The organism is Pseudomonas sp. EA_35y_Pfl2_R5 (assembly GCF_963970805.1).
GTDB lineage: Bacteria > Pseudomonadota > Gammaproteobacteria > Pseudomonadales > Pseudomonadaceae > Aquipseudomonas.
Genome location: NZ_CAXAOW010000005.1, coordinates 114,184 through 171,291, shown reverse-complemented (window position 1 = coordinate 171,291; position 57,108 = coordinate 114,184). Strand labels below are relative to the sequence as shown.

Genomic DNA, 57,108 nt, shown 5'->3' with positions numbered 1-57,108 from the left:
CAGTTGCTCGCGAGCCACCACTTTGCCTTGCAACAAGGTGCCAACCGGTAGCTGATCAAGGTCCAGGCTGGTCAGGGGCTTGTCGCCGCCCATTAGTACGGACAGGGCCAGGCGGGTTTCTGATAGGGCGGTTACGGCCAGGGAGGTGCCCTGGGCAAGTGGGCGCGGGCTATTGGCTTCCAGGGTGGTCTGGCTGCCGTTGTTCAACGTCAGCTTGAGCAGTACCTGAAAGCTTTGCGCCACTTCCTTGAGGGCAATAACTTCGGCCTTGGCGGTTTCACCACTGGCCAGCAGGCCTTGCATGGGCTGCAGCAGTTTTACCGCCAGGTCCGCCGCTATGGCGCTGGGGCGAGTGCTGGGGGGCGTTGGCGCAATAGGCCGTGGACTGCTGATGTCGCTCATTGGCGGGTTACACCCTGTCGAAAATGCCCACTGCGGGAGGCGAGGTCGGGCATGTATAATCGCGCCCCGTCTGAGTAGGGTGCTTACAAAATACTGCGCTCGGCCATGCTGCGTTGAAGTCCGCCTCAAACTGCTCATGTACTACTCGTACACTCCGCTTTTTCGGCTGACTTCGTCTTGCCTGGCCATCGCTCGCTACTTTTGTAAGCATCCTCTGTGCTCGCAGCGCATTCCACTTGCGTCAGTATAGCGGCCAAGACTCTGCCGACTTGAACAGCTTTTGCCACCCATCTTAAGGTACCGATGCCTTGACCAGTCCTCTTCTCGAAGCCGTTGCGCTCGCCTGTGAGCGAGACTGGCGCATGCTTTTCGAGCGTCTGGAGCTGCGTCTGGTTCCCGGTGAGATGCTGCAGGTGGCCGGTCCCAACGGCAGCGGCAAGACCAGCCTGCTGCGGTTGCTGGCCGGGCTGATGCAGCCGACCGCCGGTGAGATTCGCCTGAATGGCAGCCCGCTGGCGGAGCAGCGGGCTGAGCTGGCGCGCAATCTGTTGTGGACCGGCCATGCCGCCGGCATCAAGGGCCTGCTCACTGCCGAGGAGAACCTCACCTGGCTCTGCGCCCTGCATCAGCCGGCCGAGCGTGAGGCCATCTGGCAGGCGCTGGCGGCGGTGGGGCTGCGTGGTTTTGAGGATGTGCCCTGTCATACGCTGTCCGCTGGGCAGCAGCGCCGTGTGGCGCTGGCCCGTCTGTATCTGCCAGGCCCGTCACTCTGGGTATTGGATGAGCCGTTTACCGCCTTGGATAAAGCGGCGGTGGCGCAGCTGGAGCACCATCTGGCCGCGCACTGTCAGCAGGGCGGTCTGGTGGTGCTGACCACGCACCATGAATTGACGGTCAAGCCGGCCGGTTACCGCGAGCTTGATCTGGGGCAGCGTCCGTTATGAGCAATGTCTTTAGCCTATTGCTGGCCCGTGAGGCGCGCCTGTTGTTTCGTCGTCCGGCCGAGCTGGCCAACCCGCTGGTGTTCTTTGCCATTGTGATTGCGCTGTTCCCGCTGGCTGTGGGACCGCAGACGCAGTTGTTACAAAGCCTTTCGCCTGGGCTGGTGTGGGTAGCTGCGCTATTGGCCGTGCTGCTCTCGCTGGACGGGCTGTTTCGCAGCGATTTTGAGGATGGCTCGCTGGAGCAGTGGGTCCTTTCGCCGCACCCCCTGGCTCTTCTGGTTCTGGCCAAGGTGCTGGCACACTGGCTGTTCTCTGGCCTGGCACTGGTGTTGCTGGCGCCGCTGCTGGCGTTGATGTTGGGTTTGCCGGGGCGCTGCCTTCCGGTGCTGCTGATCTCGCTGCTGCTCGGTACGCCGGTGCTAAGCCTATTGGGTGCGGTCGGTGCAGCGCTGACGGTAGGCCTCAAGCGTGGTGGTCTGCTGCTCGCGCTGCTGATTTTGCCGTTGTACATCCCGGTGCTGATTCTCGGCAGCGGTGCGTTACAAGCCAGCCTGCAAGGATTGCCGGCGGTCGGCCACCTATTGTGGTTGGCCAGCCTCACTGCATTGGCGGTGACCTTGACACCTTTTGCCATCGCCGCTGGTCTGACGATCAGTGTCGCTGAGTAGACAATAAGCCTGAATGGCCGGTTGATCCGAGTGCCTGCCTGCGCTCTGATCAGCCCTAGCACTGATGAGTAACCTGATGAACTGGACGTGGTTTCACAAGCTCGGCTCGCCCAAATGGTTCTATGAAATCAGCAGCCGCTGGTTGCCCTGGTTGGCCCTGGCCGCTGCCGTGCTGCTGGTGGTCGGTTTGGTCTGGGGGCTGGCCTTTGCTCCGCCGGATTACCAGCAGGGCAACAGCTTTCGCATTATCTATATCCATGTGCCGGCGGCGTTTCTCGCTCAGTCGATTTACGTGATGCTGGCGGTAGCCGGGACGGTTGGTCTGGTGTGGAAGATGAAACTGGCTGATGTTGCCCTGCAACAGGCCGCGCCCATTGGTGCCTGGATGACCGTGATCGCCCTGGTGACCGGCGCGGTGTGGGGCAAGCCGACCTGGGGCACTTACTGGGTCTGGGACGCGCGCCTGACCTCGATGCTGATTCTGCTGTTCCTGTATTTCGGCGTGATCGCCCTGGGCAACGCCATCACCAACCGTGACAGCGCCGCTAAAGCCTGCGCGGTGCTGGCCATCGTCGGGGTGGTGAATATCCCGATCATCAAATACTCGGTGGAGTGGTGGAATACCCTGCACCAGCCCGCCACCTTCAGCGTGGTGGAGAAACCGGCCATGCCGTTTGAGATGTGGATGCCGCTGCTGATCATGGTGCTGGGCTTCTACTGCTTCTTTGGCGCCGTGCTGCTGCTGCGCATGCGTCTGGAGGTGCTCAAGCGTGAGGCGCGTAGCAGTTGGGCCAAAGCTGAGGTCAAGGCGCTGGTGGAGAAAGGCCAATGAGTTTTGCCAGCTTTAGCGAATTTATCGCCATGGGTACCCACGGGCCTTATGTCTGGTCCTGTTATGCCATCAGCCTGGCTGTGCTGGGGCTGAATGTGGCGCTACCAATCCTGGCGCGTCGCCGTTATCTGCAAGACGAGGCGCGTCGTTTGCGCCGGGAGGAGTCGAAGTGAACCCCGTGCGTAAAAAACGCCTGTATATCGTCCTGGCCATCATTGCCGGTGTCGGCATCGCCGTGGCCCTGGCCCTCAGTGCGTTGCAGCAGAATATCAACCTGTTTTACACCCCGACCCAGATCGCCAATGGCGAAGCCCCGCAAGATACCCGTATCCGCGCCGGTGGCCTGGTTGAAGAGGGCTCGGTAAAGCGCTCCAGCGATTCGCTGGACACCGATTTCGTTGTCACCGACGGTGCCAAGAACGTAACCATCCGCTTTACCGGCATCCTTCCGGATCTGTTTCGCGAAGGGCAGGGCATCGTTGCCATGGGCAAGCTCGACGCTAACGGCGTGTTGATCGCCGACGAAGTGCTGGCCAAACACGATGAGAACTATATGCCGCCGGAAGTCATGCAGGCCCTGGAACAGAGCGGCATGAAACAGCAGCACGACGCAGCCAAAGCAGCCAAGCAGGCGTCCCCATCGGAGTACGCGCAATGATTCCCGAGCTCGGCCATCTGGCGATGATTCTGGCGCTGTGCATGGCGCTGGTGCAGGCGACCCTGCCGCTGATCGGCGCCTGGCGTGGTGACCGTCAGTGGATGAGCCTAGCGCAGCCAGCTGCCTGGGGGCAGTTCAGCTTTATGCTGTTTGCCTTTATCTGCCTGACCTACGCCTTTATGGTCGACGACTTCACCGTCGCCTACGTGGCCAACAACTCCAACAGTGCATTGCCCTGGTACTACAAGTTCAGCGCCGTGTGGGGCGCCCACGAGGGGTCGCTGCTGCTCTGGGGGCTGATTCTCGCCGGCTGGACCTTTGCCGTATCGATCTTCTCGCGCCAGTTGCCGGAAGAGATGCTCGCCCGCGTGCTGGCGGTGATGGGCATTATCAGCATCGGCTTTCTGCTGTTTCTGATCATCACCTCCAACCCGTTCGAGCGCCTGCTGTTCGACACCCCGGCAAACGGTCGTGACCTCAACCCGCTGCTGCAGGACTTCGGTCTGATCATCCACCCGCCGATGCTCTATATGGGCTATGTCGGCTTCTCCGTGGCCTTCGCCTTCGCCATTGCCGCCTTGCTCGGCGGCAAGCTGGACGCCGCCTGGGCGCGCTGGTCGCGGCCCTGGACCATCGTTGCCTGGGCCTTCCTCGGCATCGGTATCGCGTTGGGCTCCTGGTGGGCCTACTACGAACTCGGCTGGGGCGGCTGGTGGTTCTGGGACCCGGTGGAAAACGCCTCCTTTATGCCCTGGCTGGTCGGCACCGCGCTGATCCACTCCCTGGCCGTGACGGAAAAACGCGGCGTGTTCAAGAGCTGGACCGTGCTGCTGGCGATTGCTGCGTTCTCCCTCAGCTTGCTGGGGACCTTCCTGGTGCGCTCCGGCGTGCTGACCTCGGTGCATGCCTTTGCCAGCGACCCTGAGCGCGGCGTGTTTATCCTGGCCTTCCTGCTGTTGGTGGTGGGCAGCTCCTTGGCGCTGTTCGCCGTGCGTGCGCCGGTGGTCAAGAGTCAGGTCGGCTTTGCCCTTTGGTCGCGGGAAACTCTACTGCTGGTGAATAACCTGATTCTGGTGGTGGCCGCGGCGATGATTCTGCTCGGCACCCTCTACCCGCTGGTGCTGGATGCCATGACAGGAGCCAAGCTGTCGGTCGGCCCGCCGTACTTCAACGCCCTGTTCGTACCGTTGATGGGCCTGCTGATGGCGATGATTGCGGTCGGCGTGCTGGTGCGCTGGAAAGACACGCCGCTGCAGTGGCTGCTGAGCATGCTCACGCCGGTGCTGATTGGCAGCGTGGTGCTGGCAGTGATCGCCACCTTCCTGGTCGGCGACTTCAACTGGGCGGTGCTTGGCGTGTGCCTGCTGGCCGCTTGGGTGGTGTTGGCCGGGCTGCGCGACATTATTGAGAAAACCCGCCACAAGGGTTTTTTCCGCGGTTTGCCAAGCTTGACTCGCAGTTACTGGGGCATGCAGACAGCGCACCTGGGCATGGCCGTATGTGCCCTGGGCGTGGTGCTGACCAGCATGGGCAGCTTCGAGCGCGATATGCGCATGGCGCCGGGCGAATCCGTGGAAATTGGCGGCTATCAGTTTATTTTCGAAGGTGCCGAGCACTTCGAGGGGCCGAACTTCACCTCCGACAAAGGCACTGTGCGCATCCTCGAAGGCGGCAAGCAGATTGCCGTGCTGCACCCGGAGAAGCGTCTGTATACCGTGCAGCAGTCGGTGATGACCGAAGCCGGCATCGACGCGGGGATCACCCGCGACCTGTTCGTCGCCCTGGGTGAGCCGCTGGAAAACGGCGCCTGGGCGGTACGCGTGCATATCAAGCCATTCGTTCGCTGGATCTGGTTCGGCGCGCTGTTGATGGGCTTTGGCGGCTTCCTCGCTGCCAGCGACAAGCGCTACCGCATGAAGGTACGCACCCGCGTACGTGATGCGCTGGGCATGGCGGGGGTGCAGGCATGAAGCGTTTACTGCTGCTGTTACCGCTGGTGCTGTTTCTCGGCGTGGCGGTGTTTCTCTACCGCGGTTTGTTCCTCGATCCCACCGAACTACCATCGGCGCTGATCGGCAAGCCGTTCCCGGCGTTCTCCCTGCCAGCGGTGCAGGATGGCAAAACGCTGAGTGAGGCCGATCTCAAGGGCAAGCCGGCGCTGGTCAACGTTTGGGCGACCTGGTGCGTGGCCTGCCGTGTGGAACACCCGGTGCTGAACAAGCTGGCCAAGCTGGGCGTGACCATTCATGGGGTCAACTACAAGGACGACAACGCCGCCGCGCAGAAGTGGCTGGTGGAGTTCCATGATCCCTATCAACTGAACGTCAACGATGCGCGTGGCACCCTGGGCTTGGACCTGGGCGTGTACGGTGCGCCAGAGACCTTCCTGATCGACAAGGACGGCATCATCCGCCACAAGTTCGTCGGAGTGATTGATGAGCGCATCTGGCGTGAACAGCTTGCGCCGCTCTACCAAGAGCTAGTCGATGAGGTGCAGCCATGAAGCGTCTGCTAAGCGCCGCTGTATTGGGCCTGGCGTTGTTGGGCACCGCCCAGGCCGCTATCGACACCTACGAATTTGCCACTGAGGCCGAGCGCGAGCGTTACCGCAATCTGGTGGAAGAGCTGCGCTGCCCCAAGTGCCAGAATCAGAACATCGCCGACTCCGATGCGCCGATAGCCATGGACCTGCGTGCGCAGATCTTCCGCATGCTGGAGGAGGGCCAGAGCAATGAGCAGATCATCGACTATCTGGTCAGCCGCTATGGCGATTTCGTCCTCTACAAGCCGCCGGTAACCGCGCGCACGTTGCTGCTGTGGTATGGCCCGGCTGGTTTGCTGGTCGGTGGTTTCGTCCTGCTCGGGGTCATCCTGGTGCGTCGTCGTAGCAAGCCGGGCGCCGCCGGTGGCCTGTCTGCTGATGAACAGCAGCGTCTGGCTGCTCTGCTTAATCAAACGCCTGTGGATAAGAAAGACTGATGATTGAATTCTGGTTATGCGCCGGCCTGCTGTTGCTCACGGCCCTGGCGTTTCTGCTGATCCCGGTGCTGCGTGCGCGCAAGGTGCAGGCCGAAGAAGACCGTACTGCCCTTAACGTGACCCTGTATCAGGAGCGTTTGCTGGATCTACAAGGCCAGCACGACGCAGGTGCGCTGAATGCAGAGCAGCTGGCCAATGGTCGTGATGAGGCAGCCCGCGAGTTGCTCGCCGACACCGAAGGCGCGCAGGCGCAGCCGGCCCAGCGCTCTCTGGGCGGTAAAATTCCGCTGGTTGCCGCGCTGCTGATGCCGCTGCTGGGGTATGGCCTGTACCAGCACTGGGGCGCCATCGATGACGTCGAGCGTGCACAAACCTTTGCCGCGCAGCCAAAGTCCATCGAGGAAATGACTGCACGCCTGGAAGCTGCGGTGCAGAGCGATCCCAAGTCCGCCGAAAGCTGGTACTTCCTTGGCCGTACCTATATGGCTCAGGAACGTGCCGCTGACGCTGCCGTGGCGTTCGAGCGCGCCGTCGATGTGGCTGGGCGTGCGCCGGAGCTGCTCGGGCAGTGGGCGCAGGCGCTGTATTTTGCCGGCGACAAGCAATGGACTGAGCAGCTGCAAGCGCTCACCGATGAAGCGCTGAAGGCCGATCCGGCAGAAGTCACCAGTCTCGGTCTGCTCGGTATTGCCGCGTATGAAGCCGGGCAGTTTCAGCAGGCGATTGATCGCTGGCAGCAGCTGGTCGCGGTACTACCGGCTGAAGACCCTTCACGTTTGGCGATTCAGGGTGGGATTGATCGCGCCCGTGAGCAGCTTGGCGCGCCTGCCGTCGATGCCGCACCGGCGGCTAGCCAAGGCCTGAAAGTGCGCGTCGCTCTGGCTGCCGAGCTGCAAGCCAAGGTACAGCCGGGTGACGCGGTATTTATCTTCGCTCGCGCCGTCTCCGGGCCGCCGATGCCACTGGCGGTCAAGCGCCTGAGCGTGGCTGACCTGCCGGCTGAAGTCAGTCTGTCGGACAGCGATGCGATGATGCCGCAGTTGAAGATTTCCGGCTTCGAGCAGGTGCAGCTGGTCGCCCGTATCTCGCGCAATGGCAATGCCACTGCAGGTGAATGGATTGGCAGCAGTCAGCCGTTGGCCAGCAAGACCACGGAGCTGCAGCAGCTGTTGATCGACAGCGCTGACAGCAAAGCACCATGAGGCTGTTTTTGCGTGGTGCGGTGTTAGTCGGCCTGCTGGGGCTCGGTGCTTGCGTACAGTCACCGGTTGCAACAGCACCGGTGACAAACCCTAGCGGCAGTAGCAATCACCCACGGTTTGCGCCGCCACCGGGAGTGGACAGTCAATGGGATTCTGGGCTCGGGGTTTATGTGGTCGGTGGGGCGTCTCATCTGTACTACCGGGAACGCACCTATTACCGCTGGAATTCCGGCTGGAGCTGGGCCAGTAACCCGCAGGGCCCCTGGTTGCCAACCGACAGCAGCGGTGTGCCACCGGGCCTGCATCGCCGCTATGCCCAGTAACTAGGGTTACGATCTGCTGCGCGTCGACCCTGCTGCGTTAAAAACAAGCTCGGAATGCTCATGTACAAAAGTGCACTCCGCTTCCTCGCTTGTTTTGACCAGCCGGAGGCTGTTACTAACGTAGCGCCTTGCAGGACTCTAGCTCGCGAGATCTCAGACAGCTTGGTTAGTGTGCGGGGCAGGGCGTTGCGGGGCGGCGCTCGATATCTGGTTCGAAATCTTCGATCAAACGACAGATGGCCTGGCCATCGGGGGCGCATTCGCCCTTGTTGGCCCAGTCGTCGAAAGCGTTCTGCATCACCTGCGCCAGGCGCTGACATTCCTCGATATGCGCCTGCAAGGCCGCCAGGCGTTCGCTGAGCAGGTCGCGCACCTCGGCGCAGGGCGCCTGGCCGTTATCGGCGCTGGCGAGGATCTGTTGCGTGTCTTTCAGGCTAAAACCCAAGCGGCGTGCGCGAGCGATAAAGCGCAGGCGTTGCAGGTCTGAGCTGGAGTATTCCTGGTAGCCGTTATCCGGGTTGCGCGTGGGCCGAAGCAAGCCAAGGTCGGTGTAGTGACGCACCGTCTCACTGCTGACAGCGGCGGCTTTGGCCAGTTGGGCGACACGCATAGTCACTCTCCATTAATAAGGGCCGCGCCAGGTTAAAGCCTGGGGGCGGCCCTTGGGTCAAGCTCGCAGGTTTATTCGGCGATCTGCAGCTTGCGTGCCTCATGGTAGAAGAAGCGAATTTTCTCGTACTCGAACGGCGAGTTGAGCTGGCCGTAGCGGAAGTTCACCGTGGAGCGCTGGTCGACCACTTCCAGCAGGATGATTTCCGGATGGCTGGCGCTGGTTTCGGCGACATTCAGCCAGTTGACCTGGCTTTTGACCGTAAAGTCCGCCACCAGGCCGCCGGTATCGCGCAGGTTCGATGGTCCCAGCAACGGCAGAATCAGGTAGGGCCCGGCTGGTGTGCCGTAATAACCCAGGGTCTGGCCGAAGTCTTCCTTCTGCTTGGGCAGGCCCATGCGGGTCGCCGGGTCCCAAAGACCGGCGACACCCAGGGTGGTATTGAGCAGTAGACGCCCGGTGGTCTGCATGGCGCGCTTGCCCTTGAGCTGCAGCGCACTGTTAATCAGGTTGGGCACATCACCCAGGTTGCTGAAGAAGTTGCTGACGCCTGTCTGCACCAAGGTTGGGGTGATATAGCGGTAGCCATCGACAATCGGCAGGAATACCCACTCATCGAAGCGGTAGTTGAAGTGATAGACGCGCCGGTTCCACGACTCCAGCGGGTCATAGACTTGCAGTGCGCTGAGGGTCGAACGCTCGAACTCACGCTGATCCAGCCCCGGATTGAATTGCAGGTGTTGTAACGGCTGCGTGAAGCCATCGTCATCAACAGCGTGTTGGGCGTACGACAGGCTGCTGCCGAGCAACAGGGTGAAGAGCACTGCGAGGGAAATGGGCTTAGCCACGGAAGAACTCCAGCATGGCGTCGCTGTTGACGCGATAGTTGAGGTTGCCGCAATGGCCACCCAGCGGATAAAGGGTCAGGCGTTCACCCAGGGTGCGGCGCAGAAAACCCAGGTCACCAGGGCCGAGGATCACATCATCGGCGTTGTGCATGACGGCAATCTTGCTGCTGCTTTTCAGGTAATCAGCTACGCCATACAGGCTGACCTGGTCGATCAACTGCGCCACGCTGCCGCCATCTGTACGCGCGCGCCACATGGGAATCAATTGCTCGGTCAGGTAGCAGTCGAAATCGCACTGCAGGGCGCGGCGGAAAAATGGAGTAAGGCTGGTGCCTTCGCTGATCGGGTATTCGATCGGGGTGATCAAGCCGCGGCGGTTGATCAGGTCTGAGGTAAAAGCGATATCGGCAGAGGAGAAGCGAAACGCCGCGCCAATCAGCATGGCCATCTGTTCGTCGCTGAGCTGCTCCCCCGAGTTCTGAAAGTCATAGAGCAGGGCATCGTTGATATCGACGTAACCCTTTTCCTGGAAGTAACGTGTCAGCTTGCCCAACACCAGTTCATAGAAGGTGGTGCTGTTGTCGATACCTTCGACTTTGGTTTGCACCATGCGGTCGAGGTTGGTGATCGAGGTGTAGAGGTTTACCGGCGGGTTGAGCAGCAACACGCGCTTGAAGTTGAAGCTGCGTCGGGTTTCATCCAGCTCGCTGACAAAGGCGGCCTGCAGCGCGCCGAGGCTGTAGCCGGTGAGGTGGTATTCGCTGACTTTCAGGCGCGGATGCTGTGCACGCACGGCTTGCATGGCGCGGTACAGGTCGTCGGCGTCTTCGCGGGTGATGCCGGGTGTGGCAAAGCGCGAGGCCGAAGTCATGAAGTCATAGCTGGTCGGCGACGACAGTTGCACCACGTGATAGCCGGCGCCGTAGAACAATCTCTTCAGGTATTCCGGGGTGCTGCTGGCGTAATGCGCGCCAGTGCCGGCGATGATAAAGATCAGCGGCGCTTCGCCGGACTGCTTGGCCATGCGGTAGCGCATCTGGGTGACCGGCCAGAAGTTGTCCGGCAGCTCGAACTCGCGCTCCGGACGCAGTTTGATCTGGTAGTCGTCCTGGCTGATGTCGGCGTCGACCGGAAGCTCCGGGCGCAACTCGGGCGGGGTGGTCGCCAGGGTGGCTTCGAAGGGGTTACTAATGGGATAGCCATAACTGCTGGCATCGATATCGGCAGCGCTGACGGGGGCCATCAGGGCCAAGCAACTGAGAAGGGCAAGCAGACGAGGGACATGCGACATGGCTAAATCTCTTGAGAGCTAGGGCTGATGCAGTTGGTCAGGAATGGCTCGATTTGACCACATAAGTCAGGTTACGTGCCGTTTAGTTATAAATTGGCAGTTTTTCAAGCGTAAGTGCCATTTCGACATCCGGTTGTCAGGGCACTACCGCGAGCTGTTCAACCCAGATCAGCTCGCAGGCTCCGTCGCCGGTATCTTCACGGCTGAGTGAACTGACCCAGCGATAGCCATCATCGCCATCGATGCGTACCAATTGTCCGCTTAGGCGAATCTGCTGGCCCGCTTTGAGTTGGGTCAGCGTGTTGGCCACTTCTGCATTGGCCGGTATCAGGTGCATATTGGCGCTGTTGATCTCAATCTGCCGGCGCTCGATCGGCAGTTGTTCTGACCGCCAGAAGTACCAGCGGTTGCGCTGACTAATACTGATATGGCGCAGCACCTCAGGATCGGCCATTGGCCCCCAGCCAAGCGCCAGATCAGTCGGTGAAAGCTTGGCACCACGGTCGAAGTAGTAGTCTTCACGGCCCAGAATACGCGCCTCCAACTGGAAACTCTCCAGCCTGCTGACCGTGTGCTCCGCCACGCGCCAGCTACTGCCGGACAGTGGTGTCGTGGGCGAATGGCCGCTGGGTCTAGGCAATAGCATGACCCACAGCATCCAGAGGCCGAGCAGGCTTGCGGTGATCAGTATTAGGCGACGTATCAGCATGGCTGGATTCTAGCCGCAGAGACTGCAAGCGGCGATCTCGGGGTGTTATCCGTGGCGCGGCGGCTTATCCTAGGCAGCCCCTTTATCTGCTTGAGTTGCCTCATGTCCCGTTATCTGCCTCTGACTGCTCTGCTGATCGCTGCGGTCCTGTGTCTGGCCTTGAGCTTTGCGCTGCGCTATCAGCTAATGGAGGGCGCGCAGTGGGTCGGCCTGTGCGTTGAGGATCCGCAACAGTTGGCCTGCCAGGTACGTGCAAGCCTGGGCTGGTTGATCCACTTCCGGGTCTTGGCCTGGGCTGCGCTGATTATTGCTGTGCTGGCGTTTGTGCTGCCGGGTGCTTGGGGCAAGCGCCTGGCGGTGCTGGCATTGCTGCTCGGCCTGCCGGCGCTGGTGTTGTACAGCGCCAGCCTCGCGGTATTTGCCGTGGTGCTGGCGCTGCTGCGCTGGGTGCGCGCGCCGCAGACCGCCTGATCAGGCGGTTTGCGTTTTAACCCGCAGGCTGCGCCATAGCGCCGCGACCAATAGCACGCAGGTCAGCGCCCAGCCTAGAGCTTGCCAATTGCTTAGGGTTTCCTGGTACAGCTGCGGCGCAATACATGCGCCGACCAGCAGCGCGAGCAGGGCGACTTCACGGCGGTAGCCACCCACCGGGCGACACAGATAGACCAGCGCGGGGAGCAGCAGTGCTGCGCTAGGGAAGCTGCGGTAGCGCGCATCCACCACCAGCGCGAGCATCATCACCGCTCCGGCAAAACCGCTTAGTGTCAGCCACAGCGCGCCCTTGCTGTGCAGCCAGTTGGATAGCTGTGCGCGCCAGCCAGTCTGCTTACTGAGCAGCAGCGCGGCGTGGGCCAGTACCAGAAGGTTCAGCGCAATCAGTGCGGCTGCGCAGAGCCACTCGCCGAGGTAACGGCTGGTAACCAGCGTCAATTCGGCAAACAAACTGATACAGCCGGCCCCAAGCGCCGCCAGCAACGGCAATAACAATGCGGCACGTGGCGAACGCGGTTGACCGGCCAGCAGCAGCGTCGCTGTCGCAATGATCAGACTTAAGCTCAGCCAGGCCGGCCAGTGCGGCAGGTTGGATACGGAACCGGCGAGGATAGATTTGTCCTGGCGGTCGGCGTCATACAGGCCCCAATAACCGCCAACGGCACCTTCGCTAATGCGTTTCCACGGCTGGTCAAATGCCTCGATCAGGTTGTAGCGCCAGCCGTTCTGCTCGGCCATGGCGACAAAACCACGGATAAACTTGGCTTGGTTGACCAGGCTTGGCACTGCGGTTTCACGCTGGCGCCCTTCGCTTGGCCAGCCGGTTTCGCCGATCATGATGTCTTTGGGCGCATAGGCATTGCCAAAGGTCTGGCGTACTTCAGCGACTTCATGCAGAGCACTTTCGATCCCCGCTGGGTTGTCTTCCCAGTAGGGCAGCAGGTGAATAGTGATGAAGTCCACTGCGGGGGCAACTTCCGGGTGTTTAAGCCAGAACTCCCAGACATCCGCATAGGTGACCGGCTGCTTGATCTGGCTTTTAACCTGCTTGATCAGCGCCACCAGTTGTTGCGGAGTGACTTCTTTGCGCAGCAGCGCCTCGTTGCCGACTATCACCGCCTGCACCACATCCGGGTGAGCGTTGGCGATTTTTACCAGGCCGGCGATCTCAGCCGCTGTATCGGCCGCGTTACGGCTGACCCAGGCGCCGACGATGAGTTTCAGGCCATGTTTACGCGCCATATTCGGCAGCTCTTCCAGGCCGGTCACCGAATAGGTGCGCAGGCACTCGAATCGTTCTGCGAGCAAGGCCAGATCTGCTTCCATGCGCTCGGGGCGCAGCTGCATGGGTTGATCGAAGGGCGATTGATCCTTGTCGAATGGGGTGTAGGACGCGCATTGCAGCTTGTGCGTGGGTGTTGCGGCATCAGCCAATTCGACCGGTTGGCCAAGGCCATACCACAGGCCGTAAAGCGCCAGTAGACCGAGCAGACAGGCAAAGAGGTAAGGCGGAGCAGGAAAGCGAGAAGTAGCAGGCATAGTCAGGCGCGTATGGTGGCTGAGCTGCGAATAGTAGCGGATTGGTTCCGCTCCCCGCTGACTGTTTTACAGCCTGCTCAGGTGCCTTGCCGCTGCAGCAGTCTTTATGCCTGGTGATGCAACCAGGCATGTTTAGGGCGCACAGTAGCGGTTGTCGAACGCCCTTCGATGCGCTGCCAGACCTTCTCATGGAAGTAGAACCCCACGGAGTTGCACAGTGGTTCGATGGCCGCTACCAGGCCGCTAGCGGCGATGCTGCCGGTCAACGCATAAGTGACACCGAAGGCGATACAAAAGTGCATCAGGGTAAAAGTCAGAGTCTTGAGCATGGCGCACCTCGAGTGAGAAGTATTCTTCATTGAGATGCAGCCTAGTTGTTCAAGTTCGATTGAGGAAATGCTGCGCTTGAATGGCTTTGATAGTTTTTGATGATTGATGCGAGGAGGCACTCGCTGGCTATTCATCGGCCAGTGCCAATAAAAGCCGCCTGGAGCTGTTTTTGATGGAGCGTAGCGACGCGCCCGAAGGGGTGGTTGCCATGGATGGCAAACAATAAAAAACCCGCCCTAGGCGGGTTTTTTCTTTCAAGCGGGCTTGAAAGGGTTACGCATGTGGCTTTATAGCCCCTGAGTAATCGGTTAAACACCAACTGCTCTACCAACTGAGCCAACGACCAAAAATGGTCGGGGTAGGGGGATTCGAACTCCCGACATCCTGCTCCCAAAGCAGGCGCGCTACCGGACTGCGCTATACCCCGATGAACTACTGGCTCCGCGACCAGGACTCGAACCTGGGACCCAATGATTAACAGTCATTTGCTCTACCGACTGAGCTATCGCGGAACGATGGCGCGTATCCTACTGATTAGAAAGGGGAAGTCAATACCTGATCGACTTCCCCAAACGTTTAGAGAACGGCCGCGATGGCTTGAGTAACAGCTGGTAGGTTGCGCTGGTTCAGCGCGGCGACGCAGATACGGCCAGTGCTGACGGCGTAGATGCCGAACTCGGTTTTCAGGCGCTCGACCTGCTCGGCGGTCAGGCCCGAGTAGGAGAACATGCCGCGCTGCTGGGCGACGAAGCTGAAGTCGCGCTTGGCGCCGTGTTTTGCAAGCTGCTCGACCATGGCCATGCGCATGCCGCGAATGCGCTCACGCATGCCGGCTAACTCTTCTTCCCACAGAGCGCGCAGCTCAGGGCTGTTCAGCACGCTGGCAACCACAGTGGCGCCGTGGGTGGGCGGGTTGGAGTAGTTGGTGCGGATCACGCGCTTGGCTTGCGACAGCACGCGGCTGGCTTCGTCGTGGTTACCAGTGACGATGGACAGTGCGCCGACGCGTTCGCCGTACAGCGAGAAGGATTTGGAGAACGAGCTGGAAACGAAGAACGGGATGCCCGAGGCCGCAAACAGGCGCACGGCAAAGGCGTCCTGTTCAATACCGTCGCCAAAACCCTGGTAGGCGATGTCGAGGAACGGCACATGTTCACGCTCGCGCAGCACTTCCAGCACGGCTTTCCAATCGTCCAGCGACAGGTCGACGCCGGTCGGGTTGTGGCAGCAAGCGTGCAGCACGACAACCGAGCGGGCCGGCAGATTCTTCAGATCCTCGAGCATGCCGGCGCGGTTGATGCCGTGGCTGGCTGCGTCGTAATAACGGTAGTTGTGCACCGCGAAGCCGGCAGACTCGAACAGCGCGCGGTGGTTTTCCCAGCTCGGATCGCTGATTGCCACAACGGTATTAGGCAGCAGGCGCTTGAGGAAGTCGGCGCCGGTTTTCAGTGCGCCAGTGCCGCCAACGGCCTGGGTGGTGATCACCCGGCCAGCGGCAATCAGTTCGGAGTCGCTACCCAGGAGCAATTTCTGTACGGCGCTGTCGTAGGCAGCAATGCCTTCAATCGGCAGGTAGCCACGCGGGGCGTGGGCTTCAATGCGGGCTTTCTCGGCTTCGGCTACGGCGCGCAGCAGGGGGATGCGGCCTTCCTCGTTGTAGTAAACGCCCACGCCCAGGTTGACCTTGGTCGTACGGGTATCGGCGTTAAATGCTTCATTGAGGCCCAGGATGGGGTCGCGCGGAGCCATTTCGACGGCAGAGAACAGACTCATGGATGCGGCAGCTCTGAAGAGGAGAAGTTGGGTATCAGGCAACGCCCGGCTAGGGGTTGCGTAAGTCGGCCGGTAGTATACCGACGCATAACCTGTGCTGCGACAGCAGGCACACGCTTTTCACCGGTTTTGACGTAGGCTTTCAGGTCGCGTCACATCCGCTTGTCGAGGTCCGTCATGTCCGAGTTTCAATTGGTCACCCGTTTCCAGCCCGCCGGCGATCAGCCCGAGGCCATTCGGCAGATGGTCGAAGGCCTGGAAGCGGGCCTTTCGCACCAGACATTGCTCGGCGTAACGGGCTCGGGCAAGACCTTTTCCATCGCCAACGTGATCGCCCAGCTCCAGCGTCCGACCCTGGTGCTGGCGCCGAACAAGACCCTGGCCGCGCAGCTCTATGGCGAGTTCAAGAGCTTCTTCCCGAACAATGCGGTGGAGTATTTCGTTTCCTACTACGACTACTACCAGCCGGAAGCCTATGTGCCGTCCTCCGATACCTTTATCGAGAAGGATGCCTCGATCAACGACCATATCGAGCAGATGCGCCTGTCGGCGACCAAGGCGCTGCTGGAGCGGCCGGACGCGATCATCGTTACCACCGTGTCGTGCATCTACGGTCTGGGTAGCCCCGAGTCGTACCTGAAGATGGTTTTGCACGTCGATCGCGGCGACAAAATGGACCAGCGCGCCTTGCTGCGCCGCCTGGCCGACTTGCAATACACGCGCAATGACATGGATTTCGCCCGCGCGACCTTCCGCGTGCGCGGCGATGTGATCGATATATTTCCGGCAGAATCGGACCTGGAGGCCATTCGCATCGAGCTGTTCGATGATGAGGTGGAAAGCATCTCGGCCTTCGATCCGCTGACCGGCGAGGTGATCCGTAAGCTGCCGCGCTTTACCTTCTATCCCAAGAGTCACTATGTGACGCCGCGCGACGTGCTGCTGGAGGCGGTGGAGAAGATCAAGGTCGAGCTTGTTGAGCGTCTGGAGTACCTGCGCAGCAACAACAAGCTGGTGGAGGCGCAGCGTCTGGAGCAGCGCACCCGTTTCGATCTGGAGATGATTGTCGAACTGGGCTACTGCAACGGTATCGAAAACTACTCGCGCTACCTGTCCGGGCGCGGCCCTGGCGAGCCGCCGCCGACGCTGTATGACTATTTGCCGGACGAGGCGCTGCTGGTGATCGACGAATCCCACGTCTCGGTGCCGCAGGTCGGTGCGATGTACAAGGGCGACCGCTCGCGCAAAGAAACCCTGGTCGAATATGGCTTCCGCCTGCCTTCCGCGCTGGACAACCGGCCGATGCGCTTCGAGGAATGGGAGGCGGCAAGCCCGCAGACTATCTTCGTGTCTGCCACGCCGGGTAACTACGAGGCCGAGCATGCTGGACGGGTGATCGAGCAGGTGGTGCGGCCGACCGGTCTGGTCGACCCGCAGATCGAGGTGCGCCCGGCGCTGACTCAGGTCGATGATCTGCTGTCGGAAATCCACAAGCGCGTGGCCATCGAGGAGCGCGTGCTGGTCACCACCCTGACCAAGCGCATGGCCGAGGACCTGACCGATTACCTGGCTGATCACGGGGTCAAGGTGCGCTACCTGCACTCGGACATCGACACGGTGGAACGGGTCGAGATTATCCGTGACCTGCGTATCGGCGCCTTTGACGTGCTAGTGGGTATTAACCTGCTGCGCGAAGGCCTGGATATGCCGGAAGTGTCGCTGGTGGCGATTCTCGATGCCGACAAGGAAGGCTTTCTGCGCAGCGAGCGCTCGCTGATCCAGACCATCGGCCGCGCCGCGCGTAACCTCAACGGCCGGGCGATTCTCTATGCCGACCGTATGACCGGCTCAATGGAGCGTGCCATTGGTGAAACCGAGCGCCGGCGTAACAAGCAGATCGCCTTCAATGAAGCCAACGGCATTATCCCCAAGGGTGTATTCAAGGACGTGCAGGACATCCTCGAAGGCGCCACCGTGCCCGGCTCGCGCAGCAAGAAGCGCAAGGGCATGGCCCAGGCCGCCGAAGAAAGCGCGCGTTACGAGAACGAGCTGCGTTCACCGAGCGAGATCAGCAAGCGCATCCGTCAACTGGAAGAGAAGATGTACGCACTGGCCCGCGATCTGGAATTCGAGGCCGCGGCACAGCTGCGCGACGAGATTCAGAAACTGCGTGATCGACTGCTGCAGGTGTAATTGGCTGAATGTGGGAGGGCGTTGGGTGGGAGGGGCTTTAGCCGCGACAAGGAGACTGCTGTTTCGCGGCTAAAGCCCCTTCCACAGATACTGTTCAGCGACGGCCGAAGATAATCAGCACCACGCCGCCCAGGGTGATGCCGCACGCCACCATCGCCATCAGGCTCAGGCGCTCATCCAGCAGCAGGTAGCCCAGCAGCAACGCCACCACCGGGTTAACAAAGGCAAAGGTCGACACCAGGCTCGGCCGCACTTCGCGCAGCAGCCAGAAATACGCCGGGTACACGCCGAGGCTGACCGGCAGTATCAGGTATGCCAGCCACAGCCAGGCATTGCTGCTTATGGCGCGCAGATCCAGCGTCTGCCAGTCGCCGTGCCACAGGCCGAACAGCGCCAGCAGCAGTGCGCCGATCAGCATCTGCAGGCTCAACCCCAGCCAACTGGAGCGAAACGGCGGGCGTTGACGCATCAGCCAGGCACCGCCCGCCCAGAGCAGGGTGGCAAACACTACCAGTAGGCCGGCGAACCACTGCTCAATGGAAGCGCTGTGATCCAGGCCGTTATTCATCAGCAGCACGATCCCGCTGCAGGCCAGCGCCAGGCCACACATCACCCACAGCGGTGGGCGCTCGCCGAGCAGCCATTCCAGCGCCACGCTCCATAGCGGTAGGGTGGTGTAGAGCATCGCCAGCATGCCGGTCGGCAAATACTGGTTGGCGTAGATCAGCGCCCCCTGGCCGACCGCAATCAAGGCCAGGCTGCCGATCAGCACTCCGCCCCAGTCGCTGCGCTGCATGCGCAGTTGGCCGCTGAGTACCACCCAGGTCAGGGCGAGCAGGCCGGCAATCGAGAAGCGTAGGCAGCCGATGATAAAGGGCGGTACTTCCTGCAGGAGAAAGTGGTTGGCCAGGTAGGTGGTGCCCCAGCCGATATAGATAGTGGCAAAGGCGACGATCAGCAGCAGGCTGCGGGTGCGTGATGGGGTTGGCATGGCGATCTGAGTTAACGAGGGCAGGGCGGGGCCTAGAAAAGCGGCAAGGCCCGCAGTAGAGGGCGTCAGTCTAAGCCGGCTGGTGGTGTTGTCCAGACTGCTGCGCACTACAAGATGCCGTGTGCGCCCGCTTTCGCTGAAATAGCCGCGCTGGCTGGAGCCGGTGGCGGCCAGCCTGTTAATATCGCGGGCTTGAAAGATTGCCCGTTGCACATTCTCTGAGAGCCGCCATGACCACCGTTCGTACCCGTATCGCGCCGTCGCCCACCGGTGATCCGCACGTAGGCACCGCCTATATCGCCCTGTTCAACCTGTGCTTTGCCCGTCAGCACGGTGGCGAATTTATCCTGCGTATCGAAGATACCGATCAAGTGCGCTCGACCCGCGAGTCGGAACAGCAAATCTACGACGCCCTGCGCTGGCTGGGTATCGAGTGGAGCGAAGGCCCGGACGTCGGCGGCCCGCATGGCCCGTATCGGCAGAGTGAGCGTGGGCATATCTACCAGAAATACAGCGCCGAGCTGGTGGAGAAGGGCCATGCCTTCCACTGCTTCTGCAGCGCCGAGCGCCTGGACAAGCTGCGCGCCGAGCAGATGGAAGCTAAGCAGACGCCGCGTTACGACGGCCATTGCATGCATCTGTCTGCTCAAGAGGTGCAGCAGCGCCTGGCCGCTGGTGAGCCGAACGTAGTACGTATGAAGGTGCCGAGTGAAGGCGTATGCGTGGTGCCGGATATGCTCCGTGGCGAAGTGGAGATCCCATGGGATCGGATGGACATGCAGGTGTTGATGAAGACCGATGGTCTGCCCACTTACTTCCTGGCCAACGTGGTGGATGACCACCTGATGGGCATCACCCACGTGCTGCGCGGCGAAGAGTGGCTGCCGTCAGCGCCCAAACTGATTCTGCTGTACGAGTACTTCGGCTGGGACAAGCCGCAGCTGTGCTATATGCCGCTGCTGCGTAACCCGGACAAGAGCAAGCTGTCCAAGCGCAAGAACCCGACTTCAATCACCTTCTACGAGCGTATGGGCTTCTTGCCCCAGGCGATGCTCAATTACCTCGGCCGCATGGGTTGGTCGATGCCGGACGAGCGCGAGAAATTCAGCCTCGACGAGATGGTCGCGCACTTCGACATCAGCCGGGTGTCGCTGGGTGGGCCGATCTTCGATCTGGAGAAACTGTCCTGGCTCAACGGTCAGTGGATGCGCGAGCTGAGCGTCGAAGAGTTCGCCGCCGGTGCGCAGAAATGGGCCTTCAACAGCAACTACCTGATGCAGATCGCCCCGCACGTACAGGGCCGGGTGGAAACCTTTAGCCAGATCGCGCCATTGGCCAGCTTCTTCTTCGCCGGTGGAGTAGCCCCGGATGCTGCGCTGTTCGAGCACAAAAAGCTCTCGGCTGAGCAGGTGCGTCAGCTGATGCAGTTGATCCTGTGGAAGCTCGAAGCGCTGCGTCAGTGGGAAAAAGACAAGATCACCGGCTGCATCCAGGCGGTGGTCGAGCATCTGGAATTGAAGCTGCGTGATGCCATGCCGCTGATGTTTGCCGCCGTCACCGGGCACGCCAGCTCCGTATCGGTGTTGGATGCCATGGAAATTATCGGCCCAGACCTCACTCGCTTCCGTCTGCGTCAGGCTATCGAGCTGCTCGGTGGTGTGTCGAAGAAAGAGAACAAAGAGTGGGAGAAGCTGTTGGCGGCCATCGCCTAAGAGCCTCCTTCGGATCTGCTGCGCGTCGGCGATATTGCGTTAAAAATGGCCTCGGAATGCTCATTTACAGTCCGTAAACTCCGCTTCCTCGGCCATTTTTGCCTTGTCTCGCTCTAGCTCGCGAGCTCAGAAGCAGGTTCTAAGCCGCTAAATGCGCCGTCCGGCCGTCGATTTGACGTGCCGGGATGGGGTAAGTGGTTGTTCTGTCAGCATAAAGAATGCTGGTGCAGGTAAAAATTTTGTTGACAGGTGCGGGGCGCGCTCTTAACATGCGCCCCGTCCTTGAGATGGGGCTATAGCTCAGCTGGGAGAGCGCTTGCATGGCATGCAAGAGGTCAACGGTTCGATCCCGTTTAGCTCCACCATCTTCAAAGCCGCAAGGCTTGCCACAATCAGCTTTTGTAGCTGGTTGGTTGTAGAAGGGTTACGTCCCCTTCGTCTAGTGGCCTAGGACACCGCCCTTTCACGGCGGTAACAGGGGTTCGAGTCCCCTAGGGGACGCCAGTATCAAAAAGCAGTGCTGGTTTGGGCTGTGAGCCGAGAGGCGATAAATCTGGGGGTATAGCTCAGCTGGGAGAGCGCTTGCATGGCATGCAAGAGGTCAACGGTTCGATCCCGTTTATCTCCACCAATTTTGCAGTAGCAGTAACTGCCACGGGGCCAGCGTAAAGCTGGCCTTGTTCTTCGAAGGTTTCGTCCCCTTCGTCTAGTGGCCTAGGACACCGCCCTTTCACGGCGGTAACAGGGGTTCGAGTCCCCTAGGGGACGCCATTTTTGCCCGCTCTGCGGGATTTTAAAGGGCCATTCATTATTGAATGGCCCTTTTGTTTTTATGGCCTGCCATCCCTGACGCCCACCCTGCGGGCCCGTCGCTACGCGACGTTAAAAATTGCTCGGGGCAGTTTTTCTACCTCCTGAAGATTATTTCTCTAGCCGATCAGTGGTTGCCCTTGGCGCTTGCTTAATTGTATTACGCCTATAATATTGCAGTCATAATATTACGGAGGCTGACATGAGCAAGAAGAAGGCGCAAACCCGCGAACGCATCCTGGCCGTTGCCAGTAGGGCGTTGTTGCAGCGTGGTCCGGCTGAGCCCAGTGTGGGCGAGGTGATGGGCGCGGCTGGCCTGACGGTAGGCGGCTTCTATGCGCATTTCGAGAGCAAGGATGCGCTGATGCTGGAGGTGTTTCAGCAGATGCTCTGTCAGCGTCGGGAGAGGGTCGCGCAGCTTGATCCGGCTTTGCCTGTTCACGAGCGTCGAGTGTTGTTGGCGGCCTTCTATCTATCGCGCAAGCACCGCGATGCCAACGAGCAGGGCTGCCCGTTGCCCAGCTCGGTCGGCGAGCTGGCGCGTATGCCGGACGGTTTTCGCGGCGTGCTGGCTGAGCATGTCGAACTGATGACGGCGCAGCTGGCGGGCAGTCCTGAAGAGGCTGGTCAGGCGCTGGCCGATATCGCCTTGATGGTCGGAGGGCTGGCGCTGGCACGCGCGTTGGGCCCCGGTGAGTTGTCTGATCGAGTCTTGCGTGCCGCTAAATCGGCAATCGTCTGAGGATATGGCAATGAATAGCATGAGCTGGGTTCGTGGTTTCAACGCATCAATTGGTCTACTGGCGCCGCATGCTCTGGCCAGCAGGCTGCGCCGGGAGTTTATGACGCCGCACACCTTGCCGCCGCGTGATTGGGAACTGCCGCTGCTGGCGCAGGCCGAGCGCATCACCCTGCGCTTTGGTTTGTCAGCACTGCGTTGGGGCAGCGGACCGGCTGTGTTGCTGATGCATGGCTGGGAAGGGCGCCCGACGCAGTTCGCCGAGCTGATCAAGGCCCTGGTCAATGCCGGTTATGGCGTGGTGGCGCTGGATGCGCCAGCTCACGGTCGTTCGCCTGGGCGTGAGGCCAATGTGGTGCTGTTTGCCCGCGCCTTGCTGGAGGCCGCCAGCGAATTGCCGCCGCTGAAAGCGGTGATTGGCCATTCCATGGGCGGCGCCAGCGCCTTGCTGGCCACCCAGTTGGGCTTGCGCACCGAGGCGCTGGTGAGCATTGCCGCACCCAGCCGGATTCTGACCATGCTGCGACGCTTCTCGCGCTATATGGGGCTGCCTCGCCAGGCGCGCGCGCACTTTGTCCGACTGGTCGAGGAGAAAGCCGGGATTCCCGCTGGGCAGCTGGATAGCGCGCACTACCAGCTGGATTTCCCTGGATTGGTCGTGCATGCGCTGGACGATCCGATGGTGCCGTTCAGCGAGGCTGAATCGATTCATCAGAGCTGGTTTGACAGCCGCCTGCTGCGCCTGGAAAGCGGCGGACATCAGCGTGTATTGGCTGATCCGCGGGTACTGCAGGCGGTGCTGGAGCTATTGAAGTCGCTAAATCAGACATCGCCCAAGGCGCTGGCCTCGTAACCGATAACCTTGTTACGCCCGGCGGCCTTGGCCCGATACAGCGCCTGATCGGCGTGGCGTAGCAGCTGCTCACGATCACTGCCGATATCTGGAATCAACGCATAGACGCCAATGCTCAGGCTTAGGTCGATGCTCAGGTCTTGGTACGTACAGGGGTGACTGGTCAGGTCGGCGCGCAGCTGCTCTGCCAGATCCAGCGCGCCAGATTGATCGGTATCGCAGAGCACGGCGGCAAACTCTTCGCCGCCGAAGCGTACCAGCAGGTCGTTGCTGCGCATGCGCTGCTGCATGCGCAGTGCCGCGTGCTGCAAGCAGGCGTCGCCAACCAGGTGGCCGTGCTGGTCGTTGACCTTCTTGAAGTGGTCCAGGTCCATCATCAGCATGGCGAGCGGCCGTTGGCTGCGTTTGGCCTGGGCGAGCATGCGCTCCAGTTCTTCGTTGAGCACCTGGCGATTAAATAACCCGGTCAGGCTGTCGCGGCGGCTGAGTTCGGCCAACTGGCGGTTGGCGGTAGAAAGCTCCTGCAGAGCGTGCTGCAAGGATGCAGTGCGCTCTGCCACACGGGCCTCCAGGCCTTCGTTGATCTGTTTTTGCAGGTCGAGGCTCTTGGCCTGTTCCAGTCGCAGTTCGTGCTCGTTGGCGTATAGCTGCTCTTGAGCCTGTTGCTGGGCATGTTGCGCCAGGCGGATACGTGAGCCGAGGGCAATCGAGAAGATCACCAGTTCAAACAGGCTGCCAATCTGCTGGGCATGCAGGGTCAGCAGGGAGTTGGCGATGATCCCGGTGCCGCTGAGGATGCTGAACAGGCTGGCCAGAATCAGGGCTGACCAACCCAGGGCAAATAACTTGGCTGGCTGATAGCCGTCGCGCCAGCGCAGTAGGGTGAACAGGCAGGCGAATACGGCGCAAACCACCACCAGGACAAAACTGCCAATCAGGGCGACGGTGTAGGGCGCGCAGAAGGCCAGCACGATCACCAGCACGCTGCACGCCATCAGTGCCCGACAGATCCAAGTGTAGGCTGCGGGCCCGGTCTTGAGATCGAGCACGCCATAGGTAAAGAGGATGCCGAACAGCGTCGCCAGGGCTGAACTAAGCGGGAAGCTCAGCTGATGCCAGGCCAACGCTTGCGGCCATAGCCACTGCAAGGCAAATCCCAGCTGGATAAATTGGTAGAAGCTGAAACAGGCGACGAACAGGCTGTACCACAGGTAGTTGCGGTCGCGGGTGATGACGAAGATCGACAGGTTGTAAATCAGCATCACCAGCAGTGCGCCGAAGAACAGTCCTTGCAACAGCAGCATGCGCTGCTCGTAGTGGGTGAAGCCTTCGTTGCTCATCAGGCTGGCGCTGAGGTTGGCCGAGCCGTTGGTCTGCATGCGCAGGATCAGCTCGCGCTCTTCCCCAGGTGCCAAGCTGAATGGCAGCACCAGCTGGCGATGATTGACCCAGCGCTCATCGAAGGGGCGTTGATCGCCGGCGCGATACACCCGTTCGCCATCCAGGCCGTAGGCATCCAGATAGTCGAGCAGCGGGTTGCCGATCAGCAATACCCAGTCGATCACCTCTGCCGCCGGGTTGTGCAGGCTGAAGCGCAGCCAGTAGGCATGTTTGCTGTAGCCGAAACTGGCGTCGCGGCGTGCCACCGGTTGCCAGGCTGATTCAGGAAGCTGGCGAACGCTGTGGATATCGGCAAGGCCCTCAGGGTCTGCCCATACGTGTATCACCGGGCCCGGCAGCAGAGGCGCGTCGCTGGCCACCAGAGACAGGCTAGTTGCCTGCCCTAGTGTGGGGAGCAACAGCAGCAGAAGTACGCGCAGCAACACAATCAAAAGAGGCATTCCATGGCAAGGATGTTGGCGGATACGGCAAAGGTGCATTATTGCGCGGCCTTATGACATACCGATAGCTTAGCCGTGGTTGCTTATGAGCCAAAATTTGCTGCATTGCCATGTCACGCGCGACGTTTGACTGCAGCGCTGGCTGCCGATTGGCCAGTGCATATCTATTGGGCACCCTGAGCTGATACTAAGGTCCACTGCATAGCGGCTCTACAGCGATAAAAGCAGGCGTTAAGCCGTTACACTGCAAACCTTGTACCTCGCCAATAAAGGGAGCCGTTATGTTGCATCCGGTTGTTGAGCAGGTTACCGCCGCACTGCAAAGGCGCTCGGCCAAGCGCCGCGAGCGCTACCTACAGCGCCTGGCATTGGCGGCTGCGCGCACCACCGGCAAGGCTCTGAGCTGCTCCAACCTGGCCCATGCTCTGGCCGCACAACCTGATGAAGCGCGGCTGATCATGAAGCAGGGCGGCTCGCCGCACGTCGCGATCATTTCCAGCTATAACGACCTGCTCTCGGCCCACGCGCCGCTCAGGGACTATCCAGAGCGCCTGAAACTGGCGCTGGCCAAGGCCGGCGCGACCTCGCAGTTCGCCGCCGGGGTGCCGGCCATGTGTGATGGTATTACCCAGGGCGAGGGCGGCATGCAGTTGTCGCTGTTTTCCCGTGACCTGATTGCCCAGGCCGCTGCCATCGGCCTGACCCACGGCATCTTTGACGGTGCGTTGTACCTCGGTGTGTGCGACAAAATCGTTCCCGGATTGCTCATCGGCGCACTGCATTTCGGCCATCTGCCGGCGGTGTTTGTACCGGCGGGGCCCATGCAATCGGGGCTGCCGAACAAGGAGAAAGCTGCAATCCGCCAGCGTTATGCCCGTGGCGAAGCCAGCCGCGACGAACTGCTGTCCGCCGAGTTGGCTGCCTACCATCAGGCCGGCACCTGCACCTTTTACGGCACCGCCAATACCAATCAGCTGCTGATGGAAGCCATGGGCCTGCACGTGCCGGGCAGTGCCTTTATCCACCCCTACACGCCGCTGCGCGATGCCATGACCGATGAGGCCGCGCGCCTGGTGGCGCACAACAGCCGTCAGGGTGAGCGCTATTTGCCGGTTGGCCAGCAGATTGATGCCCGGGCGCTGATCAACGCGGTGGTGGCCTTGCTCGCCAGTGGCGGTTCGACCAACCACACCCTGCACCTGCCAGCCATTGCCCGGGCTGCTGGTTATGAATTGAACTGGGATGATTTCGCTGCGCTGTCCAAGGTAGTGCCGCTGCTGGCGCGTGTTTATCCCAATGGCGCGGCGGATGTGAATCAGTTTCAGGCTGCTGGCGGCCCGGCCTGGCTGCTGCGTGAGCTGCTCGGCGCCGGCCTGCTGCATGACGATGTCGCCACTGCGGCCGGGCATGGTTTACGCGCCTACACCCGCGAGCCCTGGCTGGATGGCGAGCGCCTGGCCTGGCGCGATCTGCCGGCGCAGAGCCCGGCGCCGGATATTGTCCGGTCAGCGGCCGAGCCGTTTGCCGAGGAGGGAGGGCTTGTACTGCTGGCGGGTAACCTGGGCCGTGCCATCCTGAAAACTTCGGCGGTAGACCTGGCATTCTGGAAGATCCGCGCCCAGGCCCGGATCTTCGACTCGGAAGCGGCCGTGCAGGCGGCCTACAGCGCGGGTGAGCTGCAAGGTGACCTAGTGCTGGTTGTGCGCTTCCAAGGCCCACAAGCCAATGGTATGCCCGAACTGCACAAACTGATGCCGCTGTTGGCCAATTTGCAACAAGCCGGCCAGCGTGTCGCGTTGATTACCGATGGGCGCATGTCCGGTGCTTCCGGGCAGGTTTCTAGCGCCTTGCACTTGACCCCGGAGGCAGCCGCTGGCGGCGCTCTGGCGCGCTTGCAGGACGGCGACTGGCTGGTGCTAGATGCGCAGCAGGGGCTGCTGCAGGTGGAGCTGAGCGCACAGCAACTGGCTGCACGTCCGCTGGCGTCTGCCGGTTCTGAGCTGGAATTGGGTTATGGTCTGGAAATGTTTGCGGCGCAGCGCCGTCTGGTCGGTTCGGCTGAGCAGGGCGCCAGCAGCTTGTTTGAAGACTGAAAGCGAAGATTGAATCTTGATAGCGGGGAGCAAGGCATGAGCCTGACGATGGATGGGGTGCTGCAACAGGCCCGCCCGGTATTGCCGGTGTTGGTGATCGAAGATATCAGCCTGGCGGTGGACCTGGCTCGTGCGCTGCACGCTGGCGGCATTCGCGTGCTGGAAGTGACCCTGCGCACCCCCGGTGCCCTGGATGCGCTTGCAGCCATGCGCAAGGAGCTGCCGGACCTACTGGTGGGTGCCGGTACCCTGATTCATGCCGAGCAGTTTATTGAGGCTCGCGACGCCGGTGCGCAGTTTGCCGTCAGCCCCGGTTGCACCGAGCGCCTCGCGTCGGCGGCAGAGGATTCTGGTCTGCCATATCTGCCAGGGGTGATGACGCCCTCAGAAGTGCTGCTGGCGCTGGAGTACGGTTATCGCTCGCTGAAGCTATTTCCGGCCGATGGGGCCACCAGTATCAAGATGCTCAAGAGCTTCAAGGGGCCGTTCACCGGTATTCGCTTTTGCCCAACCGGTGGAGTAACCCCAGATAACCTGCTGGGCTTTCTACGCCTGCCTAACGTGGCCTGCGTCGGCGGCACCTGGATCGCGCCAAGCAACCTGGTGCGCGCTCGTGCCTGGGATCAAATCACCCAGCTGGCGGCCGAGGCACGGGCTCTGGCTGGCAGCCTGGAGCAATCGGCATGAGCTGGGATCTGAGTAACCCCTTTGTTATCAATATCCAAGTAACAGCGGACGATATCGACGGTCTCGGCCACGCCAATAACGCGGTGTATGTTAGCTGGCTGGAACGTTGTGCCTGGCGGCATTCGCAGTTTCTGGGCCTGGATCTGGCGGAGTATCGTCGCCTTGACCGTGCCATGGCCGTGCTGCGTCATGAAATCGATTACTTGGCTAGCGCCTATGAGGACCAGCAACTGCAAATGGCTACCTGGATTGTCGAATCTGATCAGCGTCTGAAGATGGATCGACGTTTTCAGCTTATTCGCCCGGAGGATGGCGTCACCCTATTGCGGGCGAAAACCACCTTTGTCTGCATCGAGCTATCCAGTGGCAAGCCAAAGCGCATGCCGCCAGAGTTTGTCGACGGTTACGGTGTGGCGCTGCAGCCGGTGTTTCCCATGGAGCTCTGAGTCAGAGTTATTCCTGTAGCTGCGGTGCCAGGAACAACGCGTCGTTGTCGAGCATCACTTGGTACTGCCGACTTTCGCCGGGTTCAAGGAGGATTGACTGACCGCTGGCCAGATCGTCGGGCGTACACCCCCCCGCAGTTATCAGTTTGGCTCTGAGGTAGTGAGTGCCCGCAGGTATATCCAGGCTTATCGAGTCACCGACCTGTAGTTGTGCCACGGTTTTTTCTTCCAGTTGCAGCTCCACATCGCAGGTTTCTGGAACCTTCTCATCACGACCGATGATCAGCTGTGCCATCTTTGCGGCGGTATCTGCTGCGGGTTCTTGCGTGGCGGGTTCTGCATGGCTTAGGCCAAGGCTCAGGTACAGGCAGCCAAGCAATAGCAGGGTGCGCATGATCGTCTCCAGAACAGTCGATGGTCTGGATGTGGACTCCTCGAGACGGACGGTGTTCCATTTTACTGACGCCCCGGGCGGTTGCCCGCGTACACTGCGCAGCGTTTTTTCGAGAGCTTGTTTATGCAGATCGCCTTGGCACCCATGGAGGGGCTGGTCGACGAAATACTCCGTGATGTGCTGACCCGGGTCGGCGGCATTGACTGGTGCGTGACCGAATTTATCCGTGTGACCGAGCGGGTGTTGCCCGCTAGTACCTACCAAAAACTCGCCCCCGAACTGTTCAGTGGCGCGCAAACGGCCGCCGGTACGCCGCTGCGCGTGCAGTTCCTCGGCTCCGATCCGGCCTGCCTGGCGGATAACGCGGCGTTTGCCTGCACTCTGGGTGCGCCGGTAATTGACCTCAACTTCGGTTGCCCCGCCAAGACGGTGAACAAATCCCGTGGCGGCGCGGTGCTGCTCAAGGAGCCAGAGCTGCTTCACGCTATCGTTCGTGAGGTGCGCCGTGCGGTGCCGGCGGCCATTCCGGTAACGGCGAAGATGCGCCTGGGTTTTGATCACAAGGATTACGCCCTGGAGTGTGCCCAGGCCCTGGCCGATGGCGGCGCAGCGCAGATCGTGGTGCATGCACGTACCAAGGTTGAAGGCTACAAGCCGCCGGCGCATTGGGAGTGGGTGGCGCGTGTGCAGGAGGCAGTTAAGGTGCCAGTATTCGCCAATGGCGAGATCTGGACCCTGGATGACTGGCGGCGTTGCCGTGAGGTCAGCGGCGTTGAGGACATCATGCTGGGTCGCGGTCTGGTGGCGCGCCCGGACTTGGCCCGGCAGATCGTCGCTGCCAAGACTGGGCAGGATGTGGTGCCGATGAGCTGGGCTGAATTGCAGCCGCTGCTGGTAGATTTCTGGCTGCAGGCACGGCGCAAGATGTCGCCACGCTATGCGCCGGGGCGGCTTAAACAGTGGTTGGCGATGCTGACCCGCAGCTACCCCGAAGCCACCGAGCTGTTTAACCTGCTGCGCCGTGAAAGCGATTGCCTGCGTATTGATGGTCTGCTCGGTATCGATTTTGCCGACTCCGGGCGCGTCGAACAGGCCAGCGCCTGAGCGTTTCCTCTCAGTTCGTAGGGTGGATCACGCTGCACCGATCCACCATGTTCTCGACATTTGGTGGATGAAAAAGCGCCATTTACCCTACGTGCTGTTTTTAACGCAGCAGGGCCGACGCGCAGCAGATCGTAAATAGGTTCTCAGCGCCCGCCGCTAACATCCAGCAGTGCCCCGCTGGTGTAGGAGGCCTGCTCGCTGGCCAGCCAGAGAACCGCCTCGGCCACTTCACTGGCCAGGCCTCCGCGGCCCATCGGTACACTCGGGCTGACCCTGGCGACTCGCTCTGGCTCGCCGCCACTGGCGTGAATCTCAGTCTCAATCACTCCAGGGCGCACCGCGTTAACGCGAATGCCATCGGCCGCCACTTCCTTGGCCAAGCCCAGGGTCATGCTATCGATGGCGCCTTTGGCCGCTGCGTAGTCGATATATTCACCCGGTGCGCCAAGCCGCGCGGCCACCGAGGACAGGTTGATGATGGCGCCGCCGTCGCCGCCCTGGCGCGTTGACATGCGTTTGATCGCTTCTCGGCAACAGAGAAAACTGCCGAACACATTGGTGGCGAACACCCGTTGCCAGCGTGCCAGCTCCATCTGTTCAAGGCACATCTGGGTTTCCAGTATGCCGGCGTTGTTGACCAATACATCGAGGCGGCCGAAGTGCTGGTCGAGACTGGCGAACAGCCCCATCACCTGAGCTTCGTCTGCTACGTCGGCCTGCACGGCGATGGCCTGGCCGCCGGCCTGGGTGATTTCCTCAACCAGCGCTTGCGCCGCTGCCTGTTGCCGGTGGTAATTCAGGCACAACGCGTAACCCTGGGCGGCCGCCAGCCTGGCAGTGGCGGCGCCAATACCGCGGCTAGCGCCGGTGATCAGCATGACTTTCTCCATCGCCATATCCTCTCTGTAAGAAATTTTTGCAGAGGCTTGAAATCTACCTGACTAGCCACATTTTCAGTCATGCGGGATGCCGAAGTCGGGTTCCGCGATTAACCACTCGCTGAAATTCAGGAGATTTAAATCATGAGCACCGCATTTTCCATGACCCCGCTGTTCCGTCAGTCCGTTGGCTTCGACCGTTTCAATGACCTGTTCGAGTCGGCTATGCGCAACGAGGCGGGTAGTAGCTATCCCCCCTACAACGTCGAGAAGTATGCCGACGACCAATACCGCATTGTGGTCGCGGCGGCGGGTTTCCAGGACGACGATCTGGAGCTGCAGGTCGAGCGCGGCGTGCTGACCGTGACCGGCGGCAAGCGCGACACCAGCGCTGAGAACGTCACCTATTTGTACCAGGGTATTGCCCAGCGAGCGTTCAAACTGTCGTTCCGTCTGGCCGATCATATCGAGGTCAAGTCCGCCAGCTTGGTCAACGGCCTGCTGAATATCGACCTGGTGCGCATCGTGCCGGAAGAGGCCAAGGCCAAGCGCATTCCAATTGGGGCCGGGCGTACTGTCCTGCAAAGCTAAGCGGCCGCGTTGTAACAACAAGGGCACCTGCGGGTGCCCTTGTTGTTTTACAGCTGCGTCGGCGTGTGGTTGTCGTGCAGCAACTGGCGGAACTGCTCCAGCGGCACCGGCCGGCTGAACAAGTAACCCTGGTAGTGATGGCAGTCCTGTAGTTGGAGGAACTCCAGTTGGTCGGTTTGCTCGACGCCTTCGGCAATCATGTCCAAGCCCAGGCTGCGGGCCATGGCGACGATGGCGCGGATAATTTCCGCATCGTTAGCATCGAGGGTGGCGTCGCGGACGAAGGACTGGTCGATCTTCAGCACATCCACCGGCAGGCGTTTGAGATAAGTCAGTGAGCTATAGCCGGTGCCAAAATCATCCATGGCGAAGGTCACGCCGTGGCGCTTGAGGCGATTCATTTTGGCGATGGTGTCTTCGATGTTCTGGATCACGATGCCTTCGGTGATTTCCAGCTTGAGCATGTGCGGCGGCAGGTGACTGCTGGCGAGGCAGCGTTCCACCAGCTCGACAAAGTCACTCTGGCGGAACTGTCGCGGGCTGATGTTCACGCACAGGCTGAACTGCGAGACGCTGACCATACCCTGCTCAAGCAGCTGAGCGCAGGCGTGGCAGGCTTCGGCGAGCACCCAGCCGCCGACTTCGAGAATCAGCCCACTTTCTTCGAGTACATGGATAAACAGTGCCGGTGATTGCGCGCCCAGGGTCGGGTGCATCCAGCGCAGCAGAGCTTCGGCTCCAATAATCTGGTTGTTGCGCGCATCCACCTGGGGCTGGAAGTGCAGCTCGAACTCGCCCCTTGCCAGGGCCAGGCGCAGGTCGTTCTCCAGGCGCAGGCGTTCGCTGGCGGCCTTCTGCATGGTGTTGCGAAACAACTGAATGCAGTTGCGGCCCGAATCCTTGGCACGGTAAAGCGCAATATCGGCGCGCTTGAGCAGGTCCGAAGGGGTGTCGCCATGGTCGGGGATCAAGGCGATGCCGATGCTTGGAGTGACTTGCAGCTGATGGCCGTCGAGCTGCATCGGTTCGGCGAGCAGGTGGCGCAGTTTTTCCGCCACGGCGCGGACCTGCTGGACCACTTTTGAGCGTTTGCCTTCCAGGCCGGAAATCAGTACGACGAATTCGTCGCCTCCCAGGCGCGCCACGGTATCTTCCTGGCGCACGCTGGCTTCAAGGCGTGCGGTGACCAGCTTGAGCACCGCGTCACCGACCGGGTGGCCGAGCGAGTCATTGATGTGCTTGAAGTGGTCGAGGTCGATAAACAGCAGGGCGCCGCGCAGTTCATGGCGCCTGAGCAGGGATATCTGCTGAGTCAGACGGTCGAGCAGCAGGGCACGGTTGGGCAGGTTGGTCAGTGAGTCGTGGTAGGCCAGATGCTGCACCTGAGCCTGGACTGCCTTGAGTTCACTGATATCGCGGGCGGTGAGCAGCAGGCAGGGTGTGCTGTTGAGTTCGATGGGTTCGACCGACACCTCGACCAGTTTGACTGTGCCATCGCGGTGCTTGCCGTGCATTTCCATGTGGTAGACATGCCCGTCGCGCTGCAGCTTCTGCACCATCAAATCGCGCTCAGACAGGTCCGCCCAGACATTGAGTTCCATGGCGCTGCGGCCGATTACCTCGTTGATGTTGTAGCCGGTCAGGCGGCCGAAGCCTTCGTTGACTTCGATATAGCGGCCCGTATCACGCTCGGTAATGGTGATGGCGTCGGGGCTGGAGTGGAACGCCAGAGCGAACTTCTCCTGGCTGGCCTGCAGTGCAGCCTGGGCTTTCTGCCGCTCGCTGATATCGCGGAAGGTGGTGAGGATGCAGCGCTGGTTATTCAGCGTCATCGGCCTGGATGAGACCACGCAGGTGATCACTCGGCCGTGTTTATCCAGGTAATCGGCCACTTCGTTGTCCAGGCCTTGGTCGTGCTCAAGCTTGCTAAACAACTCGGTACGTACTTCAAGGTCAGCCCAGAAGTTCAGGTCGGTCATCCGCCGGCCGATCACCTCGTCGGGTTGCCAGCCAAAGGTCTGACTGAAACTTGCGTTGATCTCCACCGCCACGCCGTCAGGCAGAGTCGTCAAGGCAATAGGGTCGGGGCTGGCCTGGAACAGGCTGGCAAATTTTGCCTCTGAGGCGGCGAGGCTTTGTTCGCGGCGCACCCGTTCGCTGATATCGATAAGAATCCCGGCCATGCGTTCGGGCTTACCCTCTGCATCGCGGTAAAGCTTGGCGGTGCTTTCCAGATAGTGCACATCCTTGTTGCTGTAAACCGCCCGGTAGGTGACCTGGTAATCCTCGGTCAGACCCAACGCCAGGTTATTGAAATGCTTACGCATGGCGCGGCGATCTTCTAGCGGAACAAAACTAAAGAACTTGCGGAAGTCGTCATGGAAGGGCTCGTCCGCTAGGCCATGCAGTTTCGAAGCGCGTGCCGAGCCGAACAGCATATTGCTGGGGATATGCCAGTCCCAGGTGCCAAGATCAGCCGAGTCCAGGGCCAGGTTGAGGCGCTCCTGGCTGTCGTGCAGGGCTTGCTCCTGCTGGCGTTGCTGGGTGATATCGCGAAGCGACAGGACCAGGCAGGTCACGCCCTCAAGGGTGATTTCGCCGCCGAACAGCTGGTTGAGGCGCAGGCTGCCATCGCGGTGATAGAGGCTGACTTCCAGGCCATTGAGCGCGTTGTTGTATAGCGCGTCGATCATCCGCTGGCGGTCGCTGGCGTGGGCCCATATGCCCATATCGGTTGAGGTACGGCCAAGGGTCTCGCTGCTATGCCAGCCAAACTGGCGCTCAAAGCCGGCATTGACCTCGATAAAACGCCCACTGGCCTTGTCGGTGATAACCACTGCATCCGGGCTGTAGTTGAACGCCTTGGCGAATTTCTCCTCGCTGCTGCGCAGCGCCTGTTCGCGAGTTTGTTGGTTGCTGATATCGCGAATGACGCCCATCACCCGCTGTTTGCCGTCGGCATCCAATTGCAGGCTGCCGCTGATTTCAAGCCAATGTAGGCTGCCGTCTGGCCAGAAGATGCGGTGGCGAAAGGCGCGTGTACTCGGGGTGCCGGCGAGCAGCTGCTCGAATAGTTGCAGGACGCCAGCGCGGTCTTCCTCGGGGATCAGCTCGATATAGTTGATCTGTTTGCGCAGCGGTTGCCTGGGGTCTAGGCCGAACAACGCTTGTGCACCGCGTGACCAACTGACCCGACCGCTTTCGATGTCCCAATACCAGGTGCCCAGTTTGGCACCGTTGAGGGCGCGTAGCAGACGAGGGGCGTCGTTCCAGGTGCTTTCGAATTCGGCAGGGTCCAGTGCCGGGATATACGGCAGTGGCGGACGGCGATCACTGGATTTAGCCACGACCAACTCTTCCTTTGTATACGTGGGTTTCCTGGCCTGTGGCTGAGCAGCGGGGCTGAGTCATGCAGAAACCTTTCTTATCGTTATGAGCTCACGTTAGCCCTTAGTTGCTGGCCATTGCAAGGCCATCACGCTGGGCATCCAGCAGGTTCATAAAGGCCCGCGCAGCGTTGGAAAGAGTGCGTTCGGTGTGACTGATATAACCCAGCTGACGGGTTAACTGAATGCCCGGTAGCGGCAGGCGCGCCACCTGTTCGTCGAGCATGGTACGTGGTAGCACGCTCCAGGCCAGGCCGATGGAAACCATCATCTTGATGGTTTCCAGGTAGTTGGTGCTCATGGCGATATTCGGTGTCAGCCCCTGGGCCTCAAACAGGCGCCGCACAATATGGTGGGTAAAGGTATTGCCACCGGGAAAGACCGCCGGGTGATGGGCCACATCGGCCAGGCTGATCGCTTTGCTGCGGGCTAGCGGGTGCTCGGGGGCGGCGACGAAATCCAGCGGATCATCCCACACGGCCACTGCATGCACCGGCTCGCGGTTTTCCGGCGCCAGGGTGATTACCGCCAGCTCGGCGCGGCCATGCAGCACTTCTTCATAAGCCACTTCCGAGTCGAGAAACTGGATATCCAGCGCCACCTGTGGGTGCGCCCGGGTAAAGGCGCGCAGCAGCGGCGGCAAGCGATGCAGGCCTATATGGTGACTGGTTGCGAGGGTCAGGCGACCGCTGATCTCGCCATTCAGGTTGGTCAATGCGCGGCGCGTATCATCGAGCACATTGAGTATTTGGTAGGCCCGCGGCAGTAGGGCGCGGCCGGCCTCGGTCAGGCTGACCTCGCGGCCCAGGCGGTCGAACAGGCGCACACTCAGCTGCTGCTCCAGGCTGGCGATGCGTTTACTCACCGCCGGTTGTGTTAGATGCAGGCGTTCAGCCGCCTCGGAGAAGCTGCCCAGCTCGGCGATAGCAATAAAGGCATTGAGGGTGGCGAGATCCATAGGGCTGCTCCTGGCGATGGGCGACGTGCAGTATGCGTAACTTAAATGCACTTGCATTCCAATGAGGAATGCTTTGAATGAAAAATATGAATTTGAGTAATTTAATGCAAGCCCATAGGATTACCCCATAAGCCAAAGGGCTATTTGCCCAGGCATAGAAACAGGTTGATGAGGGATAGCGGATGGCCGGCAAAACGCTGTACGACAAGCTCTGGGAAATGCACGAAGTGAAGCGCCGCGACGATGGCTCGTCGCTGATCTACATCGACCGGCATATCCTTCACGAAGTGACCTCGCCGCAGGCCTTTGAGGGCTTACGTCTGGCCAGCCGCAAACCGTGGCGCATCGACGCCAACATCGCCACCCCAGACCACAACGTGCCGACCACCAAGGCCGAGCGTCAGGGCGGCCTTGAGGCCATCGCTGATGAAGTCTCGCGGATTCAGGTGCAAACCCTGGATGAGAACTGTGATGACTTCGGCATCCTCGAATTCAAGATGAACGACATTCGCCAGGGCATCGTCCACGTGGTTGGCCCTGAGCAGGGTGCGACCTTGCCGGGCATGACCGTGGTCTGCGGCGACTCGCATACCTCGACCCATGGCGCATTCGGCGCGCTGGCCCACGGCATCGGCACTTCCGAGGTCGAGCATGTGCTGGCGACCCAGTGCCTGGTGGCGAAGAAGATGAAGAACATGCAGGTGCTGGTCGAAGGCAAGCTGCCGTTCGGCGTGACCGCCAAGGACATCGTGCTTGCGGTGATCGGCAAGATTGGCACCGCCGGCGGTAATGGCCACGCGCTGGAGTTTGCGGGTAGCGCGATCCGCGACCTGTCGCTGGAAGGGCGCATGACCATCTGCAATATGTCCATCGAAGCCGGCGCCCGCGTGGGCCTGGTGGCGGTGGATGAGAAAACCATCGCCTACGTCGAGGGCCGCCCGTTTGCTCCGAAAGGTGCCGATTGGACCGCCGCCGTGGCGCAGTGGCAGGACCTGGTGTCGGACGCTGATGCGCATTTCGACACCGTGGTCGAATTACGTGCCGAAGACATCAAGCCGCAAGTCAGCTGGGGTACTTCGCCGGAAATGGTGCTGGCCGTGGATCAGAACGTGCCGGACCCGGCCGCCGAAAGCGACCCAGTAAAGAAAGATTCGATTACCCGTGCCCTGAAATACATGGGTTTGCAGGCCAATCAGGCGATTACCGATATCCAGCTGGATCGCGTGTTTATTGGCTCCTGCACCAACTCGCGCATTGAAGACCTGCGTGCCGCCGCCGAGGTAGCCAAGGGCCGCAAGGTCGCCAGCACCATCAAGCAGGCGATGGTGGTACCGGGCTCAGGCCTGGTCAAAGCCCAGGCGGAACAGGAAGGTTTGCACCACATCTTTATCGAAGCCGGTTTTGAATGGCGCGAGCCGGGCTGCTCCATGTGCCTGGCGATGAACCCAGACAAACTCGGCAGCGGCGAGCATTGCGCCTCTACCTCGAACCGTAACTTCGAAGGCCGTCAGGGCGCTGGTGGGCGTACCCATCTGGTCAGCCCAGCCATGGCTGCTGCTGCTGCCGTAACTGGCCGCTTTATCGATGTGCGTGAATTGATTCAGGCCTGAGGACTCGACTATGAAAGCCTTTACCCAACACACCGGCCTGGTCGCTCCACTGGAGCGCGCCAACGTTGATACCGATCAGATCATCCCCAAACAGTTCTTGAAGTCGATCAAGCGCTCAGGTTTCGGCCCGAACCTGTTCGATGAGTGGCGTTATCACGATATTGGCCAGCCGAATCAGGACAATTCCAAGCGTCCGGTCAATCAGGACTTCGTGCTGAACTTTCCACGTTACCAGGGTGCCAGCGTGTTGCTGGCGCGGGAGAACTTCGGTTGCGGTTCATCCCGCGAGCACGCGCCATGGGCGCTTGAGGAATACGGTTTCCGCACGATCATCGCGCCGAGCTTTGCCGACATCTTCTTCAACAACAGTTTCAAGAACGGCCTGCTGCCGATCATCCTCAAGGAAGATGAGGTCGATGCGCTGTTCCAACAGGCTGAAGCCACCGTTGGTTATCAGCTGACTGTCGACCTGGCCGCGCAGACCGTCACCCGCCCCGATGGCGTGCAGTACCGCTTTGAGGTCGATGCCTTCCGCAAGCATTGCCTGCTCAATGGCCTGGACGATATCGGCCTGACCTTGCAGGACAGTGAGGCGATCAAGGCCTTTGAAAACACTTATCAGCAGCGCAGCCCCTGGCTGTTCGGCGCCGTCAAGTAATACATCAGGGTAGGGTGGGTCGGGACGCGCAGTTGGCGCTTTATCCATCCACCTTGCGCAGTTTCGGTGGATGAAAAAAGCGTCATCCACCCTACGGATAGATTGAGGATGCAATGAGCAAACAGATTCTGATTCTCCCCGGCGACGGTATCGGCCCAGAAATCATGGCCGAAGCAGTCAAAGTGCTGGAGCTGGCCAACGACAAGTACAGCCTGGGTTTCGAGCTGAGCTTCGATGATCTGGGTGGCGCGGCCATCGACCGTTATGGCGTGCCGCTGGCTGACGAAACCCTGGCGCGTGCCAAGGCTGCTGACGCCATTCTGCTGGGCGCTGTCGGTGGCCCAAAGTGGGACGCGATTGACCCGGCGATCCGTCCGGAGCGTGGCCTGCTGAAGATTCGCTCGCAGCTGGGTCTGTTCGGTAACCTGCGTCCGGCGATCCTATATCCGCAACTGGCTGATGCTTCCAGCCTCAAACGCGAAATTGTTGCCGGTCTGGACATCCTCATTGTGCGTGAGCTGACTGGCGGCATCTACTTCGGCAGCCCACGCGAGAGCAAGGTGCTGGAAAACGGCGAGCGCATGGCCTACGACACCCTGCCGTACAGCGAGAGTGAAATCCGCCGTATCGCCCGCGTCGGTTTCGACATGGCCATGGTCCGTGGCAAGAAGCTCTGCTCGGTGGACAAGGCCAACGTGTTGGCCTCCAGCCAGCTCTGGCGCGCGGTGGTTATTGAAGTAGCCAAGGATTATCCGGACGTCGAACTCAGCCATATGTACGTCGACAACGCTGCGATGCAGCTGGTGCGTGCGCCGAAGCAGTTTGACGTGATGGTTACCGACAACATGTTTGGCGACATCCTCTCGGATGAGGCTTCCATGCTCACCGGCTCCATCGGCATGCTGCCGTCCGCGTCCTTGGATGCCAATAACAAAGGCATGTACGAGCCATGTCACGGCAGTGCGCCGGACATCGCCGGGCAGGGCATCGCCAATCCGCTGGCAACCATTCTCTCGGTGTCGATGATGCTGCGTTACAGCTTCAACCAGACAGCTGCGGCCGATGCCATCGAACTGGCCGTGAGCAACGTATTGGATCAGGGTCTGCGCACCGGTGATATCCATAGCGCCGGTACGACCAAGGTCGGTACAGCAGCAATGGGTGATGCAGTAGTCGAAGCGTTGCGCAATCTGTAATCTTTCTGGCCCGCCGGAGGTCTCCGGTGGTCAGCTTATATAGGTGTAGTGGTTATGAAACGTGTAGGTCTGATCGGTTGGCGCGGCATGGTGGGTTCCGTGCTGATGCAACGCATGCTGGAAGAGCAGGATTTCGACTTGATCGAACCGGTGTTCTTCACCACCTCCAATGTCGGCGGCCAAGGCCCGGCAATTGGCAAGGAAACGGCGCCATTGAAAGACGCCTACAGCATTGACGAGCTGAAAAGCCTGGACGTGATCCTGACGTGTCAGGGTGGCGACTACACCAATGAAGTTTTCCCCAAGCTGCGCGAAGCCGGCTGGCAGGGTTACTGGATTGATGCTGCCTCGTCGCTGCGCATGGACGACAGCTCGGTCATCGTGCTCGACCCGGTCAACCGTAAGGTCATCGATCAGCAGCTGGATGCCGGCACCAAGAACTATATCGGTGGTAACTGCACCGTCAGCCTGATGCTCATGGCCCTGGGTGGTCTGTACGAAGCTGGCCTGGTCGAGTGGATGAGTGCCATGACCTATCAGGCGGCCTCGGGCGCTGGCGCGCAGAATATGCGTGAGCTGATCAAGCAAATGGGCGCGATCAACGCCTCGGTGGCAGATGAGCTGGCTGATCCGGCCAGCGCCATTCTGGATATCGACCGCAAAGTGGCCGAAGCTATGCGCGGCGAGTCGTTCCCGGTCGACAACTTCGGCGTGCCCCTGGCTGGCAGCCTGATTCCTTACATCGACAAGGAACTGCCAAACGGCCAGAGCCGTGAAGAGTGGAAAGGCCAGGCGGAAACCAACAAGATTCTCGGCCGTTTCAAGAGTCCGATCCCGGTCGACGGTCTGTGCGTGCGCATCGGCGCCATGCGCTGCCACAGCCAGGCGCTGACCATCAAGCTGAACAAGGATGTGCCGCTGTCGGACATCGAAGGTCTGATCAGCCAGCACAACCCTTGGGTCAAACTGGTGCCAAACCAGCGTGAAGCGAGCATCCGCGAACTCGGCCCGACTGCTGTAACGGGAACTCTGAGCGTACCGGTCGGTCGTCTGCGCAAACTCAATATGGGTTCGCAGTACCTGGGTGCGTTTACCGTCGGCGATCAGCTGCTGTGGGGCGCGGCCGAGCCGCTGCGGCGTATGCTGCGTATCCTGCTGGAGCGTTGATCGCGCTGCGCTGATACGCATACAGGCTGTCTAAGAGGGGCGGGCTGCTGGGTGTTCGAGTCAAATCGAGCGCTCAGCAGTCCGCTCCTTTGCATTTGGCCGGTGCGGCGATACAGTGCTGGGCTTATTTCTTCGAGCCTTGTCATGACCCGTACCTTCGATATTGCCGTCATTGGCGCCACCGGCAGCGTTGGCGAAACCCTGGTGCAGCTGCTGGAGGAACGCGAGTTCCCGGTGGCTAATCTGCATCTGGTGGCCAGCGGTGTGTCGGCCGGGCGCTCCTTGTCCTACAAGGGCAAAAACCTGCGCGTACGTGATCTGTCGACCTTCGACTTTGCCAGCGTGCGGCTGGTGTTCTTCGCTGCTGGCAGCAAGGTGACGCAGAAATATGCCGCGCAAGCTGCTGCTGCAGGCTGTGCGGTGATTGATCTGGCCAGTGGTTTACCCTCTGTGCAAGCGCCAAGGGTGATCCCCGAGGTCAATCCTGAAACATTGACGAGTCTGGCCGCCCCTTATCTGTTGACCAGCCCAAGTGCTCCGGGTATTGCTTTGGCCGCGGCGCTGGCGGCTTTACCTGAGCAGATCAACCTTCGTCGAGTGACAGTGACGGCCTGCCTTGCTGTATCCAGTCGTGGACGGGAAGGGGTGTCCGAGCTGGCGCGGCAAACCGCCGAGCTGCTCAATGGCCGAGCATTTGAGCCGCAGCTGTTTGATCGGCAGATGGCGTTCAATCTACTGGCGCAGGTCGAGCAGACCGATAGCGCAGGGCATGCTGGGCTGGAACGGCAGATTGCTGGCGAGCTCAAGGAGTTGCTGGGATCTCCTGAGTTGCAGGTTGCAGTGACCTGTATCCAGGTACCGGTGTTTTTTGGCGACAGCCTGAGTGTTTCACTGCAGGCCGAATCGGCCATCGACCTGAAGCAGGTGTACGCCGCTCTGGATGCCGCGCCGGCTCTGGAGTTGGTGGAGGTCGATGATTATCCGACTGCGGTCGGCGACGCAGTCGGCCAGGATGTGGTCTATGTTGGCCGAGTCCGCGCCGGTTTGGCTGATCCAGCCGAACTCAATTTGTGGATTGCGTCTGATAACGTGAGAAAAGGCGCGGCGCTAAATGCTGTGCAATTAGCCGAGTTGTTGATAAAACACTATCTGTAAAAGATACTTACCTAGAAATTTGAAGAATCTTTCGAGCTTGGCAATACTGGCTGAGTTGATTGCTGATTGGGGTTGCGTCTTCTGGCGTGGCAGGCAGCAATTTTCAAGATCCTCTCGCTGGTCGAGAAAAAAAGATAAAACAAGGGATAACGCTATGGTTCGGGTTCGCAAACTGGTGCTGGCAATCGCAGCTGCTTCGGCGCTGTCATCCGGTATGGCGCACGCGCTGGGGCTGGGTGAAGTAACCCTGCAGTCGGCGCTCAATCAGCCGCTGGTGGCTGAGATTGAGTTGCTGGAAGTGCGTGACCTGGCTTCCAACGAAGTAATACCGACCCTGGCGTCCCCGGAAGCATTCAATAAAGCCGGCGTTGATCGTCAGTTTTTCCTGACTGACCTGAAGTTCACCCCGGTACTTAAACCCAATGGCAAGAGCGTCATTCGGGTGACCTCCAACAAGCCAATGCGTGAGCCTTACCTGAACTTCCTGGTCGAGGTGCTCTGGCCCAATGGCCGTTTACTGCGTGAATACACCCTGCTGCTTGATCCGCCGCTGTACACCCCGCAGAGCGTTATTCCTGCAACCGCGCAGATGCCTGTAGCTACGCCGGCACCAGCGCCGCGTGTACAAGCTCCTGTTCCTGCGCCACGCCCAACAACAGCTGCGGCTAAGCCAGTAGCTCCGGCGGCCCCAGCAGCACCCGCCGCCCCAGCAGCCACACCGCTGGAAGGCAATGAATACAAAACCACTGCCAACGATACCCTCTGGGAAATTGCCCAGCGTGCGCGGGCTGGTGGTAGTGTGCATCAGGCAATGCTAGCGATTCAGGATCTGAATCCGGATGCCTTTATCGGCGGCAACATCAACCGCCTGAAAAATGGCCAAGTGCTGCGCCTGCCTGATGAACAGCAGGTCAAGAGCCGCGCTCAGGGTGAAGCCCTTGCTCAGGTTGCCGAGCAGAATGCCGCATGGCGTGAAGGTCGCAGTGTTGCTGCCAGCGCCCGTCAGTTGGATGCCACCAAGCGCACCAGTGCCGCAGCGACTCCAGCCAAGGCTGAAACCGGCGACAATCTGAAACTGGTCGCTGCTGACAGCGGCAAAGCCACTGCCGGCAGCGATAAGGGCGCAGTTGATAGCAAAGCGCTGACTGACAAGTTGGCCGTGACCCAGGAAAGCCTGGATTCCAGCCGTCGTGAAAACGATGAGCTGAAAGGCCGTATGACGGATCTGCAGAGCCAGCTCGACAAACTGCAGCGCCTGATCCAGTTGAAAGACGATCAAATGGCCAAGCTACAGGCTGATCTCGCTGCGCAAGGCCAGGCGCCAGCTGTTGCACCTGTTGCTCCAGAGGTCCCTGCCGCTGAGGCGCCGGCTGCTCCAGCTGAGACTGCTCCAGAGGTTGCGCCGCAGGAACCAGCTGCTGCGGCTCCCGTAGTGCCCGCCGCAACTGGTGAGACAGATTTTAATTACAGTGAAGAACCTGCTGTCCAGCCAGAAGCGGTTGCCCCAGTAGCTGAGCCTGCACCTATTGCCGCGCCCGAGCCCGAGCCTGCTCCCGTAGCGCCTGTCTCGCCGGTTGTGGAAGCGCCGGTAGTGGCCGAGCCGCAGGCTGAAAGCAGTGCCCTTGATGATCTGCTGGCCAACCCGATGCTGCTGGGCGCTGCAGGTGGTGGTGCGCTGCTGGTGCTGTTGATTGCGTTGATGATGCTGTCGCGCCGCAATGCCCTGAAAGAAGCCGAATTACAGGAAAGTCTGGCCACCGATGACGGTTCGTCCGATCTGGGTGCCGGTCTCGATCTACCTGATGACAGCTTCGCCGATGTGGCTGACGATCTGGATGGGCAGCAATCCGATCTTCCAAACGAAGAACGCGTGACTGCGCAAACCGGTGATGCGCTGGGCGAGGCGGATATCTATATCGCCTATGGCCGCTTCCCTCAGGCTGCTGAACTGCTGCAAGGGGCTATCAATGATGAGCCGCAGCGCAGTGACCTGCGTCTGAAGTTGATGGAAGTCTATGCCGAGATGGGCGATCGCAACGGTTTCGCTCGTCAGGACAACGAGCTGCGTGAAATTGGTGGCAGTGCCGCAGAGCTTGATCAGATCAAGGCTCGCTACCCAGCCATGGCTGTTGCTGCTGGTGCCGGCTTTGCTGCTGCGGCTGCCGCAGAGGAAAATCTGGATAGCTTTAGCCTGGACGATCTGGCGCTGGACGAGCCAAGCCCGAAAGCCACCGCTGGCGATCAAGATGATGCATTCGATCTAAGCTTGGATGATCTTGAATCCGAGCTGGATCGTGATCTGCAAACCGCCGGTAACAGTGCTTCGCTGGATGATCTGGACAGCCTGTCGCTGGATAGCGATCTGGACTTCAGCTCGCCGGTTGAACAAGCCGATAACAAAGATGATGACCTGGGCTTTGATCTGAGCCTGGCTGATGGTGGCGATAGCGATCTGGATCTAAGTGGTGACCTGGCTGATTTCAGCCTGGATCTGGATGCTCCGGCCAAGCCCGCTGCAGCTGCCGAAGATGATTTCCTGCTGAGCCTGGACGACGATGAGCCAAGTGCAGCGCCGGTTGTCGATGAGCCAGGTTTTGATCTGCCGGATGAGCAGGCGGACGGTGACTTCGATCTGTCGGCTGATTTCGATCTGTCGCTCAATGATGAAGCGCCTGCACCGCAACCCGCGAGCGACAGCTTCGCTGCTCAGTTGGATGAAGTCAGTGCTGAGCTGGATCTGCTATCTGATGATCTGGATCAGCCTGCGGATCTGGAAGTGCCGGCAAGTGCAGCTTCGTCCAGCATGGATAATGACGATGACTTCGACTTCCTCTCGGGCACCGACGAGACTGCAACCAAACTCGATTTGGCCCGTGCCTATATCGACATGGGTGACACCGAAGGTGCGCGCGATATCCTTGATGAAGTCATCACCGAAGGTAACGAAGGTCAGCAGAATGAAGCGCGTGAGCTGATCGCTAAATTGGTCTGATACATGTCTGATGGTCTTACTACAACGGCAGCCGATTCGGCTGCCGTTGGCGTTTTCAAGATAGCCCTGGGTGTCGAGTACAAAGGTTCGCGCTATCGCGGCTTTCAGCGCCAGCGCGCCGGTGTGCCTTCAATCCAAGAGTCGCTGGAGAAAGCTCTGGCGAAAGTCGCTGGCGGTGTTCCCGTAACGTTAAGCTGCGCAGGGCGTACTGATGCGTTGGTGCATGCTAGTGCCCAGGTGGTGCATTTCAATACGCCGGTCGAGCGTTCCATGCATGCCTGGGTGATGGGCGCGAATATGAACCTGCCCGGTGATATCAGTGTGACCTGGGCCAAGTCGATGCCAGCGCACTTTGATGCGCGCTTCTGCGCTCAGGCGCGGCGCTACCGTTATGTGATCTATAACGATCAGATTCGTCCGGCGCATATGGCTGAAGAAGTCACCTGGAATCACCGGCCGCTGGATGTCGAGCGCATGCGCCAGGCGTCCCGTGCATTTATCGGTACTCATGATTTCAGTGCCTTCCGCGCGCGCCAGTGCCAGGCCAAGTCGCCGATCAAGACGGTGCATCACCTGGAGTTACTGCAGTACGGGCGGTTTATCGTGCTGGATATCCGTGCCAATGCCTTCTTGCACCACATGGTGCGCAATATCGCCGGGGTGCTGATGACCATTGGTACGGGTGAGCGGCCGGTTGAGTGGGCGCAAGAAGTGCTGGAAACCCGCGTGCGCCGCACCGGTGGCGTGACCGCGCATCCCTATGGGCTGTACCTGGTGCAGGTCGATTATCCCGAAGAGTTCGACTTGCCCAAGCGCTATCTTGGGCCGCACTTTCTTTCCGGCTTGCCTGATGTGGCGGCTGACGCCTGAAAGGCTATTTGCTAGCATCCGGCTTCAATTGAATTTATCGAGGTCATCCTGTTGTCAGCCGTTCGCAGCAAGATTTGTGGCATTACCCGCATAGAGGATGCATTGTCGGCTGTCGAGGCGGGTGCGGATGCGATTGGCCTGGTGTTTTATGCCAAGAGCCCGCGCGCCGTTACGCTGCAGCAGGCGCGCGCGATTATTGCTGCCTTGCCGCCTTTTGTGACCACGGTGGGCCTGTTTGTCGATGCCAGCCGCTGCGAGTTGGGCGAGATTCTCGATGCAGTACCGCTTGATCTGCTGCAGTTTCATGGTGATGAGAGCCCGGGAGACTGTGATGGCTACCACCGGCCCTATATCAAGGCGCTGCGGGTCAAGCCAGGTGACGACATTGCCGCGCAGGTGGCGCTCTATAAGAATGCCAGTGGCGTGTTGCTCGATACCTATGTGCCAGGCATTCCGGGTGGCACGGGCGAGGCCTTCGATTGGTCGCTGGTGCCTGAAGGCTTGAGCAAGCCGGTTATTCTGGCAGGCGGCCTGACGGCCGAGAACGTTGCACAGGCCATTGCTCAGGTGCGTCCCTATGCTGTGGATGTCAGTGGTGGCGTAGAAATGGCCAAAGGCATCAAGGATGCTGAGAAGATTCACGCTTTTATGCAGGCGGTAAAGACTGCTTGAGGTGTGCAGGGTTGATGTGACGACGCTGCCGGCTTGGCCGTCCATAACCCTGTTGCAGGTTGGATAAACGCTGCAGGCGGTTGTTCGAGGCGGCGGGTGCGTAAATGCCGATGGCAGTGCACCGGCCCCTGAAACGGCTGTACCCATGAATTTTCCCGGTTAGGGCTGATTGCATTTAGCGCAGCCTGCCCGGTTAACAGCTTTGGAGAGTCAAGAGCATGAGCAACTGGTTGGTAGACAAACTGATCCCATCGATCATGCGTTCCGAGGTTCAGAAGAGTTCGGTGCCCGAGGGCCTGTGGCACAAGTGCCCGTCCTGTGATTCGGTGCTGTACAAGCCCGAGCTGGAAAAGACCCTGGATGTTTGCCCCAAGTGCAATCACCACATGCGCATCGATGCACGCGCGCGGCTAGATATTTTCCTGGATGCCGAGGGGCGTGAAGAGCTGGGGGTCGACCTTGAACCGGTTGATCGCCTGAAGTTCCGCGATAGCAAAAAATACAAGGATCGCCTCGCTGGCGCGCAGAAACAGACCGGTGAGAAAGATGCCCTGGTGGCCATTCGTGGCACCCTGGAAGGCATGCCGATTGTGACCTGTGCGTTCGAGTTCTCCTTTATGGGTGGCTCGATGGGCGCCATCGTTGGTGAGCGCTTTGTTCGCGCCGCCAATGCGGCCCTGGAGCAGCGCTGCCCGCTGGTGTGTTTCTCCGCGTCGGGCGGCGCACGCATGCAGGAAGCGCTGATCTCGCTGATGCAGATGGCCAAGACGTCGGCTGTACTGGCGCGTCTGCGTGAAGAAGGTATTCCGTTTATTTCCGTGCTGACCGACCCGGTGTACGGTGGTGTGTCGGCCAGTCTGGCCATGCTCGGTGATGTGATTGTTGCCGAGCCCCGCGCTCTGATTGGCTTTGCCGGTCCGCGTGTGATCGAACAGACCGTGCGCGAGAAACTGCCGGAAGGCTTCCAGCGTAGTGAGTTCCTGCTGGAGCACGGCGCTATCGATATGATCATCCATCGCGCCGAATTGCGTCCGCGCCTGGCGCGTCTGCTGGCTCAGTTTATGGGGCTGCCGTCGCCTGTAGCTTTGCCGGCGACTGCATGACCGAGCGCTCCCTTGCCGATTGGCTGAGCTACCTGGAGCAACTGCATCCGAGCGCCATTGATATGGGGTTGGAGCGTTCTCGGGTCGTGCTGCAGCGCCTTGGCTTGACCAAGCTGGCGCCGCGGGTGATTACCGTCACCGGAACCAATGGCAAGGGTTCGACCTGCGCATTTATTGCCTCGCTGCTGCAAGGGCAGGGGCTCAAGGTCGGTGTTTACAGCTCACCGCACCTGCTGCGTTACAACGAGCGGGTGCAGATCGCGGGCGTTGAAGCCTCTGATGAAATGCTCTGTGAGGCTTTCGCGGTGGTTGAAGCCGCGCGCGGTGAAACCTCGCTTACCTATTTTGAAATGGGCACCCTGGCCGCCTTTTGGCTATTTCAGCAGGCCGGTCTGGATGCTCTGGTGCTGGAAGTCGGTCTCGGCGGTCGGCTGGATGCGGTCAATCTGCTGGATGCCGACATTGCCCTGGTCACCAGTATCGGCATCGATCATGCCGACTGGCTGGGTGATACCCGTGAGTCGGTTGCCTTCGAGAAGGCCGGCATCTTCCGCGCCGGCAAGCCTGCCCTGTGTGGTGATCTTGAGCCACCGCAGCCCTTGCTTGATCAGGTTGCGCTGCTCGACGCTCCATTTTTCCTGCGTGGCCGTGACTATGACCTGAGCATCACTGTGCAGGACTGGTCCTGGTACGGCCTCAATCATCAAGGTGAAGTGCTGAGCCTGGCGCATTTGCCGCTGCTCGACCTACCCATGGAAAACGCTGCCCTGGCCCTGCAGGCTTATGCAGTGATGCAGCTGCCCTGGCAGCCCGAAGTGATTACTCAGGCACTGCAGCAGACGCGAGTGACCGGGCGACTCGATCGCAGAAAGCTTAATTGGCAGGGCAAGTCACTCACGCTGCTGCTCGATGTTGGGCATAATCCCCATGCTGCCGAGTATCTCGCTCAGCGTCTGGCCAGCCGTTCGCTATCAGGTAAGCGTCTAGCTGTATTTGGTTTGCTGGTTGACAAGGATCTGCCCGGTGTGGTGGCGCCTCTGCTGAATGAGGTTGACAGTTGGGCGGTGGCGGCTTTGCCCAGCAGTCGCACACGTGCAGCCGCCGAGTTGCAGGCGCATCTGCACAACAGCGGGGCGCAAGTGGCCGCTTATGCAAGTGTGCAGGCAGCGCTCGAGGCTCAGTGTGAGCAGGCTTCGGCTGGGGATGAAGTGCTGCTGTTTGGATCTTTCTACTGCGTGGCCGAGGCCCTGGATTGGCTGGCCCGCCAAGCCAATGGGGGCGTGCAGGATGGCTTTGCTGGATAAGGGATTGAAGCAGCGTATGGTCGGTGCGCTGGTATTGCTGGCGCTGGCAGTGATTTTCTTGCCGATGCTGCTATCGCGTGAAGATGAGTCGCAGCGGGTTCAGGTCGATGCTCCGGCAATGCCTGTGGCGCCCGAGGCCCCTGAGGTCGAATTGCAGCCGGTGGCCGTGCCTGAGCCGCAGTTATTACCTGATGAACCGATTGAAAGCGAGGCCGCGCAAAGCCTCGAGACAAGCGAGCCTGTTGTGAGTGAGTCGCCGGCCGAACCAATCACGCCAGCGACACCCGCGGCCGCGCCTGAGCCTGTGGCAAAACCACCTCAACCTGCGCCGAGTAAGCTGGATGCCAACAGTCTGCCGATCAGTTGGTCGGTGCAGTTGGCCAGTCTGTCGAGCAGCGATGGCGCACAGAAACTGCAGAAAACCCTGCGCAGTCAGGGCTACAACGCCTATATCCGCAGCTTCGATGGGATGAATCGGGTGTTTGTCGGGCCGCTAATCGAGCGTGCCGAGGCGGATCGCCTGCGTGATCAGCTCAATCGTCAGCACAAACTCAATGGTTTTGTGGTGCGCTTTCAACCAGAAGCGGGTTGATCAACCGGCTTGGCGTGCCTCGCCAAGCCCAGCTGTCTGGCCTGCCACTACGTGGGCCGGGCATTTCAGCGGTTGGCGAATCCTTTGCTTACGCCCAGCACAGGTGCTCTGCTAAAATGCAGCGCCTTTCTCGTCGGTAACCTGCATCGTGGCATTCACCTGGGTCGATTGGGCGATTATCGCCGTTGTCGCCGTTTCAAGTCTGATCAGTCTGAGCCGAGGTTTCGTTAAAGAAGCCTTGTCATTGCTTACCTGGATCATTGCTGGCGTGGTCGCCTGGATGTTCGGCGGCGCGCTGTCGCAGCACCTGGTGGATTTTATCGGAACGCCCTCGGCGCGCGTGATTGCAGGTTGCGCGATTCTATTTGTGGTCACCCTGTTGGTCGGTGCCTTGGTCAATTACCTGATTGGTGAGTTGATCCGGGTGACCGGACTGTCTGGGACTGATCGTTTTCTCGGCATGGTCTTCGGCGCGGCGCGCGGCGGCCTGCTAGTAGTGGTGCTGGTCGGTCTGATCAGCCTGGCTCCGGTGCAACAAGACAGTTGGTGGCAGGAGTCAGCACTTCTGCCGCATTTTCTGATGGTTGCTGATTGGTCGAAAAACCTGATTCTGGGTCTGTCCAGTGAGTGGCTGGCCAGCGGCGTTACTGCGCCGGTGGAGTTACCGTTCAAAGAGGCACTGCAGCAGCCTAAGTTGCCGTGAGTGCATTGCGAATCATCGTGTTTCATTGAGTAGGGGTTGCGTCACATGTGCGGCATTGTCGGTATCGTCGGTAAATCGAACGTCAATCAGGCGCTGTATGACGGGCTGACCGTCCTCCAGCACCGCGGCCAGGATGCTGCCGGTATTGTCACCAGCCATGATGGCCGCCTGTTCCTGCGCAAGGACAACGGCCTGGTGCGTGACGTGTTCCAACAGCGCCACATGCAGCGCCTGGTCGGTCATATGGGCATCGGTCACGTGCGCTACCCGACAGCGGGCAGCTCCAGCTCGGCCGAAGCACAGCCGTTCTACGTCAACTCGCCGTACGGCATCACCCTGGCGCACAACGGCAACTTGACCAACGTCGAGCAGCTGGCCAAGGAGATCTACGAATCTGACCTGCGTCACGTCAACACCAACTCTGATTCAGAAGTGCTGCTTAACGTGTTCGCTCACGAGCTGGCCCAGCGCGGCAAGCTGCAACCTACCGAAGAAGATGTGTTCGCCGCCGTCACTGACGTCCACGAGCGCTGCCTGGGCGGCTACGCGGTAGTCGCGATGATCACCGGTTACGGCATTGTCGGTTTCCGCGACCCTAATGGCATTCGCCCGATTGTCTTCGGCCAGCGCCATACCGATGAAGGCGTGGAATACATGATCGCCTCGGAAAGCGTGTCTCTCGATGTGCTCGGTTTCACTCTGATCCGTGATCTGGCACCGGGCGAAGCGGTATACATCACCGAAGACGGCAAACTCCATACCCGTCAGTGCGCGGCGAATCCGAAGTACGCACCATGCATCTTCGAGCACGTCTATCTGGCGCGTCCGGATTCGATCATGGATGGCATCTCGGTTTACAAGGCACGCCTGCGCATGGGCGAGAAGCTGGCTGACAAGATCCTCCGTGAGCGTCCGCAGCATGACATCGACGTGGTCATCCCGATTCCGGATACCAGCCGTACCGCTGCGCTGGAGCTGGCCAACCATCTGGGCGTGAAGTTCCGCGAAGGCTTCGTCAAGAACCGTTATATCGGCCGTACCTTCATCATGCCGGGTCAGGCCGCGCGCAAGAAATCCGTGCGGCAGAAGCTCAACGCCATTGAGCTGGAGTTCCGTGGCAAGAACGTGATGCTGGTGGATGACTCCATCGTGCGCGGCACCACTTGCAAGCAGATCATCCAGATGGCCCGTGAAGCCGGGGCGAAGAACGTGTACTTCTGCTCGGCAGCGCCGGCAGTGCGTTACCCGAACGTGTACGGCATCGATATGCCCAGCGCTCATGAGCTGATCGCGCATGGCCGAACCACTGAGGAAGTGTGCGAGCTGATCGGCGCCGACTGGCTGATCTATCAGGACCTGCCGGACCTGATCGAGGCGGTCAGTGGCAGCAAGAAGATCAAAATCGACAACTTCGACTGCGCGGTATTCGACGGCAAGTACGTGACCGGCGATGTCGACGAGGCTTACCTGGACAAAATCGAGCAGGCGCGCAACGATGCCTCGAAGGTCAAGTCCCAGGCCGTCAGCGCGATTATCGACCTGTACAACAACTAGGTTGCAGTCCGGCCTGCTGCGGCGGGCCGGTTGAGGGAGTTGGCAATGACGATTGAATGGCAAGCCGGGCGTCTGGACAGTGATCTCGACGGCGTCGGCTTCGATACCCTGGCGGTGCGCGCCGGTCAGCACCGCTCGCCGGAAGGCGAACACAGCGAGGCGATCTATCCGACCTCCAGCTATGTGTTCCGCACCGCAGCTGATGCTGCCGCACGTTTTGCGGGCGAAGTACCGGGCAACGTCTACTCGCGTTACACCAACCCGACCGTGCGGGCCTTCGAGGAGCGCATCGCCGCTCTGGAAGGTGCCGAGCAGGCGGTCGCGACGTCCTCTGGCATGTCGGCGATTCTGGCCATTGTCATGAGCCTGTGCAGCGCCGGCGATCATGTGCTGGTGTCGCGCAGCGTATTCGGTTCGACCATCAGCCTGTTCGAGAAGTACCTCAAACGCTTTGGCGTGCAGGTTGACTATGTGCCGCTGGCTGATCTCGACGGCTGGGCCGCTGCCTTTAAGCCCAACACCAAACTGCTGTTTGTCGAGTCGCCGTCCAATCCGCTGGCCGAACTGGTGGATATCGCTGCACTGGCCGATATTGCCCACAGCAAAGGCGCGCTGCTGGCGGTGGACAACTGCTTCTGCACCCCTGCGCTGCAGCAACCGTTGAAGCTCGGTGCAGATGTGGTGATGCATTCGGCAACCAAATACATCGACGGTCAGGGCCGCAGCATGGGCGGCGTGGTCGCCGGCTCGGCCAAGCTGATGACTGAAGTGGTGGGCTTTCTGCGTACCGCCGGGCCGACACTCAGCCCGTTCAACGCATGGATCTTCCTCAAGGGCCTGGAAACCCTGCGCATTCGTATGCAGGCGCATTGCGCCAGCGCACTGCAGTTGGCGCAGTGGCTGCAGCAACAGCCAGGCATCGAGCATGTGTACTACGCCGGCTTGCCCAGCCACCCGCAGCATGAGTTGGCCAAACGTCAGCAGAGTGCTTTCGGTGCCGTGGTCAGTTTTGAGGTCAAGGGCGGTAAAGAGGCAGCCTGGCGCTTTATCGATGCCACGCGGGTGATATCGATCACCACCAACCTCGGTGACACCAAAACCACCATCGCCCATCCGGCGACCACTTCCCATGGTCGTCTGAGCCCAGCCGAGCGTGCTAACGCCGGTATTCGCGACAACCTGATCCGTGTTGCGGTGGGCCTGGAAGATCTGGCCGATCTGCAAGCCGATCTGGCTCGCGGCCTGGCGGCACTCTAAGCTGTTCTGCTTGCCTGGCGGGCCTTAGTCGGCCCGCCAGGTTGCTTCATTTCTCCCCAAATTCTTTTCATGACCTGGCCACATTTTCTGGCGCGCTTGGCTATGGGCAAACCTTTGGCTAGGTACGGCTAAAACATGACGCACTTCAAAGTCTGAAGTGGCGCAGGCGCTAGCATCCACCGCCAAGCGCGGCGCCTTACCGTGCGCCGAATAATAACAACAGGGTCTGCCTGATGGACCGACTTCAGCCATGCGTGCTACCTGCCAATGGTGTGCTCCGCCAGAGCTTGCTGGAACTGTTGGCGCGCAGTGAAAATTTCGCCCTGACGCTGCTGCTGGCCCCGGCCGGCTCGGGAAAGTCGACGCTGTTGCAACACTGGCGCGGGCGTTGCGCGGCTGCGTTGGTGCATTACCCGCTGCAAGCACGGGACAACGAGCCGCTGTGTTTTTTTCGCCGCTTAGCCGAAAGCATTCGCGCCCAGGTGGGCGATTTCGATACGTCCTGGTTCAACCCTTTGGCAGTGGCTTCCAGCCTTTCGCCGCAGTTATTGGGTGAGCTGCTCGCTGATGCCCTGGCGCGTGTCGAAGGTCCGCTGTTTATCGTGTTCGATGATTTTCAATGGATCGACTCGCGCAACATTCTTGAAGTGATGGCGGCGCTGCTTGACAAGCTGCCAGCCCATGTTCACCTGATCATCGCCAGCCGAAATCACCCGGGGTTTGCCCTAAGCCAACTGAAGCTGGAAAACCGCCTGCTGTGCATTGATCAGCACGATTTGCGTCTGTCTGCCGAGCAGGTGCAGCTGCTCAATACCTATTTGGGCGGTCAGGTGCTTAGCCAGGAGTATGTCGACAGCCTGCTGGGCATGACCGAAGGTTGGGTGGCGGGGGTGAAGATCGCTTTGCTGGCCTATGCGCGTTTTGGTACTCAGGCGCTGCAGCGCTTTAACGGCAGCCAGCCGGAAATCGTCGATTATTTCGGCCATGTAGTCCTGCGCCAATTGTCGCCGAACCTGCGTGAATTTCTGCTGTGCAGTGGCTTGTTTGAACGATTTGACGGCGCGCTTTGCGATCATGTGATGCAGCGCACGGGCTCGGCGTTACTGCTTGAAGAGTTGGCTGAGCGCCAGCTGTTCTTGCTGCCGGTAGAGAACCAGCCCGGCTGGTTCCGCTTTCATGCCCTGTTGCAGGACTTTCTCTGTCGCCGCCTGCAGGTCGAGGAATACGTACGCCTGGATCAGCTGCACAGCCGTGCGGCCGACTATTACTTGAGCCTGGGCGAGTATGAGCAGGCGTTGCAGCATGCTCAGCGCTGCACGGATCAGGCGCTATTTCTCGAGATGCTGGAGAACAGTTGTGCGTGCTGGGTGCGCAGCGGGCAGTTCGGCGACATCTTGCGCTGGCTGGAACCATTGCCCGAGACGCTGCTGCTGGCGCAGCCAAAACTGCTCGGCTGGCTGGTCGCGGCCTTGTCACTGTCGAGGCGCTTTCATCAGGCGCATTACTATCTGGAGTTACTCGACAGCCTGGGCCGAAGCGCCACTGTCGCGAACCTAGAACCGGCCTCCCGGCAGTTTCTTGCACTGTTGTTGGGCCTGTTCGAGCACGACAAAGACTTTGTACTGCCACGCGCCTGGCGTGAGTTGCTCGAGGTGGGTCAGGAGCTGGAAATCCGCGCCTGCACCTTGGTGGTCATTGCCTACTGGCATCTATTGGCGGCGCGTCTGCAGGACGCCATCCGTTTCGCCAGCGAGTCCAAGCAGTTGCTCGCGCAGTGTGGGCACAGCTTTCTGGAGAGCTACACCGATCTGATCATCGCGCTCTGCCACCGCAATGCCGGGCGTGCGACTCACGCGCGCAAGGAGGTGTGCAGCGATTACCAGCGCACCGACAAAGCCGCTCCAGCCTGGGTCAACCGCGCCACGGCCATGGTGGTGGTGCTGTATGAGCAGAACCAGCTGGTCGAGGCGCAGCAGCTGTGTGAGGAGTTGATGGCGATGGTCAACTCGTCCTCGGCCACCGAGGCGATTGCTACGGTCTATATCACCCTGTCGCGGTTGCTGCATCGTCAGCAGCAGACAGCACGCGCGAGCCGTTTGCTCGACCATTTGTCATGCATCCTGCAACTAGGCAACTACGCGCGCTTTATCAGCCAGGTGACCCAGGAAAGTATGCGTCAGGCGTACCTGAGCGGTAAGCCCGCCGCCATGGACGCCGTGGCTCAGCGTTTTGACCTGCCAGCGCGGCTGCAGGCAGGGGAGTGGGAGAGTGTGCGCACCTATGACGAAAACTGGGAGCGCGTGGGTTTGGCCTGTGTCTATTGGCTGCAGGCGCGTGGCGCACAGGCTCATGCTGGGCGGATTCTCAAGGTGTTGGCGGCCTCGTTACGGCAAAGCGAAATGCGTGCTCGGTTGCTGATTGTCGAAGCCAACCGCCTGGTGTTGGCGGCGCCCACCCAGAGCAAGAATCAGCAACTGGCGACTCTGGCTGGGTTGGTTGAGACCTATGGCATCGTCAATATCAACCGCTCGGTATTCGATGAGGCGCCAGGCTTCGCCGCAGGTGTGTTGGACCTGGCGCAGTCCGGGTTACTGGTAGTACCGGACAAATACCGTGAGCACTACGGCGAATTTCTCCAAGGCATTCAGGCTGCTCCGCCAGTCGATGCATTGGCCAGCGGCTTGTTGACCGGGCGAGAGTTGGAAGTATTCGAGTGCCTGCTTAGCGGACTGTCGAATACCCAGATCAGTGACAAGACCGGTATCGCCTTGTCTACCACCAAATGGCACCTGAAGAACATCTACTCCAAGCTCAACGTCTCCAGCCGCACCGAGGCGATTCTCGCCGTACGGCCGCGCGCGTCGCTCAACTAGGTATTGCTGCATAACTGATTGGCCATAGCCCCTCCGCTGGAAGGGGGCGTTGCGCCATACCCGTCGATAGGCTTGATCCTGCGCTGCTATGTCAGTAGCCGCCTTGTCCCTACAACAATAAAACGGGAGCAATAGCCATGTCGGTATGGGTCACTTGGCCAGCTTTGACCAAGCTGGGAACGTTGGGCGTAGTCTCAGGATTACTGGTGCTGGCGGTTGAGCGCCAGGCGTTGTTCGAGAACAACCTCTTCGATGTTGAAAACTATGCGGGCTATAACGCCGATATCACCTGTGATGCGCGCAGCCTGGCGGCCCGCACCGAGGATGGCACCTGCAATATTCTCAGCAACCCGGCCGAGGGTTCGGTGTATCGGCGCTTTGGCCGTAACGTCAACCCGGCGGTGACCCAGGGCGAGACCAGCACCTTACTCACACCCAACCCGCGTGAGGTGAGTAACAGCCTGATGGCGCGTGAGGAGTTCAAGCCGGCACCGAGCTTGAATTTTATCGCCGCCGCCTGGATTCAATTTATGGTGCATGACTGGTTCGACCACGGGCCGAATGCCGACGCCGAGCCGATCCAGTTTCCGCTGCCGCCCGGCGATGTGTTGGGCAGCGGCAGTATGTCGGTCAAACGTACTCAACCGGACCCGACGCGTGGCAGTGCCGACGCCGGCAAACCGCAAACCTACCGCAACCACAACACCCACTGGTGGGACGGCTCGCAGCTATATGGCAGCAGCAAGGAAACCAACGACAAGGTGCGCGCGTTTGTTGACGGCAAGCTCAAGGTCAATGCCAACGGCACCTTGCCCACCGAGCTGCTCAGCGGCAAACCGGTGACCGGTTTCAACGAGAACTGGTGGCTGGGCCTGAGCATGCTGCATCAGCTGTTCACCCTCGAACACAACGCCATCGCCAGCAAACTCAAGCAGAAGTACCCGGCGCAGAGCGATCAGTGGCTGTATGACCGTGCGCGGTTGATCAACTCGGCGCTGATGGCCAAGATCCACACCGTCGAATGGACCCCGGCGGTGATTGCCAACCCAATCACCGAGCGTGCCATGTACTCCAACTGGTGGGGCCTGCTCGGCCAGGGCGGCCCGCGTGATGACTTCCAGGCCGAAGTGCGCATGCTCCAGGCGGACCTAGCCAAGTCCGATTCCTTCGTCAAACGCATTCTCGGTTTCGACCCCAACGTTGCGCCGGGTGTTGGCAACAGCGCCATCGACCACGCCCTGACCGGCATCGTCGGCTCCACTGCGCCGAACAACTACGGCGTGCCGTTCACCCTCACCGAAGAGTTCGTCGCGGTGTACCGCATGCACCCTTTGATGCGCGATAACGTGCAGGTGTACGACATTGGCTCGAATCAGGTTTCGCGCACCATCGCGCTGCAGAACACCCGTGACCGCGACGCCGAAAACCTGCTTAACGACGAGCGCCCGGAGCGCCTGTGGTACTCCTTCGGCATCACCAATCCGGGTTCGCTGACGCTGAACAACTACCCGAACTTCCTGCGTAACCTGTCGATGCCACTTGTGGGCGATATCGACCTGGCCGCCATCGACGTGTTGCGTGACCGCGAGCGTGGTGTGCCGCGTTATAACGAGTTCCGCCGGCAGATTGGTCTTAAGCCAATCACCAAGTTCGAGGACCTGACCAAGGACGCTGCGACCCTCGCCGAGCTCAAGCGCCTGTACAACAACGACATCGAGAAGATCGATACCCTGGTCGGCCAGTTGGCGGAAACCGTGCGTCCTGAGGGCTTTGCCTTCGGTGAAACGGCGTTCCAGATCTTTATCATGAACGCTTCACGGCGCCTGATGGCCGACCGCTTCTACACCAAGGACTACCGCCCGGAGGTGTACACCCAGGAAGGGATCGACTGGGTCGAGCACACCACCATGGTCGATGTGCTGCGCCGGCATAATCCGCAGCTGCAAACCAGTCTGGCGGGCGTGGAAAACGCCTTCAAACCCTGGGGTCTGAATATTCCAGCGGACTACGAAAGCTGGCCAGGGGCCAACAAGCAGGAAAACCTCTGGGTCAACGGTGCGCTGCGCACTCAGTATGCCGCTGACCAGCTGCCGGCGTTGCAGCGCGCCAATATAGGTGGGCTGATC

50 protein-coding genes and 6 tRNA genes (2 of these 56 cut by a window edge) are annotated in these 57,108 nt (G+C 60.3%); 40 read left to right on the top strand and 16 right to left on the bottom strand.

Annotated features, from left to right (window positions below; translation table 11 throughout):
- Positions 1–402: the 5' end (the start) of a flagellar hook-length control protein FliK gene (gene fliK, locus AACX99_RS12095; protein ID WP_339412088.1), read on the bottom strand. The gene continues 1,143 nt to the left of window position 1, outside the view; 402 of the gene's 1,545 nt are visible here — the first part of the coding sequence; its start codon is at positions 400–402; its stop codon lies beyond the left edge, outside the window.
- Positions 403–710: 308 nt separating this feature from the next.
- On the opposite strand from fliK, the gene ccmA reads away from it, so the two are divergent.
- From ccmA to AACX99_RS12045, 10 genes are all read left to right on the top strand, one after another.
- Positions 711–1,346: a cytochrome c biogenesis heme-transporting ATPase CcmA gene (gene ccmA / locus AACX99_RS12090; protein WP_339412087.1), complete on the top strand. Its 636-nt coding sequence runs from the start codon at positions 711–713 to the stop codon at positions 1,344–1,346.
- Complete coding sequence (ccmB, locus tag AACX99_RS12085; protein ID WP_090252142.1) at positions 1,343–2,014, top strand: heme exporter protein CcmB; 672 nt, start codon at positions 1,343–1,345, stop codon at positions 2,012–2,014. The genes ccmA and ccmB overlap by 4 nt, the downstream gene beginning before the upstream one ends.
- A gap of 73 nt (positions 2,015–2,087) precedes the next feature.
- Positions 2,088–2,846 (top strand): heme ABC transporter permease, encoded by a 759-nt coding sequence (locus AACX99_RS12080; RefSeq protein WP_339412227.1) that lies wholly within the window; start codon positions 2,088–2,090, stop codon positions 2,844–2,846.
- Positions 2,843–3,019, top strand: coding sequence for a heme exporter protein CcmD (gene ccmD / locus AACX99_RS12075; RefSeq protein ID WP_339412084.1), 177 nt, complete (start codon positions 2,843–2,845; stop codon positions 3,017–3,019). The genes AACX99_RS12080 and ccmD overlap by 4 nt, the downstream gene beginning before the upstream one ends.
- Entirely contained in the window at positions 3,016–3,504 is a 489-nt protein-coding gene (ccmE, locus tag AACX99_RS12070; RefSeq protein WP_339412083.1) for a cytochrome c maturation protein CcmE, read from the top strand. Before ccmD ends, ccmE begins: the two co-directional genes overlap by 4 nt.
- Positions 3,501–5,474 (top strand): heme lyase CcmF/NrfE family subunit, encoded by a 1,974-nt coding sequence (locus AACX99_RS12065; protein WP_339412081.1) that lies wholly within the window; start codon positions 3,501–3,503, stop codon positions 5,472–5,474. Before ccmE ends, AACX99_RS12065 begins: the two co-directional genes overlap by 4 nt.
- Positions 5,471–6,007 (top strand): DsbE family thiol:disulfide interchange protein, encoded by a 537-nt coding sequence (locus tag AACX99_RS12060; protein WP_339412079.1) that lies wholly within the window; start codon positions 5,471–5,473, stop codon positions 6,005–6,007. Before AACX99_RS12065 ends, AACX99_RS12060 begins: the two co-directional genes overlap by 4 nt.
- Positions 6,004–6,483: a cytochrome c-type biogenesis protein gene (locus AACX99_RS12055; protein WP_339412077.1), complete on the top strand. Its 480-nt coding sequence runs from the start codon at positions 6,004–6,006 to the stop codon at positions 6,481–6,483. Before AACX99_RS12060 ends, AACX99_RS12055 begins: the two co-directional genes overlap by 4 nt.
- Positions 6,483–7,685: a c-type cytochrome biogenesis protein CcmI gene (gene ccmI, locus AACX99_RS12050; protein WP_339412075.1), complete on the top strand. Its 1,203-nt coding sequence runs from the start codon at positions 6,483–6,485 to the stop codon at positions 7,683–7,685. The genes AACX99_RS12055 and ccmI overlap by 1 nt, the downstream gene beginning before the upstream one ends.
- Positions 7,682–8,008, top strand: coding sequence for a hypothetical protein (locus tag AACX99_RS12045; protein WP_339412073.1), 327 nt, complete (start codon positions 7,682–7,684; stop codon positions 8,006–8,008). The genes ccmI and AACX99_RS12045 overlap by 4 nt, the downstream gene beginning before the upstream one ends.
- 166 nt (positions 8,009–8,174) lie before the next feature.
- Here AACX99_RS12045 and AACX99_RS12040 read toward each other — a convergent pair whose 3' ends face one another.
- From AACX99_RS12040 to AACX99_RS12025, 4 genes are all read right to left on the bottom strand, one after another.
- Complete coding sequence (locus AACX99_RS12040; RefSeq protein WP_339412071.1) at positions 8,175–8,618, bottom strand: MerR family DNA-binding protein; 444 nt, start codon at positions 8,616–8,618, stop codon at positions 8,175–8,177.
- 71 nt (positions 8,619–8,689) lie between these two features.
- A complete protein-coding gene (locus tag AACX99_RS12035) occupies positions 8,690–9,442 on the bottom strand; it encodes an MlaA family lipoprotein (protein WP_445261870.1) in 753 nt (250 codons plus the stop codon).
- A gap of 16 nt (positions 9,443–9,458) precedes the next feature.
- Entirely contained in the window at positions 9,459–10,757 is a 1,299-nt protein-coding gene (locus tag AACX99_RS12030; protein ID WP_339412069.1) for a serine/threonine protein kinase, read from the bottom strand.
- 136 nt (positions 10,758–10,893) lie between these two features.
- A complete protein-coding gene (locus AACX99_RS12025) occupies positions 10,894–11,466 on the bottom strand; it encodes a hypothetical protein (protein WP_339412067.1) in 573 nt (190 codons plus the stop codon).
- Positions 11,467–11,568: 102 nt separating this feature from the next.
- On the opposite strand from AACX99_RS12025, the gene AACX99_RS12020 reads away from it, so the two are divergent.
- Entirely contained in the window at positions 11,569–11,937 is a 369-nt protein-coding gene (locus tag AACX99_RS12020) for a hypothetical protein (protein ID WP_339412065.1), read from the top strand.
- Here AACX99_RS12020 and AACX99_RS12015 read toward each other — a convergent pair whose 3' ends face one another.
- The 5 genes from AACX99_RS12015 to AACX99_RS11995 form a co-directional block, all read right to left on the bottom strand.
- A complete protein-coding gene (locus tag AACX99_RS12015) occupies positions 11,938–13,497 on the bottom strand; it encodes a glycoside hydrolase family 17 protein (RefSeq protein ID WP_339412064.1) in 1,560 nt (519 codons plus the stop codon).
- Positions 13,498–13,601: 104 nt separating this feature from the next.
- Positions 13,602–13,826 (bottom strand): DUF2061 domain-containing protein, encoded by a 225-nt coding sequence (locus AACX99_RS12010; protein ID WP_339412063.1) that lies wholly within the window; start codon positions 13,824–13,826, stop codon positions 13,602–13,604.
- Positions 13,827–14,177: 351 nt separating this feature from the next.
- Positions 14,178–14,254, bottom strand: a tRNA-Pro gene (locus tag AACX99_RS12005).
- A gap of 9 nt (positions 14,255–14,263) precedes the next feature.
- Positions 14,264–14,339 (bottom strand) — tRNA-Asn (locus AACX99_RS12000).
- 64 nt (positions 14,340–14,403) lie between these two features.
- Complete coding sequence (locus tag AACX99_RS11995; RefSeq protein WP_339412062.1) at positions 14,404–15,600, bottom strand: amino acid aminotransferase; 1,197 nt, start codon at positions 15,598–15,600, stop codon at positions 14,404–14,406.
- Positions 15,601–15,777: 177 nt separating this feature from the next.
- Here AACX99_RS11995 and uvrB point away from each other — a divergent pair, with 177 nt between their 5' ends.
- Complete coding sequence (gene uvrB, locus AACX99_RS11990; RefSeq protein ID WP_339412060.1) at positions 15,778–17,793, top strand: excinuclease ABC subunit UvrB; 2,016 nt, start codon at positions 15,778–15,780, stop codon at positions 17,791–17,793.
- Between the two features lie 94 nt (positions 17,794–17,887).
- On the opposite strand, the gene AACX99_RS11985 is transcribed toward uvrB, so the two are convergent.
- On the bottom strand, positions 17,888–18,784 hold the full coding sequence (locus AACX99_RS11985; protein ID WP_339412058.1) for an EamA family transporter: 897 nt from the start codon (positions 18,782–18,784) through the stop codon (positions 17,888–17,890).
- Between the two features lie 230 nt (positions 18,785–19,014).
- Here AACX99_RS11985 and gltX point away from each other — a divergent pair, with 230 nt between their 5' ends.
- From gltX to AACX99_RS11950, 7 genes are all read left to right on the top strand, one after another.
- The gene (gene gltX, locus AACX99_RS11980) at positions 19,015–20,496 is read left to right on the top strand and encodes a glutamate--tRNA ligase (RefSeq protein WP_339412057.1); all 1,482 of its coding nucleotides are present in this window, start codon (positions 19,015–19,017) and stop codon (positions 20,494–20,496) included.
- Between the two features lie 289 nt (positions 20,497–20,785).
- Positions 20,786–20,861 (top strand) — tRNA-Ala (locus AACX99_RS11975).
- Between the two features lie 63 nt (positions 20,862–20,924).
- Positions 20,925–21,000 (top strand) — tRNA-Glu (locus tag AACX99_RS11970).
- A 51-nt stretch (positions 21,001–21,051) separates the two neighbouring features.
- Positions 21,052–21,127 (top strand) — tRNA-Ala (locus tag AACX99_RS11965).
- A gap of 64 nt (positions 21,128–21,191) precedes the next feature.
- Positions 21,192–21,267 (top strand) — tRNA-Glu (locus AACX99_RS11960).
- A gap of 241 nt (positions 21,268–21,508) precedes the next feature.
- Positions 21,509–22,048 carry a TetR/AcrR family transcriptional regulator gene (locus AACX99_RS11955; protein ID WP_339412056.1) on the top strand — a complete coding sequence of 180 codons (540 nt, stop codon included), beginning with the start codon at positions 21,509–21,511 and terminating at the stop codon, positions 22,046–22,048.
- A 10-nt stretch (positions 22,049–22,058) separates the two neighbouring features.
- Entirely contained in the window at positions 22,059–22,898 is an 840-nt protein-coding gene (locus tag AACX99_RS11950) for an alpha/beta fold hydrolase (protein ID WP_339412055.1), read from the top strand.
- Here the strand turns inward: AACX99_RS11950 and AACX99_RS11945 are convergent.
- On the bottom strand, positions 22,868–24,739 hold the full coding sequence (locus AACX99_RS11945) for a sensor domain-containing diguanylate cyclase (protein ID WP_445261864.1): 1,872 nt from the start codon (positions 24,737–24,739) through the stop codon (positions 22,868–22,870). The genes AACX99_RS11950 and AACX99_RS11945 overlap by 31 nt on opposite strands.
- 284 nt (positions 24,740–25,023) lie before the next feature.
- On the opposite strand from AACX99_RS11945, the gene edd reads away from it, so the two are divergent.
- From edd to AACX99_RS11930, 3 genes are read left to right on the top strand one after another with little or no spacing between them, the layout of a single operon-like run.
- A complete protein-coding gene (gene edd, locus AACX99_RS11940; RefSeq protein WP_339412224.1) occupies positions 25,024–26,832 on the top strand; it encodes a phosphogluconate dehydratase in 1,809 nt (602 codons plus the stop codon).
- Between the two features lie 36 nt (positions 26,833–26,868).
- Positions 26,869–27,519: a bifunctional 4-hydroxy-2-oxoglutarate aldolase/2-dehydro-3-deoxy-phosphogluconate aldolase gene (locus AACX99_RS11935; protein WP_339412053.1), complete on the top strand. Its 651-nt coding sequence runs from the start codon at positions 26,869–26,871 to the stop codon at positions 27,517–27,519.
- Complete coding sequence (locus tag AACX99_RS11930; RefSeq protein WP_339412051.1) at positions 27,516–27,965, top strand: acyl-CoA thioesterase; 450 nt, start codon at positions 27,516–27,518, stop codon at positions 27,963–27,965. Before AACX99_RS11935 ends, AACX99_RS11930 begins: the two co-directional genes overlap by 4 nt.
- Before the next feature lie 7 nt (positions 27,966–27,972).
- Here AACX99_RS11930 and AACX99_RS11925 read toward each other — a convergent pair whose 3' ends face one another.
- Entirely contained in the window at positions 27,973–28,359 is a 387-nt protein-coding gene (locus tag AACX99_RS11925; RefSeq protein ID WP_339412049.1) for a hypothetical protein, read from the bottom strand.
- A 123-nt stretch (positions 28,360–28,482) separates the two neighbouring features.
- On the opposite strand from AACX99_RS11925, the gene AACX99_RS11920 reads away from it, so the two are divergent.
- Positions 28,483–29,463 (top strand): tRNA dihydrouridine synthase, encoded by a 981-nt coding sequence (locus AACX99_RS11920; protein WP_339412048.1) that lies wholly within the window; start codon positions 28,483–28,485, stop codon positions 29,461–29,463.
- A 143-nt stretch (positions 29,464–29,606) separates the two neighbouring features.
- On the opposite strand, the gene AACX99_RS11915 is transcribed toward AACX99_RS11920, so the two are convergent.
- Positions 29,607–30,353: an SDR family oxidoreductase gene (locus AACX99_RS11915; protein WP_339412047.1), complete on the bottom strand. Its 747-nt coding sequence runs from the start codon at positions 30,351–30,353 to the stop codon at positions 29,607–29,609.
- Between the two features lie 132 nt (positions 30,354–30,485).
- Here AACX99_RS11915 and AACX99_RS11910 point away from each other — a divergent pair, with 132 nt between their 5' ends.
- The gene (locus AACX99_RS11910; protein WP_339412046.1) at positions 30,486–30,932 is read left to right on the top strand and encodes an Hsp20 family protein; all 447 of its coding nucleotides are present in this window, start codon (positions 30,486–30,488) and stop codon (positions 30,930–30,932) included.
- A 47-nt stretch (positions 30,933–30,979) separates the two neighbouring features.
- Here the strand turns inward: AACX99_RS11910 and AACX99_RS11905 are convergent, their stop codons facing one another.
- Together AACX99_RS11905 and AACX99_RS11900 are read right to left on the bottom strand one after the other, a co-directional pair.
- A complete protein-coding gene (locus AACX99_RS11905) occupies positions 30,980–34,279 on the bottom strand; it encodes a PAS domain S-box protein (RefSeq protein WP_339412045.1) in 3,300 nt (1,099 codons plus the stop codon).
- Positions 34,280–34,382: 103 nt separating this feature from the next.
- Positions 34,383–35,276, bottom strand: coding sequence for a LysR family transcriptional regulator (locus tag AACX99_RS11900; RefSeq protein ID WP_339412043.1), 894 nt, complete (start codon positions 35,274–35,276; stop codon positions 34,383–34,385).
- 182 nt (positions 35,277–35,458) lie between these two features.
- Between AACX99_RS11900 and leuC the strand changes: the two genes are divergently transcribed.
- From leuC to AACX99_RS11820, 16 genes are all read left to right on the top strand, one after another.
- Complete coding sequence (gene leuC, locus AACX99_RS11895) at positions 35,459–36,886, top strand: 3-isopropylmalate dehydratase large subunit (RefSeq protein WP_339412041.1); 1,428 nt, start codon at positions 35,459–35,461, stop codon at positions 36,884–36,886.
- A 10-nt stretch (positions 36,887–36,896) separates the two neighbouring features.
- Positions 36,897–37,544: a 3-isopropylmalate dehydratase small subunit gene (gene leuD / locus AACX99_RS11890; RefSeq protein ID WP_339412039.1), complete on the top strand. Its 648-nt coding sequence runs from the start codon at positions 36,897–36,899 to the stop codon at positions 37,542–37,544.
- 113 nt (positions 37,545–37,657) lie between these two features.
- On the top strand, positions 37,658–38,740 hold the full coding sequence (gene leuB, locus AACX99_RS11885) for a 3-isopropylmalate dehydrogenase (protein ID WP_339412037.1): 1,083 nt from the start codon (positions 37,658–37,660) through the stop codon (positions 38,738–38,740).
- Between the two features lie 54 nt (positions 38,741–38,794).
- Positions 38,795–39,907, top strand: a complete 1,113-nt coding sequence (gene asd / locus AACX99_RS11880; protein ID WP_339412035.1) for an aspartate-semialdehyde dehydrogenase — start codon at positions 38,795–38,797, stop codon at positions 39,905–39,907.
- Between the two features lie 144 nt (positions 39,908–40,051).
- Positions 40,052–41,062, top strand: coding sequence for an aspartate-semialdehyde dehydrogenase (locus AACX99_RS11875; RefSeq protein ID WP_339412033.1), 1,011 nt, complete (start codon positions 40,052–40,054; stop codon positions 41,060–41,062).
- Positions 41,063–41,216: 154 nt separating this feature from the next.
- Positions 41,217–44,054 (top strand): FimV/HubP family polar landmark protein, encoded by a 2,838-nt coding sequence (locus tag AACX99_RS11870; RefSeq protein WP_339412032.1) that lies wholly within the window; start codon positions 41,217–41,219, stop codon positions 44,052–44,054.
- A 3-nt stretch (positions 44,055–44,057) separates the two neighbouring features.
- Complete coding sequence (gene truA, locus AACX99_RS11865; RefSeq protein WP_304864231.1) at positions 44,058–44,924, top strand: tRNA pseudouridine(38-40) synthase TruA; 867 nt, start codon at positions 44,058–44,060, stop codon at positions 44,922–44,924.
- Between the two features lie 51 nt (positions 44,925–44,975).
- Complete coding sequence (locus AACX99_RS11860) at positions 44,976–45,596, top strand: phosphoribosylanthranilate isomerase (protein ID WP_339412029.1); 621 nt, start codon at positions 44,976–44,978, stop codon at positions 45,594–45,596.
- Positions 45,597–45,814: 218 nt separating this feature from the next.
- Complete coding sequence (accD, locus tag AACX99_RS11855; RefSeq protein ID WP_339412027.1) at positions 45,815–46,699, top strand: acetyl-CoA carboxylase, carboxyltransferase subunit beta; 885 nt, start codon at positions 45,815–45,817, stop codon at positions 46,697–46,699.
- Complete coding sequence (gene folC / locus AACX99_RS11850) at positions 46,696–48,003, top strand: bifunctional tetrahydrofolate synthase/dihydrofolate synthase (protein ID WP_339412025.1); 1,308 nt, start codon at positions 46,696–46,698, stop codon at positions 48,001–48,003. Before accD ends, folC begins: the two co-directional genes overlap by 4 nt.
- Positions 47,987–48,595 (top strand): SPOR domain-containing protein, encoded by a 609-nt coding sequence (locus AACX99_RS11845; RefSeq protein WP_339412024.1) that lies wholly within the window; start codon positions 47,987–47,989, stop codon positions 48,593–48,595. Before folC ends, AACX99_RS11845 begins: the two co-directional genes overlap by 17 nt.
- Positions 48,596–48,743: 148 nt before the next feature.
- A complete protein-coding gene (locus AACX99_RS11840; RefSeq protein ID WP_339412023.1) occupies positions 48,744–49,298 on the top strand; it encodes a CvpA family protein in 555 nt (184 codons plus the stop codon).
- 45 nt (positions 49,299–49,343) lie between these two features.
- On the top strand, positions 49,344–50,852 hold the full coding sequence (purF, locus tag AACX99_RS11835; protein WP_339412021.1) for an amidophosphoribosyltransferase: 1,509 nt from the start codon (positions 49,344–49,346) through the stop codon (positions 50,850–50,852).
- Positions 50,853–50,897: 45 nt separating this feature from the next.
- Positions 50,898–52,109, top strand: coding sequence for an O-succinylhomoserine sulfhydrylase (locus AACX99_RS11830; protein WP_090252258.1), 1,212 nt, complete (start codon positions 50,898–50,900; stop codon positions 52,107–52,109).
- Between the two features lie 233 nt (positions 52,110–52,342).
- On the top strand, positions 52,343–54,982 hold the full coding sequence (locus AACX99_RS11825; RefSeq protein WP_339412018.1) for a LuxR C-terminal-related transcriptional regulator: 2,640 nt from the start codon (positions 52,343–52,345) through the stop codon (positions 54,980–54,982).
- A 137-nt stretch (positions 54,983–55,119) separates the two neighbouring features.
- A protein-coding gene (locus AACX99_RS11820) for a peroxidase family protein (RefSeq protein ID WP_339412016.1) crosses the window boundary here: on the top strand, positions 55,120–57,108 show its 5' portion. 756 nt of this gene lie beyond the right edge of the window; the window shows 1,989 of its 2,745 coding nt (coding positions 1–1,989); the start codon lies at positions 55,120–55,122; the stop codon falls past the right edge of the window.

Bases quoted from the DNA above. Each gene is read 5' to 3' on its own strand.
- ccmB (WP_090252142.1), top strand. From the start codon at position 1,343: ATGAGCAATGTCTTTAGCCTATTGCTGGCCCGTGAGGCGCGCCTGTTG.
- ccmD (WP_339412084.1), top strand. From the start codon at position 2,843: ATGAGTTTTGCCAGCTTTAGCGAATTTATCGCCATGGGTACCCACGGG.
- AACX99_RS12065 (WP_339412081.1), top strand. From the start codon at position 3,501: ATGATTCCCGAGCTCGGCCATCTGGCGATGATTCTGGCGCTGTGCATG.
- AACX99_RS12060 (WP_339412079.1), top strand. From the start codon at position 5,471: ATGAAGCGTTTACTGCTGCTGTTACCGCTGGTGCTGTTTCTCGGCGTG.
- AACX99_RS12055 (WP_339412077.1), top strand. From the start codon at position 6,004: ATGAAGCGTCTGCTAAGCGCCGCTGTATTGGGCCTGGCGTTGTTGGGC.
- ccmI (WP_339412075.1), top strand. From the start codon at position 6,483: ATGATTGAATTCTGGTTATGCGCCGGCCTGCTGTTGCTCACGGCCCTG.
- AACX99_RS12045 (WP_339412073.1), top strand. From the start codon at position 7,682: ATGAGGCTGTTTTTGCGTGGTGCGGTGTTAGTCGGCCTGCTGGGGCTC.
- AACX99_RS12040 (WP_339412071.1), bottom strand. From the start codon at position 8,618: ATGCGTGTCGCCCAACTGGCCAAAGCCGCCGCTGTCAGCAGTGAGACG.
- AACX99_RS12030 (WP_339412069.1), bottom strand. From the start codon at position 10,757: ATGTCGCATGTCCCTCGTCTGCTTGCCCTTCTCAGTTGCTTGGCCCTG.
- AACX99_RS12025 (WP_339412067.1), bottom strand. From the start codon at position 11,466: ATGCTGATACGTCGCCTAATACTGATCACCGCAAGCCTGCTCGGCCTC.
- AACX99_RS12020 (WP_339412065.1), top strand. From the start codon at position 11,569: ATGTCCCGTTATCTGCCTCTGACTGCTCTGCTGATCGCTGCGGTCCTG.
- AACX99_RS12015 (WP_339412064.1), bottom strand. From the start codon at position 13,497: ATGCCTGCTACTTCTCGCTTTCCTGCTCCGCCTTACCTCTTTGCCTGT.
- AACX99_RS12010 (WP_339412063.1), bottom strand. From the start codon at position 13,826: ATGCTCAAGACTCTGACTTTTACCCTGATGCACTTTTGTATCGCCTTC.
- AACX99_RS11995 (WP_339412062.1), bottom strand. From the start codon at position 15,600: ATGAGTCTGTTCTCTGCCGTCGAAATGGCTCCGCGCGACCCCATCCTG.
- uvrB (WP_339412060.1), top strand. From the start codon at position 15,778: ATGTCCGAGTTTCAATTGGTCACCCGTTTCCAGCCCGCCGGCGATCAG.
- AACX99_RS11985 (WP_339412058.1), bottom strand. From the start codon at position 18,784: ATGCCAACCCCATCACGCACCCGCAGCCTGCTGCTGATCGTCGCCTTT.
- gltX (WP_339412057.1), top strand. From the start codon at position 19,015: ATGACCACCGTTCGTACCCGTATCGCGCCGTCGCCCACCGGTGATCCG.
- AACX99_RS11955 (WP_339412056.1), top strand. From the start codon at position 21,509: ATGAGCAAGAAGAAGGCGCAAACCCGCGAACGCATCCTGGCCGTTGCC.
- AACX99_RS11950 (WP_339412055.1), top strand. From the start codon at position 22,059: ATGAATAGCATGAGCTGGGTTCGTGGTTTCAACGCATCAATTGGTCTA.
- AACX99_RS11945 (WP_445261864.1), bottom strand. From the start codon at position 24,739: ATGCCTCTTTTGATTGTGTTGCTGCGCGTACTTCTGCTGCTGTTGCTC.
- AACX99_RS11935 (WP_339412053.1), top strand. From the start codon at position 26,869: ATGAGCCTGACGATGGATGGGGTGCTGCAACAGGCCCGCCCGGTATTG.
- AACX99_RS11930 (WP_339412051.1), top strand. From the start codon at position 27,516: ATGAGCTGGGATCTGAGTAACCCCTTTGTTATCAATATCCAAGTAACA.
- AACX99_RS11925 (WP_339412049.1), bottom strand. From the start codon at position 28,359: ATGCGCACCCTGCTATTGCTTGGCTGCCTGTACCTGAGCCTTGGCCTA.
- AACX99_RS11920 (WP_339412048.1), top strand. From the start codon at position 28,483: ATGCAGATCGCCTTGGCACCCATGGAGGGGCTGGTCGACGAAATACTC.
- AACX99_RS11915 (WP_339412047.1), bottom strand. From the start codon at position 30,353: ATGGAGAAAGTCATGCTGATCACCGGCGCTAGCCGCGGTATTGGCGCC.
- AACX99_RS11910 (WP_339412046.1), top strand. From the start codon at position 30,486: ATGAGCACCGCATTTTCCATGACCCCGCTGTTCCGTCAGTCCGTTGGC.
- AACX99_RS11900 (WP_339412043.1), bottom strand. From the start codon at position 35,276: ATGGATCTCGCCACCCTCAATGCCTTTATTGCTATCGCCGAGCTGGGC.
- leuC (WP_339412041.1), top strand. From the start codon at position 35,459: ATGGCCGGCAAAACGCTGTACGACAAGCTCTGGGAAATGCACGAAGTG.
- leuD (WP_339412039.1), top strand. From the start codon at position 36,897: ATGAAAGCCTTTACCCAACACACCGGCCTGGTCGCTCCACTGGAGCGC.
- leuB (WP_339412037.1), top strand. From the start codon at position 37,658: ATGAGCAAACAGATTCTGATTCTCCCCGGCGACGGTATCGGCCCAGAA.
- asd (WP_339412035.1), top strand. From the start codon at position 38,795: ATGAAACGTGTAGGTCTGATCGGTTGGCGCGGCATGGTGGGTTCCGTG.
- AACX99_RS11875 (WP_339412033.1), top strand. From the start codon at position 40,052: ATGACCCGTACCTTCGATATTGCCGTCATTGGCGCCACCGGCAGCGTT.
- AACX99_RS11870 (WP_339412032.1), top strand. From the start codon at position 41,217: ATGGTTCGGGTTCGCAAACTGGTGCTGGCAATCGCAGCTGCTTCGGCG.
- truA (WP_304864231.1), top strand. From the start codon at position 44,058: ATGTCTGATGGTCTTACTACAACGGCAGCCGATTCGGCTGCCGTTGGC.
- accD (WP_339412027.1), top strand. From the start codon at position 45,815: ATGAGCAACTGGTTGGTAGACAAACTGATCCCATCGATCATGCGTTCC.
- folC (WP_339412025.1), top strand. From the start codon at position 46,696: ATGACCGAGCGCTCCCTTGCCGATTGGCTGAGCTACCTGGAGCAACTG.
- AACX99_RS11845 (WP_339412024.1), top strand. From the start codon at position 47,987: ATGGCTTTGCTGGATAAGGGATTGAAGCAGCGTATGGTCGGTGCGCTG.
- purF (WP_339412021.1), top strand. From the start codon at position 49,344: ATGTGCGGCATTGTCGGTATCGTCGGTAAATCGAACGTCAATCAGGCG.
- AACX99_RS11830 (WP_090252258.1), top strand. From the start codon at position 50,898: ATGACGATTGAATGGCAAGCCGGGCGTCTGGACAGTGATCTCGACGGC.
- AACX99_RS11825 (WP_339412018.1), top strand. From the start codon at position 52,343: ATGGACCGACTTCAGCCATGCGTGCTACCTGCCAATGGTGTGCTCCGC.